This window comes from Burkholderia sp. ABCPW 11 (assembly GCF_001523445.1).
Lineage (GTDB): Bacteria > Pseudomonadota > Gammaproteobacteria > Burkholderiales > Burkholderiaceae > Burkholderia.
Genome location: NZ_LOVM01000093.1, coordinates 228,535 through 286,205, shown reverse-complemented (window position 1 = coordinate 286,205; position 57,671 = coordinate 228,535). Strand labels below are relative to the sequence as shown.

The 57,671-nt window shown below is 67.3% G+C and carries 49 protein-coding genes and 3 tRNA genes (2 of these 52 only partly in view); 31 read left to right on the top strand and 21 right to left on the bottom strand.

Translation table 11 applies throughout. The features are described from left to right. The 4 genes from msrB to WS61_RS30285 form a co-directional block, all read left to right on the top strand. Positions 1 to 302: the 3' portion of a peptide-methionine (R)-S-oxide reductase MsrB gene (gene msrB / locus WS61_RS30300; RefSeq protein WP_059506038.1), read on the top strand. 130 nt of this gene lie to the left of the window's left edge; only the last 302 of its 432 coding nucleotides appear in the window; the start codon falls outside the window, past its left edge; the stop codon is at positions 300 to 302. A gap of 129 nt (positions 303 to 431) precedes the next feature. Beyond that, positions 432 to 962 carry a septation protein A gene (locus WS61_RS30295; RefSeq protein WP_059506036.1) on the top strand — a complete coding sequence of 177 codons (531 nt, stop codon included), beginning with the start codon at positions 432 to 434 and terminating at the stop codon, positions 960 to 962. A gap of 1 nt (position 963) precedes the next feature. Next, entirely contained in the window at positions 964 to 1,272 is a 309-nt protein-coding gene (locus WS61_RS30290) for a BolA family transcriptional regulator (protein ID WP_034207535.1), read from the top strand. Between the two features lie 18 nt (positions 1,273 to 1,290). Then, entirely contained in the window at positions 1,291 to 2,073 is a 783-nt protein-coding gene (locus WS61_RS30285; RefSeq protein ID WP_059506034.1) for a peptidylprolyl isomerase, read from the top strand. 172 nt (positions 2,074 to 2,245) lie between these two features. Here WS61_RS30285 and WS61_RS30280 read toward each other — a convergent pair whose 3' ends face one another. Both WS61_RS30280 and purL read right to left on the bottom strand, forming a co-directional pair. Further along, positions 2,246 to 2,791, bottom strand: coding sequence for a GNAT family N-acetyltransferase (locus WS61_RS30280; protein WP_059506033.1), 546 nt, complete (start codon positions 2,789 to 2,791; stop codon positions 2,246 to 2,248). A gap of 5 nt (positions 2,792 to 2,796) precedes the next feature. Beyond that, the gene (purL, locus tag WS61_RS30275; RefSeq protein WP_059506031.1) at positions 2,797 to 6,861 is read right to left on the bottom strand and encodes a phosphoribosylformylglycinamidine synthase; all 4,065 of its coding nucleotides are present in this window, start codon (positions 6,859 to 6,861) and stop codon (positions 2,797 to 2,799) included. Between the two features lie 327 nt (positions 6,862 to 7,188). On the opposite strand from purL, the gene WS61_RS30270 reads away from it, so the two are divergent. From WS61_RS30270 to pgi, 3 genes are all read left to right on the top strand, one after another. Continuing rightward, the gene (locus tag WS61_RS30270) at positions 7,189 to 8,490 is read left to right on the top strand and encodes an FAD-dependent oxidoreductase (RefSeq protein WP_059506029.1); all 1,302 of its coding nucleotides are present in this window, start codon (positions 7,189 to 7,191) and stop codon (positions 8,488 to 8,490) included. A 55-nt stretch (positions 8,491 to 8,545) separates the two neighbouring features. Beyond that, positions 8,546 to 10,081: an NAD(P)H-hydrate dehydratase gene (locus WS61_RS30265; RefSeq protein ID WP_059506026.1), complete on the top strand. Its 1,536-nt coding sequence runs from the start codon at positions 8,546 to 8,548 to the stop codon at positions 10,079 to 10,081. 111 nt (positions 10,082 to 10,192) lie between these two features. Next, positions 10,193 to 11,815 (top strand): glucose-6-phosphate isomerase, encoded by a 1,623-nt coding sequence (gene pgi, locus WS61_RS30260; RefSeq protein WP_059506024.1) that lies wholly within the window; start codon positions 10,193 to 10,195, stop codon positions 11,813 to 11,815. Between the two features lie 60 nt (positions 11,816 to 11,875). On the opposite strand, the gene WS61_RS30255 is transcribed toward pgi, so the two are convergent. Continuing rightward, entirely contained in the window at positions 11,876 to 12,589 is a 714-nt protein-coding gene (locus WS61_RS30255; protein ID WP_059506022.1) for an ABC transporter ATP-binding protein, read from the bottom strand. Between WS61_RS30255 and WS61_RS30250 the strand changes: the two genes are divergently transcribed. After that, on the top strand, positions 12,588 to 13,250 hold the full coding sequence (locus WS61_RS30250; protein WP_059506020.1) for an arylesterase: 663 nt from the start codon (positions 12,588 to 12,590) through the stop codon (positions 13,248 to 13,250). The genes WS61_RS30255 and WS61_RS30250 overlap by 2 nt on opposite strands. A gap of 74 nt (positions 13,251 to 13,324) precedes the next feature. On the opposite strand, the gene WS61_RS30245 is transcribed toward WS61_RS30250, so the two are convergent. Next, entirely contained in the window at positions 13,325 to 15,262 is a 1,938-nt protein-coding gene (locus tag WS61_RS30245; RefSeq protein ID WP_059506018.1) for a SurA N-terminal domain-containing protein, read from the bottom strand. A gap of 494 nt (positions 15,263 to 15,756) precedes the next feature. Here WS61_RS30245 and WS61_RS30240 point away from each other — a divergent pair, with 494 nt between their 5' ends. After that, complete coding sequence (locus WS61_RS30240; protein ID WP_059506016.1) at positions 15,757 to 17,148, top strand: DUF1254 domain-containing protein; 1,392 nt, start codon at positions 15,757 to 15,759, stop codon at positions 17,146 to 17,148. A 226-nt stretch (positions 17,149 to 17,374) separates the two neighbouring features. Here WS61_RS30240 and WS61_RS30235 read toward each other — a convergent pair. The 6 genes from WS61_RS30235 to tig all read right to left on the bottom strand — a co-directional run bounded on the left by WS61_RS30235 (position 17,375) and on the right by tig (position 23,955). Continuing rightward, positions 17,375 to 17,451: transfer RNA gene (locus WS61_RS30235), tRNA-Asp, on the bottom strand. A gap of 23 nt (positions 17,452 to 17,474) precedes the next feature. Beyond that, positions 17,475 to 17,550 (bottom strand) — tRNA-Val (locus tag WS61_RS30230). A gap of 207 nt (positions 17,551 to 17,757) precedes the next feature. Then, positions 17,758 to 20,181 (bottom strand): endopeptidase La, encoded by a 2,424-nt coding sequence (gene lon / locus WS61_RS30225; RefSeq protein ID WP_059506015.1) that lies wholly within the window; start codon positions 20,179 to 20,181, stop codon positions 17,758 to 17,760. A gap of 197 nt (positions 20,182 to 20,378) precedes the next feature. After that, positions 20,379 to 21,650 carry an ATP-dependent Clp protease ATP-binding subunit ClpX gene (clpX, locus tag WS61_RS30220; RefSeq protein ID WP_006489345.1) on the bottom strand — a complete coding sequence of 424 codons (1,272 nt, stop codon included), beginning with the start codon at positions 21,648 to 21,650 and terminating at the stop codon, positions 20,379 to 20,381. A 164-nt stretch (positions 21,651 to 21,814) separates the two neighbouring features. Then, the gene (gene clpP / locus WS61_RS30215; RefSeq protein WP_006496351.1) at positions 21,815 to 22,468 is read right to left on the bottom strand and encodes an ATP-dependent Clp endopeptidase proteolytic subunit ClpP; all 654 of its coding nucleotides are present in this window, start codon (positions 22,466 to 22,468) and stop codon (positions 21,815 to 21,817) included. A gap of 140 nt (positions 22,469 to 22,608) precedes the next feature. Next, a complete protein-coding gene (gene tig, locus WS61_RS30210; RefSeq protein ID WP_059506012.1) occupies positions 22,609 to 23,955 on the bottom strand; it encodes a trigger factor in 1,347 nt (448 codons plus the stop codon). A 391-nt stretch (positions 23,956 to 24,346) separates the two neighbouring features. On the opposite strand from tig, the gene WS61_RS30205 reads away from it, so the two are divergent. Next, the gene (locus WS61_RS30205) at positions 24,347 to 25,492 is read left to right on the top strand and encodes a glycerate kinase (RefSeq protein WP_059506010.1); all 1,146 of its coding nucleotides are present in this window, start codon (positions 24,347 to 24,349) and stop codon (positions 25,490 to 25,492) included. A gap of 62 nt (positions 25,493 to 25,554) precedes the next feature. Beyond that, complete coding sequence (locus WS61_RS30200) at positions 25,555 to 26,004, top strand: MarR family winged helix-turn-helix transcriptional regulator (protein ID WP_059506008.1); 450 nt, start codon at positions 25,555 to 25,557, stop codon at positions 26,002 to 26,004. Between the two features lie 264 nt (positions 26,005 to 26,268). Here the strand turns inward: WS61_RS30200 and WS61_RS30195 are convergent, their stop codons facing one another. Both WS61_RS30195 and WS61_RS30190 read right to left on the bottom strand, forming a co-directional pair. Continuing rightward, a complete protein-coding gene (locus WS61_RS30195) occupies positions 26,269 to 27,267 on the bottom strand; it encodes a 2-dehydropantoate 2-reductase (RefSeq protein ID WP_059506007.1) in 999 nt (332 codons plus the stop codon). Positions 27,268 to 27,372: 105 nt separating this feature from the next. Further along, positions 27,373 to 28,524, bottom strand: coding sequence for a helix-turn-helix transcriptional regulator (locus WS61_RS30190; RefSeq protein WP_059506005.1), 1,152 nt, complete (start codon positions 28,522 to 28,524; stop codon positions 27,373 to 27,375). Positions 28,525 to 28,656: 132 nt separating this feature from the next. On the opposite strand from WS61_RS30190, the gene WS61_RS35345 reads away from it, so the two are divergent. From WS61_RS35345 to WS61_RS30170, 5 genes are all read left to right on the top strand, one after another. Continuing rightward, on the top strand, positions 28,657 to 28,830 hold the full coding sequence (locus tag WS61_RS35345) for a hypothetical protein (RefSeq protein WP_179949340.1): 174 nt from the start codon (positions 28,657 to 28,659) through the stop codon (positions 28,828 to 28,830). Continuing rightward, positions 28,827 to 29,873: a porin gene (locus tag WS61_RS30185; protein ID WP_059506003.1), complete on the top strand. Its 1,047-nt coding sequence runs from the start codon at positions 28,827 to 28,829 to the stop codon at positions 29,871 to 29,873. Before WS61_RS35345 ends, WS61_RS30185 begins: the two co-directional genes overlap by 4 nt. A 21-nt stretch (positions 29,874 to 29,894) precedes the next feature. Further along, positions 29,895 to 31,103 carry an MFS transporter gene (locus WS61_RS30180; RefSeq protein WP_059506001.1) on the top strand — a complete coding sequence of 403 codons (1,209 nt, stop codon included), beginning with the start codon at positions 29,895 to 29,897 and terminating at the stop codon, positions 31,101 to 31,103. 14 nt (positions 31,104 to 31,117) lie between these two features. Beyond that, positions 31,118 to 32,227, top strand: coding sequence for a class II histone deacetylase (locus WS61_RS30175; protein WP_059506000.1), 1,110 nt, complete (start codon positions 31,118 to 31,120; stop codon positions 32,225 to 32,227). 111 nt (positions 32,228 to 32,338) lie between these two features. Beyond that, entirely contained in the window at positions 32,339 to 32,569 is a 231-nt protein-coding gene (locus WS61_RS30170; protein ID WP_059505998.1) for a hypothetical protein, read from the top strand. A gap of 104 nt (positions 32,570 to 32,673) precedes the next feature. Here the strand turns inward: WS61_RS30170 and WS61_RS30165 are convergent, their stop codons facing one another. Next, positions 32,674 to 32,967, bottom strand: coding sequence for a hypothetical protein (locus tag WS61_RS30165; protein ID WP_059505996.1), 294 nt, complete (start codon positions 32,965 to 32,967; stop codon positions 32,674 to 32,676). Between the two features lie 183 nt (positions 32,968 to 33,150). Next, positions 33,151 to 33,237 (bottom strand) — tRNA-Leu (locus tag WS61_RS30160). 246 nt (positions 33,238 to 33,483) lie between these two features. Here WS61_RS30160 and hpnD point away from each other — a divergent pair. Continuing rightward, on the top strand, positions 33,484 to 34,317 hold the full coding sequence (hpnD, locus tag WS61_RS30155; protein WP_059506109.1) for a presqualene diphosphate synthase HpnD: 834 nt from the start codon (positions 33,484 to 33,486) through the stop codon (positions 34,315 to 34,317). A 10-nt stretch (positions 34,318 to 34,327) separates the two neighbouring features. Here the strand turns inward: hpnD and WS61_RS30150 are convergent, their stop codons facing one another. The 3 genes from WS61_RS30150 to WS61_RS30140 all read right to left on the bottom strand — a co-directional run bounded on the left by WS61_RS30150 (position 34,328) and on the right by WS61_RS30140 (position 37,531). Then, a complete protein-coding gene (locus WS61_RS30150; RefSeq protein WP_059505993.1) occupies positions 34,328 to 35,548 on the bottom strand; it encodes a DUF1501 domain-containing protein in 1,221 nt (406 codons plus the stop codon). Positions 35,549 to 35,615: 67 nt separating this feature from the next. Further along, a complete protein-coding gene (locus WS61_RS30145; protein WP_059506107.1) occupies positions 35,616 to 37,118 on the bottom strand; it encodes a DUF1800 family protein in 1,503 nt (500 codons plus the stop codon). 134 nt (positions 37,119 to 37,252) lie between these two features. Further along, a complete protein-coding gene (locus tag WS61_RS30140; protein WP_034207558.1) occupies positions 37,253 to 37,531 on the bottom strand; it encodes a hypothetical protein in 279 nt (92 codons plus the stop codon). 258 nt (positions 37,532 to 37,789) lie between these two features. Here WS61_RS30140 and ompR point away from each other — a divergent pair, with 258 nt between their 5' ends. The 4 genes from ompR (at position 37,790) to WS61_RS30120 (ending at position 41,269) form a co-directional block, all read left to right on the top strand. Continuing rightward, positions 37,790 to 38,524, top strand: a complete 735-nt coding sequence (ompR, locus tag WS61_RS30135; protein WP_006478565.1) for a two-component system response regulator OmpR — start codon at positions 37,790 to 37,792, stop codon at positions 38,522 to 38,524. 41 nt (positions 38,525 to 38,565) lie between these two features. Further along, a complete protein-coding gene (locus tag WS61_RS30130) occupies positions 38,566 to 39,927 on the top strand; it encodes an ATP-binding protein (protein ID WP_059505991.1) in 1,362 nt (453 codons plus the stop codon). A 189-nt stretch (positions 39,928 to 40,116) separates the two neighbouring features. Next, positions 40,117 to 40,665 carry a peroxiredoxin gene (locus tag WS61_RS30125; protein ID WP_006478563.1) on the top strand — a complete coding sequence of 183 codons (549 nt, stop codon included), beginning with the start codon at positions 40,117 to 40,119 and terminating at the stop codon, positions 40,663 to 40,665. A 76-nt stretch (positions 40,666 to 40,741) separates the two neighbouring features. After that, a complete protein-coding gene (locus WS61_RS30120) occupies positions 40,742 to 41,269 on the top strand; it encodes a carboxymuconolactone decarboxylase family protein (RefSeq protein ID WP_006478562.1) in 528 nt (175 codons plus the stop codon). 121 nt (positions 41,270 to 41,390) lie between these two features. Here the strand turns inward: WS61_RS30120 and ispF are convergent, their stop codons facing one another. Together ispF and ispD are read right to left on the bottom strand one after the other, a co-directional pair. Then, positions 41,391 to 41,876: a 2-C-methyl-D-erythritol 2,4-cyclodiphosphate synthase gene (ispF, locus tag WS61_RS30115; protein ID WP_059505989.1), complete on the bottom strand. Its 486-nt coding sequence runs from the start codon at positions 41,874 to 41,876 to the stop codon at positions 41,391 to 41,393. 29 nt (positions 41,877 to 41,905) lie between these two features. Continuing rightward, on the bottom strand, positions 41,906 to 42,616 hold the full coding sequence (gene ispD, locus WS61_RS30110) for a 2-C-methyl-D-erythritol 4-phosphate cytidylyltransferase (RefSeq protein WP_059505987.1): 711 nt from the start codon (positions 42,614 to 42,616) through the stop codon (positions 41,906 to 41,908). Between the two features lie 107 nt (positions 42,617 to 42,723). Between ispD and mfd the strand changes: the two genes are divergently transcribed. The 4 genes from mfd to WS61_RS30090 all read left to right on the top strand — a co-directional run bounded on the left by mfd (position 42,724) and on the right by WS61_RS30090 (position 49,168). Next, positions 42,724 to 46,194, top strand: coding sequence for a transcription-repair coupling factor (gene mfd, locus WS61_RS30105; protein ID WP_059505985.1), 3,471 nt, complete (start codon positions 42,724 to 42,726; stop codon positions 46,192 to 46,194). A gap of 104 nt (positions 46,195 to 46,298) precedes the next feature. After that, positions 46,299 to 47,519, top strand: a complete 1,221-nt coding sequence (gene argE, locus WS61_RS30100; RefSeq protein WP_059505983.1) for an acetylornithine deacetylase — start codon at positions 46,299 to 46,301, stop codon at positions 47,517 to 47,519. 60 nt (positions 47,520 to 47,579) lie between these two features. Further along, on the top strand, positions 47,580 to 48,599 hold the full coding sequence (locus tag WS61_RS30095; protein ID WP_059505980.1) for a threonine/serine dehydratase: 1,020 nt from the start codon (positions 47,580 to 47,582) through the stop codon (positions 48,597 to 48,599). Positions 48,600 to 48,733: 134 nt separating this feature from the next. Beyond that, on the top strand, positions 48,734 to 49,168 hold the full coding sequence (locus WS61_RS30090) for a DUF3574 domain-containing protein (RefSeq protein WP_059505978.1): 435 nt from the start codon (positions 48,734 to 48,736) through the stop codon (positions 49,166 to 49,168). An 81-nt stretch (positions 49,169 to 49,249) separates the two neighbouring features. Here WS61_RS30090 and WS61_RS30085 read toward each other — a convergent pair whose 3' ends face one another. Continuing rightward, positions 49,250 to 51,772: a penicillin-binding protein 1A gene (locus WS61_RS30085; protein ID WP_059506105.1), complete on the bottom strand. Its 2,523-nt coding sequence runs from the start codon at positions 51,770 to 51,772 to the stop codon at positions 49,250 to 49,252. A gap of 443 nt (positions 51,773 to 52,215) precedes the next feature. On the opposite strand from WS61_RS30085, the gene WS61_RS30080 reads away from it, so the two are divergent. From WS61_RS30080 to WS61_RS30065, 4 genes are all read left to right on the top strand, one after another. Beyond that, a complete protein-coding gene (locus WS61_RS30080) occupies positions 52,216 to 52,896 on the top strand; it encodes a PspA/IM30 family protein (protein ID WP_059505976.1) in 681 nt (226 codons plus the stop codon). Between the two features lie 89 nt (positions 52,897 to 52,985). Further along, positions 52,986 to 54,164: a lipopolysaccharide assembly protein LapB gene (locus tag WS61_RS30075; protein ID WP_059505974.1), complete on the top strand. Its 1,179-nt coding sequence runs from the start codon at positions 52,986 to 52,988 to the stop codon at positions 54,162 to 54,164. A 236-nt stretch (positions 54,165 to 54,400) separates the two neighbouring features. Beyond that, entirely contained in the window at positions 54,401 to 54,832 is a 432-nt protein-coding gene (gene mscL / locus WS61_RS30070) for a large conductance mechanosensitive channel protein MscL (protein ID WP_059505972.1), read from the top strand. A gap of 333 nt (positions 54,833 to 55,165) precedes the next feature. Then, the gene (locus WS61_RS30065; protein ID WP_006488003.1) at positions 55,166 to 55,612 is read left to right on the top strand and encodes a hypothetical protein; all 447 of its coding nucleotides are present in this window, start codon (positions 55,166 to 55,168) and stop codon (positions 55,610 to 55,612) included. Between the two features lie 66 nt (positions 55,613 to 55,678). Here WS61_RS30065 and WS61_RS30060 read toward each other — a convergent pair whose 3' ends face one another. Next, positions 55,679 to 56,572 (bottom strand): NAD(P)-dependent oxidoreductase, encoded by an 894-nt coding sequence (locus WS61_RS30060; RefSeq protein ID WP_059505970.1) that lies wholly within the window; start codon positions 56,570 to 56,572, stop codon positions 55,679 to 55,681. Between the two features lie 157 nt (positions 56,573 to 56,729). On the opposite strand from WS61_RS30060, the gene WS61_RS30055 reads away from it, so the two are divergent. Together WS61_RS30055 and WS61_RS30050 are read left to right on the top strand one after the other, a co-directional pair. Further along, a complete protein-coding gene (locus tag WS61_RS30055; RefSeq protein ID WP_059505968.1) occupies positions 56,730 to 56,939 on the top strand; it encodes a dodecin in 210 nt (69 codons plus the stop codon). Positions 56,940 to 57,157: 218 nt separating this feature from the next. Next, positions 57,158 to 57,671 carry the 5' portion of a LysR substrate-binding domain-containing protein gene (locus WS61_RS30050; RefSeq protein ID WP_006762467.1) on the top strand. 416 nt of this gene lie beyond the right edge of the window, so the window shows 514 of its 930 coding nt (coding positions 1-514); its start codon is at positions 57,158 to 57,160; the stop codon falls past the right edge of the window.

Sequence of the window (57,671 nt, the reverse complement as noted above, 5' to 3'; positions counted from 1 at the left end):
ACACCGACACCGAGGATGCCGGCATCTACAAGTGCGTCGTCTGCAGCACGCCGCTGTTCGAATCCGGCGCCAAGTTCCACTCGGGCTGCGGCTGGCCCAGCTACTTCAAGCCGCTCAACAGCAAGGTGATCGACGAGAAGATCGACTACTCGCACGGGATGGTGCGCGTCGAGGTGCGCTGCAACCATTGCGGCGCGCATCTGGGCCACGTGTTCGAGGACGGCCCGCGCGACCAGACCGGTTTGCGGTACTGCATCAATTCGGCTGCGTTAAACTTCGAGTCCCGACCCGAAAACGAATGAGCGGCGCCGGGCGGATCTGCCGGGCGGCCAGCCGCGGGCCGACCGCCCCGATCCGCGACGGCGATGCCTGGCGGGTCCCTACAACGATGACAGGCCGCGCCGGCGGCCCGTCACGCAGCTGCGAGCGCCATGAAATTCCTGTTCGATCTGTTTCCGATCATCCTGTTTTTTGTCGCCTTCAAGGTCTGGGGCATCTTTACCGCCACCGCCGTCGCGATCGTCGCGACGCTGGCCCAGGTCGCATGGGTCGCCTTCCGGCACCGGAAGGTCGACACGATGCTGTGGGTCAGCCTCGGCGTGATCGTCGTGTTCGGTGGCGCCACGCTCGTCCTGCATGACGAGAAATTCATTCAATGGAAACCGACCGTGCTGTACTGGCTGTTTGCGATCGGGTTGCTCGCCGCGCGTTATGCGTTCAGCAAGAACCTGATCGAGAAGATGATGGGCAAGCAGCTCACGCTGCCGTCCCCCGTGTGGGACAAGCTGAATCTCGCGTGGGCGCTGTTCTTCGCGGTGCTCGGCATCGCGAACCTGTACGTGGTGCACAACTTCACCGAATCGCAATGGGTGAATTTCAAGCTGTTCGGTACGACGGGCGCGATGGTCGTATTCATCATCCTGCAGAGCCTGTGGCTCGCGAAGTACCTGAAGGACGAGTGACATGAGCGACGCCTTTCTCCACGCTTCCCCCGACGAACGCATCGCGCTGATCGAAGCGCGCCTCACCGCGTCGCTCGCGCCGCTGTCGCTCACCGTGCGCGACGACAGCGCGCAGCACGCAGGCCACGCGGGCGCGGCCGCCGGCGGTCATTTCACGGTCACGATCGTATCGTCCGCGTTCGCGGGCAAGCCGCGCGTCGCGCGGCACCGGCTGGTGTATGATGCGCTCGCTGATGCGATGCAGCGCGGCATTCACGCGCTCGCGATCGTGGCTTACACGCCCGAAGAATTCAACGAATCTTCAATCTAGTCTCATTAGGAATTCCCGATGATCCTGAAATCCCCCCGCCTGTGGGTCGCGGCGGCTGCTTTTGCAGCGGCACCGGCATTTGCCCAGAACATCGCCGTCGTGAACGGCACGCCGATTCCGAAGTCGCGCGCCGACGCGATGGTCGCGCAGCTCGTCCAGCAAGGCCAGACCGACGGCCCGCAACTGCAGCAGGCCGTGCGCCAGGAACTCGTGAACCGCGAAATCCTGATGCAGGAAGCGATTCGCGAAGGCATCCCGAATCGTCCGGACGTGAAGGCGCAAGTCGCCGTCGCGCAGCAGACCGTCGTGCTGCGCTCGATGATCGAGAGCTTCCTGAAGAAGAACCAGCCGACCGACGCCGAAGTGAAGGCGCGCTACGACGAACTCGTCAAGGGCGTGGGCGGCAACCGCGAATACCACCTGCACCACATCCTCGTCGACAACGAGCAGCAGGCGAAGGACCTGATCGCGAAGATCAAGGGCGGCGCGAAGTTCGAGGATCTCGCGAAGCAATACTCGAAGGATCCGGGTTCGGGCAAGAACGGCGGCGATCTCGACTGGTCCGATCCGAAGGCGTACGTGCCGGAATTCGCGGCGGCCGCGCAGAAGCTGCAGAAAGGCCAGATGACCGATACGCCGGTGAAGACGCAGTTCGGCTGGCACATCATCCGCGTCGACGATGTCCGCGACATCGCACCGCCGCCGTTCGACCAGGTGAAGGCGCAGATCGCGCAGCAGCTCGTGCAGCAGAAGCTGCAGGCGTTCGAGGAAGGTCTGCGCCAGCAGGCGAAGATCCAGTAACGCCGGCGCGCGTCATCCACGCATCGAAAAGCCGCTCCTCGGAGCGGCTTTTTCTTTTGGCACGCACGAACATGGGTGTCGAGACGCGGCGACGCCTGGCCGACGCGCAATAAAAAGCCGCTCCGAAGAGCGGCTTTCCCGTGCTGGGCATCGCCCCGCCCCGCCGCGTTCGCTACGCGGGATAAAACACGTCGCGATAACGCGCTTCGCCCGACGGCAGCGGAGCCGATGCGTCGAACGGCAACGCGAGGAAATACTCGGGCGGCACGCCCGGAAATACGATGTCGCCATGCGGTTCGAACCCGAAGCGCGCGTAATACGTCGGCTCGCCGAGCACCACGCAGCCGCGCGCGCCGAGCCGCCGCAACGCGTCGAGCCCCGTGCGCACGAGCCCCGCGCCGATGCTTTTGCGCTGGCAATCGGGCCGCACCGCGAGCGGCGCAAGTCCGTACCACTGCTGGCTGCCGGCCGGCTCGCCGCCGATCGCCACGGGCGAAAACGCGACGTGCCCGACGATACGCCCGTCGCGCTCCGCGACGAGCGAGACGCTCAGCGCACCGTCTGCACGCAGCGTCTCGACGATGCGCTGCTCGAACGCCCCGCCCTGCGGCTCGCCCGCGAAGGCCGCACGGATCACGCCGCCGATCGCATCGGCCTCGCCCGCACGTTCGTCGCGCAGCGTGACGACCTCGACCGGCGCGTTCGGGTCGAACATCATCCGGATCAGCCGATCCAGCGGCGCGCGTTGCGGAACACACGCATCCACGGGCTCGCTTCACCCCAGCCTTCCGGGTGCCAGCTCATCGTGACCGTGCGATGCACGCGCTCCATGTGCGGCATCAGCACCGAGAAGCGACCGTCGGCCGTCGTGACCGACGTGATGCCGGCGGGCGACCCGTTCGGGTTGAACGGATAGCGCTCGGTCGCTTCGCCGCGGTGGTCGACGTAACGCATCGCGACCGCGACGCGATCGATGTCGCCCTGCTGCGAGAAGTCCGCATAGCCTTCGCCGTGCGCGACCGCCACCGGAATGCGCGAGCCTTCCATCCCTGCAAAGAAGATCGACGGCGACTTCTCCACTTCGACGAACGAGAAGCGCGCCTCGAACTGCTCGGACTTGTTGCGCGTGAACTTCGGCCACGCTTGCGCGCCGGGGATCATCGACGCAAGGCTCGACAGCATCTGACAGCCGTTGCAGATACCGAGTGCGAACGTGTCGGGACGCGCGAAGAAGGCCGAGAACATGTCGGCGAGGTTCGCGTTGAAACGGATCGTCTTCGCCCAACCTTCGCCCGCGCCCAGCACGTCGCCGTACGAGAAGCCGCCGCACGCGACCGCGCCCGCGAAATCGGCCAGCGTCGCGCGGCCCGCGAGCAGGTCGCTCATGTGCACGTCGTGCGCGTCGAAGCCTGCGCGGTCGAACGCATATGCGGTTTCCAGATGCGAGTTCACGCCCTGTTCGCGCAGGATCGCGACGCGCGGCCGTGCGCCGGTCGCGATGAACGGCGCGGCGACGTCGTCAGCCGGATCGAACGTCAGCACCGGCGAGAGGCCCGGATCGGCCGCGTCGAGCAGCGCGTCGTATTCGGCATCCGCACAGGCGGGGTTGTCGCGCAGGCGCGCGATGCGCCAGCTCACTTCGCTCCATGCGCGATGGAGTTCGGTACGCGGCGCGTCGAAGATCTTCTTCGCATCGCGGTACACCTCGATCACGTCGCGATCGTTGACCGAGCCGATCACGTGCGAACACGTCGACAGGCCGAACTCGCGCAGCGCACCCAGCACCGCGTCGCGATCGGACGCACGCACCTGCACGACGGCACCGAGCTCTTCGGAGAACAGCGCGCGCAGCGTGCGGTCGTCGCGAAGGCCGCTCGTCTGCTTCGCCCAGTCCTTCGCATCGCCGTAGTCGGATTCGTGGTCCGGGTCGAGCGTCAGCATGTCGACGTTCAGCGACACGCCCGCATGGCCCGCGAACGCCATTTCGCACACGGTCGCCCACAGGCCGCCGTCCGAGCGGTCGTGGTACGCGAGCAGCTTGCCTTGTGCGTTGAGCGACTGGATCGCGTTGAAGAAGCGCTTCAGGTCTTCCGCGTCGTCGACGTCCGGCGTCGCATTGCCGACCTGCTGCGTGACCTGCGCGAAGATGCTGCCGCCCATCCGGTTCTTGCCGCGGCCGAGGTCGATCGCGATCAGCACGCTGTCGCCCGCGTCCGCCACGCGGCGCAGTTGCGGCGTGAGATGGCGGCGCACGTCCTCGACCGGCGCGAACGCCGAGATGATCAACGACACCGGCGACACGACTTCCTTCGCGACGCCCTGCTCGTCCCACTTCGTCTTCATCGACAGCGAATCCTTGCCGACCGGGATGCCGATCCCGAGCGCCGGGCACAGCTCCATGCCGATCGCCTTGACCGTGTCGAACAGCGCGGCGTCCTCGCCGGCCGTGCCGCACGCGGCCATCCAGTTCGCCGACAGCTTCAGCTTGTCGAGCGACGCGATCGGTGCGCTCGCGATGTTCGTGATCGCTTCGCCGACGGCCATGCGGCCCGATGCCGGCGCGTCGATCACCGCGAGCGGCGTACGCTCGGCCATCGTCATCGCCTCGCCCTTGAAGCCCGCATAGTCGAGCGCGGTGATCGCGCAGTCGGCCACCGGCACTTGCCACGGGCCGACCATCTGGTCGCGCACCGACGTACCGCCGACCGAACGGTCGCCGATCGTGATCAGGAACGACTTGCTGCCGACCGTCGGATGCTTCAGCACGTCGAGCGCGACTGCCGACAGCGCGACGCCCGTCACGTCGACCGGCGCACGCTCGGTGCGCACGCGCGCGACGTCGCGGTGCATGCGCGGCGGCTTGCCGAGCAGCACTTCCATCGGCATGTCGACCGGGTATTGGTCGGCGCCCGTCGCTTCGTCGTCGACGAGCTTCAGTTGGCGTTCGTCGGTCGCGACGCCGACCACCGCGAACGGGCAGCGCTCGCGCGCGCAGATCGCCTCGAAGCGCGGCAGGTCGGCCGGCGCGATCGCCAGCACGTAACGCTCCTGCGCCTCGTTCGACCAGATTTCGCGCGGCGACAGGCCCGACTCCTCGAGCGCGACCTTGCGCAATTCGAAACGCGCGCCCTTGCCCGCGCCGTCGACGATCTCGGGGAACGCGTTCGACAGGCCGCCCGCGCCGACGTCGTGGATGCTCAGGATCGGGTTTTCCGCGCCGAGCTGCCAGCAGCCGTTGATCACCTCCTGCGCGCGCCGCTCGATTTCCGGGTTACCGCGCTGCACCGAGTCGAAGTCGAGCTCGGCCGTGTTCGCGCCGGTCGCCATCGAGCTGGCCGCGCCGCCGCCCATGCCGATGCGCATGCCGGGGCCGCCGATCTGGATCAGCAGCGAGCCCGCCGGCACGTCGTGCTTGTGCGTGTGCTGATCCGCGATGTTGCCGAGGCCGCCCGCGATCATGATCGGCTTGTGATAGCCGTGCACCGTGCCGCCGACGTTCTGCTCGTACACGCGGAAGTAGCCGCCGAGGTTCGGGCGGCCGAATTCGTTGTTGAACGCGGCGCCGCCGAGCGGGCCGTCGATCATGATCTGCAGCGGCGACGCGATGCGGTCCGGGCGACCGTACGGGCCGTGCTGCTCGTTCGGGTTGCGCTCGGCCACCGGCTGCGCCGCGTCGCGTGCGTTTTCCCACGACTGGCGGGCGCCGGGCAGGTCGAGGTTCGACACGGTGAAGCCCGTGAGGCCGGCCTTCGGACGCGCGCCGCGGCCCGTCGCGCCTTCGTCGCGAATCTCGCCGCCCGCGCCGGTCGCCGCACCCGGGAACGGCGAGATCGCCGTCGGGTGGTTGTGCGTCTCGACCTTCATCAGCGTGTGCGTAAGCTCGGTGTGGCGGCCGTAACGCTCGCCCGGCTCGCCGGCCGCGCCCGCCTTGCGCGGGAACCAGCGCTCGGCTTCGGCGCCGACCATGATCGACGAGTTGTCCGAATACGCGACGACCGTGCCCTGCGGGCTCAGCTTCTCGGTGTTGCGGATCATCGCGAACAGCGACATGTCCTGCGCTTCACCGTCGATCGTCCACTGCGCGTTGAAGATCTTGTGGCGGCAGTGTTCGCTGTTCGCCTGCGCGAACATCATCAGCTCGACGTCGGTCGGGTTGCGTTCGAGCTTGCGGAACGCGTCGACCAGGTAGTCGATCTCGTCGTCGGCAAGCGCGAGGCCCAGCTCGACGTTCGCGCGCTCCAGCGCGCCGCGGCCGGCGCCCAACACGTCGACGCTCGCGAGCGGCTTGGCCGGCAGTTCGTCGAACAGGTGCTTCGCGTCGTCGCGCGCCGCGACCACGCTTTCGGTCATCCGGTCATGCAGCGCAGCCGCGACGGCCGCGCGTGCGTCGTCCGACAGCGCCTTCTTGCCGCCGAGGAGGCCCGACTTCAGCGTGACCGTGAATTCGACGCCGCGCTCGATGCGGCGCACGTGCGTGAGGCCGCAGTGTTGCGCGATGTCGGTCGCCTTGCTCGCCCACGGCGAGACCGTGCCGAAGCGCGGCAGCACGACGAAGGTCTCGGTCGCGCCCTTCTCGCCCGCCGGCTGGAACGGCTCGCCGTAGTGCATCAGCGCATCGATGCGCGCGCTGTCGTCGGCCGACAGCGGCTCGGCCGCATTGACGAAGTGCAGGAACTGGCCGCGCACCGCGACGATGTTGGCGTCGATTTGCCTGAGCGTGTCGAGCAGACGGGTTTGACGGAAATCGGAGAGGGCCGAAGCGCCGGGAAAACACGAGAAGTGAGCCATGGGCTGGACTGACGTCGATGAGTCGCGCGAGGTGGCGACGTGGGGCGAAAGGAAGGCCGTAATTATACCCGGAAGTCGGCCGCCCAAGCCCCCCGATCGGTGGTCCGCCTGCACCGCACCGGTGCCCGGGCGCGTGGCGCGCACGACGGCGCGCCGGACCGGCCTGCGCGTGCCTGCACGCCGGCCGCCGTGGCGCGACCGCGCGGCCCATGGTCGGCCGGCGCCGGCTCGCGCGCTTTTGGCGCTATCATTCCGGGTTCACCGGGCCCGGCCCTCAGCGAATTCTCACCGGGCGGCGTGCGCGCCGCCCGTCATCGAAGCAATCCAATGGATGTCATCGTCATCGGCGGCGGAATCAGCGGCGTCGCCACCGCCTACCAGTTGCGCGCGGCCGGCCATCGCGTGTGCGTGGTCGAACGCCATGCGACCGTCGCGCAAGGTGCGACCTACGGCGACGGCGGCGCGCTGCTGCCGAGCCCGCTCGACGTCTGGTTCGGCCCGACTTTCATGCGCCAGCGCCAGTCGCGCGACAGCGGCGTCGTCTACAAGCCGGGCTTCAACGGCGGCGTGCGCCAATTCGTCAAGCAGCTCGGCACGCTGCGCGAGCCCGACGCGTTCGCCGCGCAGTACGCGCGGCTGCGTCCGCTGATCGACGTGTCGCGCGACGCGCTCGCCGATATCGAGGCGCGCCTCGAGCTCGAATTCGAGCAGAAGCCCGGCATCCTGCACGTCGTGCGCGATCCGCGCGACTGGGACGCGCTGCAACCGGCGCTCGACCTGCTGCGCACGCTCGACCAGCCGTACCGCACGCTCACCGCCGACGAATGCGCGGCGCTCGAACCGTCGGTGCCGGCCGAGCCCGGCTTTGCCGGCGGCGTGCTGCTCGAAACCGAGCGCACCGGCAACTGCCCGCTGTTCGCGAAACTGGTCAAGCAGACGCTCGACGAGCACGGCGTGCAGTTCCGCTTCGGCGCGGACGTCGCCGCAATCCGCGTCGACAACGGCCGCGCGGCGGTCGAGCTCGTGCCGCCGGGCCACCGGAGCGCGGCGACGGCGCGCGAGGTCGACGTGATGTCCGCCGACGCGATCGTGGTCGCCGCCGGCGCAGGCAGCCTCGCGCTGCTCGAACGGCTCGGCTGGCGCCTGCCGCTGCACCCGGTGCGCGTCCATACGCTCACCGCGCCGGTTGCGTACGAAGAACACGCACCGCATCTGAGCGTCGTCGATTCGATCAAGCGGATCTCGATCACGCGCACCCACCAGCGGCTGCGCGTCGGCGGAGCCGCCGTGCTGCAGAGCCTGACCGACACCGCGAAACCGCTCGCCGAGCCGCTGTCCGAAGCCGCGCTCGCGCTGCTCGGCCAGGCCGTCCACGACTGGGTGCCGGGCGCCGCGAAGATCTCGGCCGCGCTGTCGTGGCAAGGCATGCAACTGCTGTCGCCAGACGGCCTGCCCGTCGTGGGTCCGACCCCGCATCCGCGCGTGTTCGTCAATTTCGGCCATGGCCCGGCCGGCTGGGGGCTCGCGTGCGGGTCTGCTAAAGTGGTGGCCGACTATCTGGGCGGCAACGTCCAGCACTGGCCCGCCGACACGCTCGCCGCGCTGAGCGCCGGCCGCTTCACGACCTGACCGCCGCCGCGGGCCGACCCGTGGCGGCATCCTTGCCAGCCGCCACGATCCCGCGATGACCGTTACCCGCCCCCTTCCCGATTCCGATCCGATCGCGCTGCTGCGCGTCGCCGACCTGCGCGCGGCCGAAGCCGATGCAACCGCCGCGCTGCCGCCGCACACGTTGATGGGCCGCGCGGGCGCCGCCGCCGCGCGCTGGCTGTCCGAGCGCGTCGCCGGCGACGATCGCCCCGTCTGGTTCGCGGTCGGCCCCGGCAACAACGGCGGCGACGCGCTGGTGGCCGCCGCGCAGCTCCAGCAGCTCGGCGTCGCGACGCATGCGTGGATGCCGGTGCCGGTCAAGCCGGACGACGCGCAATGGGCACTCGGTCTCGCACGCACGGCGGGTGTGCCGTTGTCTACCACCCCGCCCGCGTCGCTGGAAGGCTACGCGTGGGTCGTCGACGGGCTGTTCGGCATCGGTCTCGGCCGCGCGCTCGACGGCGCGTTCGCCGAGCAGGCCGCACGCATCGCCGCTCATGCGCGCGGCGGCGGCCGCGTGCTCGCGCTCGACGTGCCGAGCGGGCTCGACGGCGACACGGGCCGGATCGTCGGCGCGGGCGTCGCCGTCGCGGCCACCCATACGCTCACCTTCATCGGCGCGAAGCCCGGCCTCTACATGGGCGATGGCCGCGATCTCGCCGGCGAGATCCACGTCGCGTCGCTCGACGTCGCGCCGCCCGCCGCGCCGGCCATCGTGCTGAACGCGCCCGCGCGGTTCGCCGCGGCGCTGCCCGCGCGCGCCTTCTCGTCCCACAAGGGCACGTACGGCAGCCTCGCAGTGCTCGGCGGCGACACGGGCATGTGCGGCGCCCCGATCCTGGCCGCTCGCGCCGCGCTGTTCGCGGGCACCGGCAAGGTGCACGTCGGCTTTCTGGGCGCGGGCGCGCCGCCGTACGATCCGCCGTTTCCAGAACTGATGCTGCATCCGGCCGACACCCTGGACCTCGGCGCGATGACCGCCATCGCGGCCGGTTGCGGGCTCGGCACGCGCGAGGCCGCGGCAACGCTCGTGCGCGACGTGCTCGCACGAGACATCCCGATGCTGCTCGATGCCGACGCGCTGAACCTCGTCGCGACGCACGTGGACCTCGCGGCCGCCGTCGCCGCGCGCGGCACGCCATGCGTGCTGACGCCGCATCCGCTCGAAGCCGCGCGACTGCTCGGCGGCGACACGGCAGCCGTGCAGCGCGATCGCGTCGCGGCCGCGCAGGCGCTCGCCGCCCGTTACGCGGGCATCGTCGTGCTGAAAGGCGCGGGCACGGTGATTGCCGCGCCCGACGGGCGGGTGACGATCAACCCGACCGGCAACGCGGCGCTCGCCACCGGCGGCACCGGCGACGTACTCGGCGGCCTGATCGGCGCGCTGCTCGCGCAGCGGGTCGCGCCGTACGAAGCCGCGCTGGCCGGCGTCTATCTGCACGGCCTCGCGGCCGATACGCTGACCGCGCACGGCACCGGCCCGGCCGGGCTGACCGCGGGCGAGCTCGCGCCGATGGTGCGCACGCTGATCAATCGCCTTTTTTATCCGTCGCCGCGCGCCGACACGTAACGCCGCTATACTGACTGCCCCGCCGCACGGCGGGCCTTCTCGTCCGCCGGCTTTCCGATCACGATGAGCCGGCGCGGCATTCCTCCCGATTCACGCTTCACTCGAACCGCCATGACGCTGAAATCGCTCCCCGCCTGGACTGCCCTTCAATCCCACTTCGAACGGATCCGCCACGCGCGGCTGCGCGACTGGTTCGCGCCGGAAAACGACCGCGCGCCGACCCGCGCCGAACGCTTCACGATTCCGGGCGGCGGTCTCGCGGCCGATTTCTCGAAGAACCGCATCGACGACGAAACGCTGCGCCTGCTCGTGCAGCTCGCGCGTGACGCGGGCGTCGAAGCGCGCCGCGACGCGATGTTCGCGGGCGAGATCGTCAACCCGACCGAAGGCCGCGCCGCGCTGCACACCGCACTGCGCGCGACCGACCCGCAGGCGCCGTTCCACGCGCAGGTGAGCGCCGAGCGCGCGAAGATGGCGACGTTCGCGCGCGCCGTGCGCGGCGGCACGTGGACGGGCTATACGGGCAAGCGCATCCGCCACGTGATCAACATCGGCATCGGCGGCTCTGATCTCGGGCCGAAGATGGTCGTGCATGCACTGCATCACGTCGCGACGCCCGACATCTCGACCCACTTCGTGTCGAACGTCGACGGCGCCGATCTCGCACGCGTGCTCGAACAGGTCGATCCAGAGGAAACGCTCGCGATCGTCGTGTCGAAGACCTTCACGACGCTCGAGACGATGACGAATGCGCGCTCGCTGCGCGACTGGTTCGTCGCGCGCGGCTGCCCCGAGGCGGCGCTCGCGAAGCACTTCGTCGGTGTGTCGGCGAACCCGGCCGAAGTCGTGAAGTTCGGTATCGCCGCCGACAACGTGTTCGAAATGTGGGATTGGGTCGGCGGCCGCTATTCGCTGTGGTCGGCGGTCGGCCTGTCGATCATGATCGCGGTGGGCCCCGAACAGTTCGACGAGCTGCTGGCCGGCGCGAACGACATGGATCGCCACTTCCGCGAAGCGCCGCTCGAGCGCAACCTGCCGGTGCTGCTCGGCCTGATCGGCATCTGGTACCGGAATTTCTTCGGCTCGCAGAGCTACCTCGTCGCGCCGTATTCGGAAGCGCTGCACTACCTGCCGTCGTACCTGCAGCAGCTCGAAATGGAGAGCAACGGCAAATCCGCGCGCCTGGACGGCACCTTCGTCGACTACCCGACGTCGGCCGTCACGTGGGGCGAGCCGGGCACCAACGGCCAGCATGCGTTCTTCCAGATGCTGCACCAGGGGCCGACGATCGTGCCGATCGACTTCATCGCGGTGCTGACGCCCGAGCATCCGCTTGCAAGCCACCATCCGAAGCTGCTCGCGAACTGCTTCGCGCAGAGCGAGGCGTTGATGCTCGGCCGCACGCTCGAAGAAGCGCGCAAGGTCGCCGGGCCCGGCAAGGAAGCGCTCGCGCCGCACCTGACGTTCCCCGGCAACCGCCCGACCACGACGCTGCTCGTCGATGCGCTGACGCCGCGCTCGCTCGGCGCGCTGATCGCGCTTTACGAGCACAAGGTGCTGGTGCAGGCGACGGTGTGGGACATCAATCCGTTCGACCAGTGGGGCGTCGAGCTCGGCAAGATTCTCGGCAAGGTCGTCGAAGCCGACCTGTCGGCCGAATCGGTCGATCCGGCGAAGCACGACTCGTCGACCACGGCGCTGATCGCGCGCGCCCGCGCGGCGCTCAAGCGCTGACGCGACGGCGTCATGCCCGTGTCGGCCGCGCGATCCACGCTGCGCGGCCGGCACAAACATTCACGCGTTGCGCGAAGCCGCGTGCGGCACGACGATGCGCCCCGCGTCGATCGTGACTGTCGTTGCACAGCGGCGCGCGAGTTCGGCATCGTGCGTGACGAGCACGAGCGTCGCGCCATGCGTGCGGTTCAGTTCGAACATCAGGTCGATGACCGCGTGGCCCGTTGCGGCGTCGAGGCTGCCGGTCGGCTCGTCGGCGAACAGGATCGCCGGGCGCGTGACGAACGCGCGGGCGAGTGCGACGCGCTGCTGTTCGCCGCCCGACAGCAGCTTCGGATAATGCGCAGTACGCTCGCCGAGACCGACCTGCACGAGCAGCGCCCGGGCGCGGTCGGCCGCGTCGCGCGCGCTGATGCCGCCCTGCAGTTCGAGCGGCAGCATCACGTTCTCGAGCGCCGTCAGGTGCGGCATCAACTGGAACGACTGGAATACGAATCCGACCGCGCCGTTGCGCAGCGCCGCGCGTTCGTCCTCGTCGAGTTGATCGAGCGCGCGACCGAGCAGGCGAACCGTGCCGCTCGTCGCGCTGTCCAATCCCGCAAGCAGGCCGAGCAGCGTCGATTTGCCCGAACCCGACGCGCCGACGATCGCGAGACTGCTGCCCGGCTGCACGGCGAGCGTGATGCCGTCGAGGATCGTCAGCTCGCCCGTTGCATCGGCAACCCGCTTGCACACGTCATGGACTTCGATGATCGGATCGGTAATCTTGAACATGGACACGACATTTCGCTGGAAAAGACGCGCGGCGGCCGCCGCGCTGCTGGGCATCCTGCTGGCCGTCACCGCGCCCGCACACGCCGCGACGGCATCGAGCCCGCCCGTGATCGTCGTGCTCGGCGACAGCCTGTCGGCCGAATACGGATTGCCGCGCGACACCGGCTGGGTGTCGCTGCTGCGACAACGGCTTTCGACCGAGCGAATCGATTATAGCGTCGCGAACGCCAGCGTCAGCGGCGACACCACGAGCGGCGGCCGTGCCCGGCTGCCCGCGGTACTGCAGCGGCTCAAGCCGTCGATCGTCGTCGTCGAGCTCGGTTCGAACGATGCGCTGCGCGGCGTGCCGCTCGCGACGACCGAGCAGAACCTGCGCGACATCATCGCGAGCGCGCGGCGCGCCCAGGCGAAAGTCGTGCTGGTCGGCATGTACGTGCCGCCCAATTACGGCCCCGACTACACGCAGAAGTTCCACGCGGTCTATACGCGGCTGTCGAAAGATCTCGGCGTGCCGCTCGTGCCGTTCCTGCTGGCCGGCATCGAGGACAAGCCCGACATGTTCCAGGCCGACCAGATGCATCCCGCGCAGCAGGCCCAGCGCATTCTGCTCGACAACGTGTGGCCGACGCTGAAGCCGTTGCTCGGCAAGCCGCACGGCTGACCGCAGTCGCGCGCCGGAAAACAAAAAGCCCCGCTTCGAGCGGGGCTTCTTGTTGGTTGCGGGCGAAACGATGCTCAGTTGTCGCCGTCCTGCTGCTGGCTGGCCGTCGTGCTGCCATACAGTTTCACCTTCGAGCGATCGCGCAGCGCCGCGAGATACGCTTCGCCTTCGCTCTGCGCATTGACCTGCGCCATCTGCTGCTGCGCGGCCGCCAGTTGCTGCGGATCGACCGCCGAACCGGGGATCACCGCGTTCACACGGTAGATCGCGTAGCCGTCCACGCCGAGGTCGACACCGACGTAAGCCGGCAGCGTCTTCGCATCGACCTTGTAGATGGCGCTCAGCGCAGCCGGCGTCAGGCCCTGCGATTGCGTGCGCGACACCTTCTGCGCGGCCGCGAACCCGTCGGTCGACTTCGACTTCTGCAGTTCGGCCAGCTTCGCCGCCCCGTCCTTCTTCGCGAGTTCCGCGGCCTGCTCGGCGATGACCTTCTGGCGCACGGCGTCCTTGATCGCGTCGAGCGCGGGCACGGCCGCCGGCTTGTAGTCGGTCACGCGCGCCGAGATCAGCGTGTTGTTGCCGACGTCGATCGCCTGCGTGTTGTTCTGGTTCTTCACGGCGTCGTTCGCGAACACGGCGGCCAGGAACTTCGGATTGTTCAACGGGCTCGTCGGCGGCAGTTGCGGATTCGGCGTCGGCGTGACGGTGGCCGTCTGGATCGTCAGCTTGTACTTGTCCGCGGCCGGCTGCAGCGTCTTCGCCTTTTCGTAGACGGTCGACGTGAAGCCTTCCGCGTTGTCCGAGAACGCTTTCGATGCGTACTGCTGCTTCAGGTCGGCCGCGATCTGGTCCTTCACTTCCGCGAACGGCTTGACGACGGCCGGCTTCACTTCGGTCGCCTTCAGGATATGGAAACCGAGATCCGACTGCACGATCCCGCTCACGTCGCCCTGCTTGAGCGAGAACGCGGCATCGTCGAACGCCTTGCCGCCCGCGGTCGAGCCGCGCGTGATGAAGCCGAGGTCGCCGCCCTTCGCTGCCGACGGCGCGTCCTGCGAGTTCTTCTGCGCGATCTGCGCGAATTGATCCGGATGTGCCTTCACGTCGGCGAGCAGTTGCTCGGCCTTCGCTTTTGCCGCCGCCTTGTCGGCCGCGCTGGCGCTGCCCGGCGCGGCGATGAAGATGTGGCTCACGCGCACCTGCGCTTCGGTCCGGAAGTGCGTCGGGTTGTCGTCGTAGAACTTCTTGATGTCCGCATCGGTCGGCTGCGCGCTTGCGGCCGCTGCGGCCGGCGAATAGACGAGGTACTGGATCGTCGCGGTTTCCGGCGTCGCGAAGCTCTGCTTGTGCGCGTCGTAGTACGCGGTGAGCTGTGCGTCGGTCGGCTGGACCTTCGCCGCGAAGTCGCTCGTCTTCAGCACGAGCGCCTGCACTTCACGCTGCTGCGCGGCGAGTTCGGACAGGTGTTGCGCGAGGCTCTTCGGCGTGAACGCGCTCGACACGATGCTCGCCGGAATCTGCTGCAGCGAGAGGCTGTAACGCACGCGCTCCTGGTACTGCTCGGGCGTCATCCCCTGGAACGACAGCAGTTGCGCATAGCGTTCGACGTCGATCGAACCGTCGGGCTTCTTCAGCGCCGCGATCATCGGGTCGCTCATCAGCGCGTCGCGCACGGCGTTGTCGGATGCGGTCAGGTGCAGGCGTTGCGTCTCGTCGGCCAGCACGCGTTGCTGGATCAGGCCGTCGAGCACCTGCTTGCGATGCTCGGGCGTGTCGAACATCTTGATGTCGAACTGCCCGCCGAGCGCCTGGCGCGCCTGATCGATCTGCTGGCGGAACGCGCCGTCGAATTCGACCCGCGTGATCTTGTGCCCGTTGACTGCTGCGACGTTCGCACTGTCGTCGAAGAAGCCGCGGAAGCCTTGGATTCCGACGAAACCCAGCCCCGGCAAGACGATCAGGAGCAGGAGCGCCATCATCAGGCGCTGGTGATTACGGAAGAAATCGAGCATGCGTGACGGGAAAATTGGACAAAACGTCCGATATTACAACATACGGGGTGGGACGGGCGAAAAGCGGCCCTCGCCCGCGTGGTCGGCACTCCGACCACGGCCGCGCGCACTCCCCGCTCACGGCGATTCGTTCGCGAAGCCGGCTTGCCGCACCGACGGCCGTCGAAGCACGATGCCCCGCGAGCGCATCCGTGGCCAGCGGCCGAGTGGAACGTGACGGGCAGAAAAAAGACCGGGACCGGCCGCGCTCCCGCGACCGGATCACCATCGGGATCGTGACAGCCAAGCCCGAGCCCGCCGACGGCATACCGCACGACGCCGATCGATCGACGCCTCGCCGACGCGTCATCGGACTTTGCATATCGAAAATCGTTCGTTCGTCGCGCATACCAAGCCGTATACGCTAATCGCGCCATGCAACCCGTGCCACGCTCGTCGGCCGAGCGACGAAGGGGCACGGCCTAATCGACCATTCAACCAAACCGACCCATTCGATGAGTTTTCTTCACCAGGCGCGCATCGTCGCATTGGCCGTCTCGCTCGGCCTTCTGGCGGGCTGCAACGGCGATAGCGTCGACCGCTCGAACGTTTCACCCGTCGCTACGGAGAACGCGGCAAACGGCGCGACGATATTCACGATTCCGCTGTACCAGTTCTACGCCACGCGACAGAGCTACATCGCTCAGGGCCTTGCGCCGAATACGTTTCTTCACAGTCGCCGGCTCTCCGATGCGTCATCCACCGCGGTGACGAAGCCCAATCACGACACGCTGTATTCCATCGCCATGCTGCAACTGGACGCGGGCCCCGTTCAAATCGATACGCCCTCGAGCGGTAGCCGTTACTTCTCCCTCGCGTTGATGGACGCCTATACGAACAACTTCGCGATTCGAGGCACGAGCGCCGACAACGGCGTTGCGAAGGTCTTTTGGGTCGTGGGGCCGCACTGGCAGGGAGAAGCGCCCGCAGGGGTCATCGTGCTCCGCTCGTCGACCAACGCGGTCTGGGCCCTGGCACGGACTTACGTGAGCGACGCGAGCGATTATCCGGCCGCGTGGGCGGTTCAGAACCAATTGGTGGCGTCGCAACCCGCTGGAACCGGCGGCACGACGTGGGACAGCGTGGACAAGCAAAAGCCGCCTGGTTATACCAACTGGCCATCGTATTTCCAGTACGTGAACCAGCTGTTGAAAAAGAGCCCGCCCACACCGCAGGACACGGCCGTGCTGGCGGCGCTCGACGCGATCGGCATCGGCCCGGCGCAGACCTTCGACCCGTCGTCTGCCGACATCGCGTCGATCAGCGCCGGCGCAACGCAGGCGTTGGCGAGCCTGACGACCGGCAGCAGAGCGCAGCAAGCGTCGACCCAGACGAGTACCGGCGTAAATGGCTGGACTGGCGGTCCGGCGGATGTCGGAAACTATGGAACCCACTACACGTTGCGGGCGAACGTTGCGCTGAACGGCCTCGGCGCGCTCCCCGGCAGCGAAGCGATCTATTACACCAGCACGGAAGCGGCGAACACGCCGGGTGCGAACTACGACGGCAACGGCGTCTATCAGATGACGTTTCCCGCCGGGCAGCTTCCGCCGGCACGCGCGTTCTGGTCATTGACGCTGTACGGCGGCACGAACCAGGCGCAGGCATTCTTCTATTCGAATCCCGATCAAGTCTACGCGCTGTCCTATCCGGCCTCGAACTTTCAGTTCGCCAGCGACGGCTCGCTCGTGCTCACCATCAGCCACGCGCGACCCGCCGGCGTACCGGCCAGCAATTGGTTGCCCGCTCCTGCCGGCGCGTTCAACCTGACGCTGCGCACGTACTTGCCCGATACGCCGCTCCTGAGCGGAACCTACAAACTGCCACCGGTGATACGCGTTCAATGAGGTGCCGTTTGCGCACGCCGGAAACAACCAGTGCTCCCGCGGCGTGAAATTCCGGCGGAACGGACGGGACGCGTGTCCGCAGGCCGCACGTGCGTGCGCATCGCTTCGCGTCCCGCCGGAAAACCGCGCAGGCGGTTTCCTTCCCTGCGCGATCGTTGCATCTACGCGGGCGGCACCGGAAGGCGCAAATGAAAAAGCCCGCACGAGGCGGGCTGTTTCATTTGTTTGGCGGAGCGGACGGGACTCGAACCCGCGACCCCCGGCGTGACAGGCCGGTATTCTAACCGACTGAACTACCGCTCCTTGGTCTGGCTGAATCGTGAAACTGGTGGGTGCTGAGGGGTTCGAACCCCCGACCTACGCCTTGTAAGGGCGCCGCTCTACCAGCTGAGCTAAGCACCCGTTTCCGATTCGTTCCGACTGCGATCTGCGTTTGCGCATCAACAATCAGCGAGCCCGCAAGTTTAATTCATCCCCGATCATTTTGCCAAGCCTGCGCGTGAATTTTTTTAACGCACGCGTTCGCACGATTCCGATCCATATAAAAAAACCCGCGGACACCGCCGCGGGTTTCGTGAACAACCGTCAGCAACGACGGTGCTCGGAGCCTCAGTGCTTGACGACTTCCGTCGAGCCGGCGTCCTTCGCCGACTCGCCGACCGGCGCCGCTGCCTTCGCTTCTTCTTCCGGCGGCAACGGAGTCGGCGAACGCTCGAGCGCGAGTTCCAGTACCTTGTCGATCCAGCGGACCGGCACGATCTCGATCGCGTTCTTCACGTTGTCCGGAATGTCCGCGAGATCCTTCACGTTCTCTTCCGGAATCAGCACGAGCTTGATACCGCCGCGGTGAGCCGCCAGCAGTTTCTCCTTCAGCCCGCCGATCGGCAGCACTTCGCCACGCAACGTGATTTCGCCCGTCATCGCGACGTCGGCCCGCACGGGAATACCCGTCAGCACCGATACCAGCGCGGTCGTCATCGCACCGCCGGCGGACGGACCGTCCTTCGGCGTCGCGCCCTCCGGCACGTGGATATGGATGTCCTGCTTCTCGAACGCTTCGTCCTTGATACCGAGACGACGCGAACGCGAGCGCACGACCGAACGTGCGGCCTCGACCGACTCCTTCATCACGTCGCCGAGCGAACCCGTACGGATCACGTTGCCCTTGCCCGGCATCACCGCGGCTTCGATCGTCAGCAAGTCGCCGCCGACTTCCGTCCACGCGAGGCCCGTCACCTGACCGACCTGGTTTTCCTTCGCCGCGAGGCCGAAGTCGTACTTGCGCACGCCGAGGAACGTATCGAGGTTCTCGCCGTCGACCTTGATCGCGCCCGATGCCTTCTTCAGCAGCAGCATCTTCACGACCTTGCGGCAGATCTTCGACACTTCCCGCTCGAGCGAACGCACACCGGCTTCGCGCGTGTAGTAGCGGATGATGTCGCGGATCGCCTGCTCGGTGACCTCGATCTCGCCTTCCTTCAGCCCGTTGTTCTTCTTCTGCTTCGGCAGCAGGTAACGCTGGGCAATGCTGACCTTCTCGTCTTCCGTGTAGCCCGACAGACGGATCACTTCCATCCGGTCGAGCAGCGGCGGCGGGATGTTCAGCGAGTTCGACGTCGCGACGAACATCACGTCCGACAGGTCGAAGTCGACCTCGATGTAGTGGTCGGCGAACGTGTGGTTCTGTTCCGGATCGAGCACTTCGAGCAGCGCCGACGACGGATCGCCGCGGAAATCCATGCCCATCTTGTCGACTTCGTCGAGCAGGAAGAGCGGATTGCGCACGCCGACCTTCGCGAGGCTTTGCAGGATCTTGCCCGGCATCGAACCGATGTACGTGCGGCGGTGGCCGCGGATCTCGGCTTCGTCACGCACGCCGCCGAGCGCCATCCGGACGAACTTGCGGTTCGTCGCACGGGCGATCGACTGGCCGAGCGAGGTCTTGCCGACGCCCGGAGGCCCGACGAGGCACAGGATCGGCGCCTTGACCTTGTCCACGCGCTGTTGCACCGCGAGATACTCGAGGATCCGTTCCTTGACCTTCTCGAGGCCGAAGTGATCCTCGTCGAGCACCTGCTCGGCGTTCGACAGGTCGTTGTTGACCTTGCTCTTCTTGCGCCACGGCAGGCCGATCAGCGTGTCGATGTAGTTGCGCACGACGGTGGCTTCCGCCGACATCGGCGACATCAGCTTCAGCTTCTTCAGCTCGGCATCGGCCTTCTTCTTGGCTTCCTTCGGCATGCGCGCGGCGTTGATGCGCTTCTCGAGTTCCTCGAGATCCGCGCCCTCCTCGCCTTCGCCCAGTTCCTTCTGGATCGCCTTGACCTGTTCGTTCAGGTAGTACTCGCGCTGGCTCTTTTCCATCTGGCGCTTCACGCGCCCGCGGATGCGCTTTTCGACCTGCAGGATGTCGATCTCGGCTTCGAGTTGCGCGAGCAGGTGCTCGAGACGCTCGATGACCGGGAACATTTCGAGAATGTGCTGCTTCTGGTCGAGCTTCAGCGGCAGGCGCTCGGCGATCATGTCGGCGAGGCGGCCCGCTTCGTCGATGCCCGACAGCGACGTGAGAATCTCCGGCGGGATCTTCTTGTTCAGCTTCACGTACTGGTCGAACTGCGACACGATCGCGCGACGCAGCGCTTCCGTCTCGGCGCTGTCGGCGTGGTCGGGCTCGAGCGGCATCACTTCGCAGGAGAACTGCGTCTCCTGTTCTTCGATGGACAACGCCTTCGCACGCTGCAGGCCCTCGACGAGCACCTTCACGGTGCCGTCCGGCAGCTTCAGCATCTGCAGGATGTTGGCGATACAACCGACCTCGTACATGTCCTTTTCGGTCGGTTCGTCCTTGGCCGCGGTTTTCTGGGCGACGAGCATGATGTGCTTGCCGCCTTCCATCGCTGCTTCGAGGGCCTTGATCGATTTCGGCCGGCCCACGAAGAGCGGAATGACCATGTGCGGGAAAACGACGACGTCCCGCAGCGGCAGCAGCGGGAGCGTGATGCGTTCCGGCGGGAGAAGTTGGGTGCCTGACATTTCATTTCCCCATGAGTGGAATCAATTGTTCGGTAATTGAGGCCGCCACAACGAATTGCAAGCCTTCAAGTGCGGGAAATATTCGGTAAGAAAGTAACCACCGCGTGTCGAGTCAGAGTTACCCACAAGATAAACGAAAAAAAGCCGCCCACGGACTCATGAACGGCCTTTTTCGCTGAACATCGTCGGCAAGCCGGTCAGTTCGAACCCGCCACCTTCGGCGTGTCCTCGTAGATCAGCAAGGGCTTGCCGTCCCCATCGATGACGTTCTCGTCGATGATGACCTTGCTGACCCCTTTCATCGTCGGCAGCTCGTACATCACGTCGAGCAACGCCTGTTCGATGATCGAACGCAAACCGCGCGCGCCGGTCTTGCGGCGGATCGCCTTGCGAGCGACCGCCTGCAACGCGCCCGGCCGGATTTCCAGCTCGACGCGCTCCATTGCGAACAGCTTGTGATACTGCTTGACGAGCGCATTCTTCGGCTCGACCAGGATCTTCATCAGCGCGGCTTCGTCGAGCTTGCCGAGCGTCGCGACCACCGGCAGGCGGCCGATCAATTCGGGGATCAGACCGAATTTGATCAGGTCTTCCGGCTCCGTTTCGCGCAGCACTTCGCCCGCGTCGCGCTCCTGCTTGCTCTTGACCGTCGCGCCGAAGCCGATGCCGGTTTTTTCGGTACGATCGGTGATCACCTTTTCGAGACCGTCGAACGCGCCGCCGCAGATGAACAGGATGTTGGTCGTGTCGACCTGGATGAAGTCCTGGTTCGGGTGCTTGCGGCCGCCCTGCGGCGGCACCGATGCCATCGTGCCCTCGACGAGCTTCAAGAGCGCCTGCTGGACGCCCTCGCCCGACACGTCGCGCGTGATCGACGGGTTGTCCGACTTGCGGCTGATCTTGTCGATTTCGTCGATGTAGACGATCCCGCGCTGGGCCTTGTCGACCTCGTAGTTGCAGTTCTGCAACAGCTTCTGGATGATGTTCTCGACGTCCTCGCCGACGTAGCCGGCTTCGGTCAGCGTCGTCGCGTCGGCGATCACGAACGGCACGTTGAGCAACCGCGCGAGCGTCTGTGCGAGCAGCGTCTTGCCGGAGCCCGTCGGGCCGATCAGCAGGATGTTGCTCTTCGACAGCTCGACGTCGTCCTTCTTGTCGAGATGCTTCAGGCGCTTGTAGTGGTTGTACACGGCCACCGCGAGGATCTTCTTCGCGCGCTCCTGGCCGATCACGTACTGATCGAGGATGTCGCGAATTTCCTGCGGGCTCGGCAAATCCGACCGGGACAGGCTGGCCTCGACGCCGGCGGCAGCCGCCTCGTCGCGAATGATTTCGTTGCAGAGATCGATACATTCATCGCAGATGAACACCGACGGGCCCGCGATGAGTTTTTTCACCTCATGCTGGCTTTTCCCGCAAAACGAGCAATACAACAGCTTCTCGCTGTTCGAACCTTTTTTGTCCGCCATGAATGTAGAGCCTCCGGACAGGTAAATGACATGATACGCCGATTGCTCCGGACGCCGCGCCTAGGGCGCGACCGGAGCCGGCTGGATGCGCTTGCCGCAGATGCTCAGGGCACTCGGGACATTGCGGGGGCGCCGCACGAATCGGGGCGGCACCCCGTTTAAGCTCACGGGCGCTTCAACAGCACCTGATCGATCAGCCCGTACGCCTTCGCGTCCTCGCTCGACATGAAGTTATCACGGTCGGTGTCGCGCGCGATGCGCTCGACGTCCTGGCCCGTGTGCTGCGCGAGCAGATTGTTCAACCGCTCCTTCAGGTAGAGGATTTCGCGCGCCTGGATCTCGATGTCGGACGCCTGGCCGCGCGCGCCGCCCAGCGGCTGGTGAATCATCACGCGCGAATTCGGCAGCGCGAAGCGCTTGCCCTTCGCACCCGACGCGAGCAGGAACGCACCCATGCTGGCCGCGAGACCCATGCACAGGGTCGACACGTCCGGCTTGATGAACTGCATCGTGTCGTAGATCGCCATCCCGGCCGACACCGAGCCGCCCGGGCTGTTGATGTAGAGGCTGATGTCCTTGTCGGGATTCTCGCTCTCGAGGAACAGCAATTGCGCAACCACGAGGTTGGCGGTCTGGTCGTTCACTTCGCCGACCATGAACACCAGGCGCTCCTTCAGGAGACGCGAATAGATATCGTACGAACGCTCGCCGCGGCCGCTCGTTTCGACGACGATCGGCACCAGCCCCAGCGCTTGCGCCTCGAAACCCTGCGGCGCGTTCGAAGCAAGCATGTCCAGCAATTCAGCGCGAGTGATCATTCAATGAACCTTGTTCGAATGGAAAATTGAACGGAAGGAAGCCGCCCGCTCAATCGCCATATTAATGGCAACCGTGCGCTTGACGTAAAAACGGCGTGCGGGCCGTCGCTCCGACAGCCGGCACGCCGCTAGAGCGACACTTACGCTTGCGCCGATGCGCTCGCGAGTGCCTCGAAGCTCACTTCCTTGTCCGTCACCTTTGCCTTGCCCAGCACGAAGTCGACGACGTTGCTTTCAACGACGAACGCTTCCATCTCGGCGAGGCGCTGCTGGTTGGAATAATACCAGCGGACCACTTCCTTCGGGTCTTCGTAGCTCTTCGCGAACTCGTCGACTTCCGCGCGGATCTGTTCCGGCTTCGCTTCGAGGCCGTTCGCCTTCACGAGTTCTGCCAGCACGAGGCCCAGCTTCACGCGACGCTCGGCCTGCTCGGCGAACATCTCGGCCGGAATCGGCGCGTCCTTCGCGTTCGGCACGCCGCGCTGCGCCAGATCCTGGCGAGCCATTTCGACGAGACGTTGCTGATCCTGCTCGATCAGCGCCTTCGGCACGTCCAGCTCCGAAATCTTCAGCAGCGCGTCCATCACCTGGTTCTTGACGATCGACTGCGTGCGGCGCTTCGCTTCGCGCTCGAGGTTTTCCTTGATCTCGGCGCGCATCTTCGTGAGGTCGCCGTCTTCGATGCCGAGCGACTTCGCGAATTCGGCGTCGATTTCCGGAAGGTGCGGCCACTCGATCTTCTTCATCGTGACCGTGAACTGCGCCGTTTTGCCGGCGACGTCCTTGCCGTGGTAGTCGTCCGGGAACTTGAGGTCGAACGTACGCTGTTCGCCGACCTTCAGGCCCAGCGCTGCCGTTTCGAATTCCGGCAGCATGCGGTCCTCGCCGAGCACGAACGGGAAATCTTCGGCCGTGCCGCCCTGGAACGCGACGTCGTCGATCTTGCCGACGAAGTCGACCGTCACGCGGTCGCCGTTCTTCGCCGCGGTGTCCGCGCCGCCGTCGCCATGCTCGCCGGCTTCGCCGCGTGCGTGGTAGTGCACGCGTTGCTTGCGCAGGATGTCCAGCGTGCGGTCGATTTCGGCGTCGCCGATCGACGTCGTCGAGCGCTCGACTTCAGCCGTCGCCAGATCGCCGATCTTCACTTCCGGGTAGACCTCGAACGTCGCGTCGAACGCGTACGCGTCTTCAGCCTGCTCCTGCTTCGGCTCGAAGCTCGGCTGGCCGGCCACACGCAGGTTTTCCGCGCGGCTGATCGTGAAGAATTCCTGGCCGATCTTGTCGCTCAGCACTTCCGCCTCGACCTGGCCCGAGTATTGTTGCGCGACCATCTTCACCGGCACCTTGCCCGGGCGGAAACCCGGCATGCGCACGGTCTTCGCGAGTTTCTGGATACGGGCGTCGATTTCCTTCTGCACGGTGTCTTTCGGCAGGGAAATCGTCACGCGGCGTTCAAGCTTGCCGAGGTTCTCAACAACGTTAGCCATGGCTTCAATCGTCCTAAAATTATTCGAGCGAATCGGGTTTTCCTTGCCGTGCCTGCCTGCGGCGTGGGGTGCATCGCATGCACCCGCCGCGCCGGAGCGCCACGCCATCCCTGCACGCGCCGAATGGCTAGCGCAAGCGGCTCGGAGCACGGCTTTGGCCGGAAGAATCGACTATTCTAGCAAACAATTTTCCTCATACCGCCAGATCGGCGCGACACGTGTGCGTCCCGCCCCATCGACGGCCCGCTGCACGACCATGCACGCGGATCGTCGCTATGCCGAACGGCGTATCCACCCTGGGCCCACCATCCTGTAAGCTCCGATAGCGTGTGAGCCACCTTCACGGCCCACCCGTTCATTCCTCATACCAAACACGCCTTCCGGAGACACCATGCCGCAACACCCGTCCGCGCCTGTCGTCGTCATCGCGCCCGATTCGTTCAAAGGCTCGCTTTCCGCCGAGCAGGTCGCGAACGCGATCGCCACCGGCATTCGCCGCGCCCGGCCCGACGCGGTCGTGCGCTGCTGCCCGATGGCCGACGGCGGCGAAGGCACGCTCGACGCGATGCTGGCCGGCGGCGGCACGCGGCGCACGCTGCAGGTGGCCGGCGCGTCGCTGGCGGCGCGCGACGCGGCGGTGGGCGTGATCGATGCGCGCACCGCGATCGTCGAGACGGCCGAGATCGTCGGGATTACCGACCCGGTCGGCATGAGCGTGCCGGTCGACGCGCGCAGCACGCGCGGGATGGGCGAGGCGATCCGCGCGCTGCTCGACGACGGCGTGCGCCGCTTCTTCGTCGCGCTCGGCGGCAGCAGCACCAACGACGCGGGCGCCGGGCTGCTCGCGGGCCTCGGCCTGCAGTGCTTCGACGCGGGCGGCCAGCCGGTCGAGCCCGTGCCGTTGCGGTTGGCCGACATCGCGCGCATCGACGCGTCGGGGCTCGATCCGCGCCTGAAGGAAACGGAATTCGTCGGCATGTCCGACGTCGACAACCCGCTGACGGGCGCGCATGGCGCCACCGCCGTGTTCGGTCCGCAAAAGGGCGTGACGGCGGCGCAGGTCGCGACCCTCGATACGGCCCTCGCCCACTTCGCCGACCTGCTCGAAGCCGCACTCGACCGCCGCGGCCGCGACCTGCCGGGCGCGGGCGCCGCGGGCGGCCTCGGTTTCGCGCTGCACATGCTCGGTGCACGCTTCGAGGCCGGCGCCGAAGTGGTGGCCCGCCAGGTCGGGCTCGACGCCGCCCTGGCCGGGGCCGACTGGCTGATCACCGGCGAAGGCCGCTCCGACGTGCAGACGCTGCACGGCAAGGCGCCGTTCATCGCGTGCCGGCACGCGCAGGCAGCCGGCGTGAGCGCATCGCTGCTGTCGGGCGCGGTCGACCCGGCCGCGCTGCCGCGCCTGTCCGAGCACTTTGCCGGCTGCTTTTCGCCGGCTCCCGGGCCGATCACGCTCGACGTCGCGATCCGCGACGCGGCCGACCTGCTCGCGAACGAAGCGGAACAGTTGACACGCCTGAAGTACGGTGCACACTGACCGTTGACCCGAGCGCGCGATACAGGAACAATCGGGCCCGCCCTTTTTCTTCAGGATTCGACATGAAAGGCCGCCAAGCCGGGCTCGATCAGTTTCTGACCTATCGCCTCCATGCGCTCACGAAGCGCTCCGACCGCGGGATCGGCGAGGTGTACCGGCACAAGCTCGACATCTCGCTGCCCGAGGCGCGCGTGATCGCCGCCGTCGGCGCGTTCGGCCCGTTCTCCATCATGGATCTCGCGCGCCACACCAATCTCGACAAGAGCCAGGCAAGCCGCGCGGCCGAAGCGCTGCTGCGGCAGGGGCTGCTCGAGCGCAGCGCGAGCGAGGAAGACGGCCGGATCGTGCTGATCGCGCTGACCACCGACGGCCGAGCGCTGCATCGCAAGATCATGCCGATCGTGCGCAAGTGGAACGACGGCCTGCTCGCGTGCCTGTCCGACAGCGAACGTCAGACGTTCGAGCGGCTGCTCGACAAGATCGTTGCGCACGCAGTCGAGCGCGACGACTGAGTAACCGGCTTCGAAGTCAAGCGCGATGAAGTGAATCGTCCCAAGGCGTGTCGGCCTCGCCGTCGCCGGTTCGCAAAGCGCAGCAGGCGGCATTGATCCGACGAATCGGATGGGCCGCCCGGGGCGCGTCATGTGCGATCCCGGCAGCTTGTCTGGGCGACACGTCCGAACGGCCCGTTTTGCACTGCGACGGCATCGCGCGAAGCGCGCGTGGTCGCGTTGCCGGCGTTGCCGACAGCCGCGAATCCGGTGGCTTCGTGCGCACTACAACCCGCTGTTCGTCGCGCGCTGACGCAACAATCCGAGCACCGCGTCGCAGTACGGCGTCGGCACGCCAAGCTTGCGGCCGAGTTCCGGAAACACGCCGAGGATCGGCCCGATCTCGAGCGAGCGCCCCGCCTCGAAATCCTGCAGCATCGACGTCTTGAACGCGCCGAGCTTGCGCGTGACCGCGATCCGCTCGGGGCCGCTCATCCCGGCGGACAAGCCGAGCCTCGCGCCGATCGCAGCCGCTTCCTCCATCATCCGCAGCGCGAGATCCTGCGTGAACGGATCGTCGAGCAACTGCTCGGCCGTCGACCCGGTCAACGCGCTCAGCGGGTTCATGTTCATGTTGCCCCACAGCTTCGTCCAGATCTCGGTCCGGATCGCGGGCGTCGTCTCGACGTCGAAACCGCCGGCCGCGAGCGCCGCGGCGAACCGCGCCGTAGCCCTGTCGAGCCGCGGATCGGGCGTGCCGACGATCAGCCGGTTGCCGCGCCCGCGCCGCACGACGCCCGGCGCGTCGGTACTCGACGACAGATGCACGACGCAGCCGATCGCCTGCGCGGGCGGCAACGCAGCCGACACCGCGCCGGCCGGATCGACCGCATCGAGCGGCACGCCGTCGATCACCCCTTCGAGCCCGTGCGTGAACCACCACGGCAGCCCGTTCATCGCCGCGACGATCACCGTATCCGGTCCGACCAGCGGCGCAATGCGCGCGGCCAGCGCCGGCAGCGCCTGTGCCTTCAGCGCGATCACCACGTAGTCCTGCACACCGAGCGCGGCCGCATCGTCGCTTGCGCGCACCGGCACCGACGCGATTGCGCCCGCCTCGTCGATCACGCGCACGCCGTGGGCATTCAGCGCATCGAGCGTCGCGCCGCGTGCGTACGCGCTCACGGTCATGCCGGCTCTCGACAACGCGGCCGCAAGCAATCCGCCGATCGCGCCGACCCCGACCACCGCCGCGCGCACCGACCCTGAATTCGTGTCGTTCATGATGGAATTCCGTCTCCCGGGAGCTGACGAGCATAACGCGCAATGGTTGCGGGCACAACCATTTGCGCGGCATACCGTGCATCGGGCGGCACGCGTTCGTGCACCTCAGCGCGGTATGCCGCCCGCCTCCACCGCTTCGTCGTCGATCGCGCTGCTGGTCGCGCCGAGCACGCCGGCGATCTGGCTCTTGTCGTGCATGCCGAGCTTGCGGTACGCGCAGCGCAGGTAGTGGCGCACGGTCGTCGGCGAGATCGCCATCTGCTGCGCGACTTCCTTGTGCGAACGCCCGGCGCCGTAATAACGGATCGCCGCGAGCTCGCGCGGGCTCAGCCGGTCGAGCAACGAGCGCGGCCGCGCCTCGATCTGGAACAGCCCCGCGACGGGTACGCACTGGATGCGCAGCGCGTCGCCGACGAACGGCCGGCCCGGCTGGCGCCGCAGATGCGCGACAAGCGGCTCCGGTACGCGCGCACCGGCCCAGGCCGGCCATTCGGTGCGCAGCACGTCGTCGAAATCGTGATCGGCATGGTGCAGCACACCGAAGTTGTCGCACAGCGCACGCGCCGCCGGCACGACCGTATCGGCGCGCTCGCGTTCGCGCGTGAGCTGCGCGGCACGGTTGATCGTCAATGCGGCCGCGAGATGCGGAATGACCTCCTCGAAACGATGTGCTTCGTCGTCGCTGAACGGCCGGTTCAGGCCCTGCCGGTAGATCGACACGAACGTCGTCAGGCCGAAGCGGCGATCGAGCGTACATACGAACATCAGTTGCGCGAGCCCGTACTTCACGCACCAGTCGCGAAACCGCGCATCGAGCCCCGGCTCGACGACCGACAGCCGCACCGCGCGGCCGTGCGCGCCGTGCAGCGTGCGGCGCGCGAGCGGGTCGCAATCGCGCACGCGCTTCCAGTCGATGAAGAACGCGTGCGGCAACCGGTACAAAAAGCTGTTGTGCATCACCGGGCCGGTCGGCACATGGGTCGCGACGCCCGTCCACGCGGCATCGAACGGAACGAGCGCCTGCAGCAGCGAAAAGAACCGGTATTCGAATTCGCCGATGGCGGACTGCGCGGCCACCGCGTACAGGTCGAGCAGCATCAGGCCGAGTTCGCGCTGCGCTGCGTCGCCACGCGTGACGCCATCGAAATCGGCGCGCCGGGACGGCAGCGGCGGCCACGCGAATTCGTCGAGCGCGATGGCGGCCGGCACGTCGCGCAGCGCGTCGAGGTCCTGCCCGATATCCGTCGTGATCCTCACCTTCCGCTCTCCTGTCCGGTCGGGCCGCCGATGTGCGCAACGATACCGGCCGATTATAGCGAGCGACTTTTTTGGCGGGCCACGGCGCCGAAACGCTCGCCAATCCCATCCATTTGAACGGTACACCGCACTTTGCTGCTGCGCAGCACGGCGCGCGACGGCATCGCGCGGCGTTCGCGCCGCGCACCGCGGGTTTTCCGCACCGTTCATCTGGACGACTGTTCGACGGTTTTCCCGCTGCGGACACTGCGTCGCGACCACACCAACGACGAACCGATGCAGGAAGGCATGGAGAACCCCACGTGACGACACCCCGCTTCATCCGCACGGCCACGGCCGCCGCGGCGCTTGCCGCATGCAGCGGCGCCGCGCACGCGCAGTCCGCCCTCACGCTGTACGGCGCGCTCGACGTCGGCGTGCAATATCTGACGCACGCCGACGGGCACCGTTCGGCCGTGCAGTTGCAGAACTACGGCATCCTGCCTTCGCAGTTCGGGATCAAGGGCCACGAGGATCTCGGCGGCGGCTGGCGGGCGCTGTTCAAACTCGAACAGGGCTTCAACGTCAACGACGGCACCCCGACCGCGCCCGGCTACGCGTTCTTCCGCGGGGCATACGCGGGCATCGCCGGACCGGTCGGCACCGTCACGCTCGGCCGCCAGTTCAGCGTGCTGTTCGACAAGACACTGTTCTACGACCCGCTCTGGTACGGGTCGTACAGCGGCCAGGGCGTGCTCGTGCCGATGAACGCGAACTTCATCGACCACTCGGTCAAATACCAGTCGCCGACGTTCGCCGGTTTCGACGTCGAAGCCCTCGCCGCGACCTCCGGCGTCGCGGGCAATACGCGCGCCGGACGCGTGCTCGAGCTCGGCGGCCAGTATGCGAGCAACGGCCTGTCGGTAAGCGCGGTGCTGCATCAGGCGCACGGCGACGTATCGGCGGCGGCCGACGCGTCCGCGCGGCGTCGCGAACTCGGCACGCTCACCGCACGTTATGCGTTCGCCACGCTGCCGCTCACCGTGTATGCGGGCGTCGAACGCCTGACCGGCGACCTCGACGCGGCCCGCACGATCGTCTGGGGCGGTGCGCGCTACCTGACGTCGAACGGGATCGGCCTGAACGCGGGCGTCTACCACACCGATGCGCGCACGCCGGCGATCGGCCACCCGACGTTGTTCATCGCGAGCACCACGTATGCGCTGTCCAAACGCACCGTCGCATACGTGAACCTCGGCTATGCGCGCAACAGCGGCCAGAGCTCGCAGACCGTCTACGAATACGACCCGACGCCGCTCGCCGGCGCGTCGCAGTTCGGCGCGATGGTCGGTATGTACCACCTGTTCTGATTCCCCCAACGAGATCCTGTCATGAAGACCCTGCCCCCGGATGTCGCCCCCTCGCACGACGGCCATGTGTCGACGTTCGCGCGCTCGACGCTCGTCGCGCTCGTCGTGTTCGCGGCCATCACGCCGCTGTTGCTGCTCGTGGCGCCCGCCGTCGCCGGTCAGCTCGCCACGCAGCTCGGCTTGTCCGCGTCGCAGATCGGCACCTACTTCTTCGTCGAACTCGGCGCGTTCAGCCTCGCGACCGTGCCGTCGTACCTGTGGCTCGGACGTGTCGACGCGCGTCGCGTCGCGGCGTTCGCCATCGCACTGTTCGGCGCGGGCAACCTGCTGACTGCGCTGTGGATGCCGGGGTTTGCCGCGCTGCTCGCGCTGCGCGCCGTCACCGCCCTCGGCGGCGGCTCGCTGATGGTGCTCTGCATGACGAGCGCGGCGACGAGCACGAACAGCGACCGCGTGTACGGCCTGTGGGTCGTCGGCCAGTTGATCGCGGGCGCGATCGGCCTGTTCGTGCTGCCGCACGTATTCGCCGCGTTCGGGCTACGTGCGCTGTACGTCGCGCTCGCCGTGCTCGCGCTGCTCGCGGCGCCGCTGTCGCGCGGCTTTCCGACGTCGCTCGGCACGCGAGCGGCGTCCGCGTACGCGGCGCGCGGCGACGCGCCGCCGACGCCGCGACGCTTCGTCGTACTCGCCATCGGCGCGGTGCTGACGTTCTATCTCGCGATCGGCAGCGTGTGGACGTTCGCGAGCCGTGCGGCGGCCGAGGCCGGGCTCGATCCGCAGTCGACCGGCAACGTGCTCGCGATCGCGAGCGTGATGGGGATCGCCGGCGCGGCGCTCGCGTCGTGCGCGGGCGGCCGGCTCGCGCGGCGCGCGATGCTGGCGACCGGCTATGCGCTGCTCGCGGCGTCGCTCGTCGCGCTCGCTGCGATGCGTGACACCGGCGGCTACGGCGCGGCGATCTTCGCGTTCAAGTTCGCGTGGACCTTCGTGCTGCCGTTCATTCTCGCGACGGTCGCGCAGATCGACACGTCGGGCCGCCTCGTCGCGACACTCAATTTCGTGATCGGCGCGGGGCTCGCCGCCGGCCCGCTGCTGGCCGGCCTGATGCTCGACGCCGGCGGCACGATGCGCGCGCTGTTCGCGGCCGCGACGGCCGTCGCGATCGTGTCGTTCACCGCGCTGCGCCACATCGATCGCCGCGCGCGCCCCTCCGCTTCCTCCCAACCGTGACAGGTCACGCATCCATGAATCGCACTGCCTTCTTCACCGACGAACGCACTTTCTGGCATACGGGCGGCACGCACGCGCTGTTCTTTCCGGTCGGCGGCTGGGTCCAGCCACCGTCGAGCGCGGGCTACGCGGAATCGCCCGATTCGAAGCGCCGCTTCCTGTCGCTCGTGCAGGCGTCGGGCCTGGCCGCGCAGCTCGACCTGCGCGGCGCCGAGCCCGCGACCACCGTCGACCTGCTGCGCATTCATCCGGCACACTATCTCGACGCATTCCGCGCGCTGAGCGACGCGAACGGCGGCGACCTCGGCGATCTCGCGCCATTCGGCAAGGGCAGCTACGAGATCGCCGCGCTGTCGGCCGGTCTCGCGATCGCGGCGGTCGATGCGGTCGTCGGCGAGCACGCGGCGAATGCGTTCTCGCTGTCGCGGCCGCCCGGCCATCACTGCCTGCGCGACCGCCCGATGGGCTTCTGCATGCTCGCGAACATCCCGATCGCGATCGAGGCTGCCCGTGCGAAGCACGGCATCGAGCGCGTCGCGGTGATCGACTGGGACGTGCATCACGGCAACGGCACACAGTCGATCTACTACGACGATCCGGATACGCTGACGATCTCGCTGCACCAGGACCGCTGCTTCCCGCCCGGCTATAGTGGCGCGGGCGATCGCGGCGAAGGCGCGGGCGTCGGCGCGAACCTGAACGTGCCGCTGCTCGCGGGCAGCGGCGACGATGCCTACCGGTATGCATTCGAGCGAATCGTGCTGCCGGCGCTGGCGCGTTTCCGCCCCGAGCTGATCGTCATCGCGAGCGGCCTCGATGCGAGCGCGGTCGATCCGCTCGCGCGCATGCAGCTGCATACCGACAGTTACCGGTTCATGACCCGCGCGGTGAAAGACGCCGCGCAACGCTATTGCGGCGGGCGGCTCGTGATCGTTCACGAAGGCGGCTATTCGGAGGCGTACGTCCCGTTCTGCGGGCTGGCGATCGTCGAGGAACTGGCCGGCGTGCGCACCGAGGTCGCCGATCCGATGCTCGACCTGGCGATCGCGCAGCAGCCGGGCGAGCGGTTCGTCGCGTTCCAGCGCGAACTGCTCGACGAACTGGCCGTGTCGTTCGGGTTGTAACGCGCGCTGACGAACGATACCGGGCCGGCATGCGCCGGCCCTTGCGCGATCGGTACGGATGGGGTTTCCTGTGTCTTTACTCCCGTTCCGGCCCGAGGCCGCACTCTTCCGATGAAATCGTCCCCGCGCGATAACAACGACACCACCAAAACGCGCCGCCAGCCGTCAAAACTGGCCCTGAACATCGCCGCCGTGACGGTCGGCCTCATCACGTTCGCGATCGGCGCGGCGTGGGTGATCTATAGCTGGATCGTCGATCGCGAAGCGCAGTATTTCGCGATTCCACTGGTGTTCTCGGTGCCGGTGATCGTGGCCGTCGCGATCCGCAGCTTCTGGGAATAGGCGCGCCGGAAACGACGAAGCGCCGCGGTCACGCGACGCGCGGCGCTTCGTATCGTGCGCGTTTCAACTGCAGCGGTGCGCTCCGCGATCCGCTTGCCAGCGAGTCACAGGCCGGGACGCGGGCACGGATTGGGGGCTGCGCCCTGATATCCGCCGGCGACGGCGCCCAGCGCGGCGGCGGCCAGGGACGTGCCGAGCGCTTTCAACACCCCCTCCGTCGACAACGGCTCGCCGCTCGACATCACACGCCCCGAATACGCGGAGCATGCGGACGACGATGCAACTGTCTTCACGGGCCTGGCACTCCACGCGATATTGTCGGCAGGCGTGTTGGCGAAGGCCGGCGCGGCCAGCATCAATGCCAGAACGGAAATCGGGATACGGACGGTGTGTTTCATCGGCGGGCCCCTCGGTGCGTTGTACTTCTTGTGCGAAAAGTGCGCACGATATTACACGCGACCGGTTTTTCGAGCGAGGTCCGATGCCGGGCGGCGAAATCGGCGTCAATAAAAAAGCGCTGCGGTCAGCCGACCGGCAGCGCTTTTTCGCGAACGGCCCCTGCCGGGGGCACGTTCGACTTCTGGTGCGTGAGGCCGGACTCGAACCGGCACACCCTTGCGGGCGTCAGGACCTAAACCTGGTGCGTCTACCAATTTCGCCACTCACGCGCATTTCCGTCGCCTGACCGCGCGGGACGCAAGATGCGTGCTCCACGCCCCCGGGACCGCTCGGGACACTTCAGCCGGCCCGAAAACCGGCACGCCCGATCAGGCGAGCGCGAGATTCTACCCGATCCGTGCGGCGTTGTCTCGCCCCGCCGGCACCTGTCGTGCCGCGGTGCTAGAATGCCGCGCTCGACGTTTCGGCAGCGCGCCGCCGCGCGTCCCCCGAACCCGCCCCATCCGATTGAGCCCGTGAACTTCGACGACTACTGTCAGCAAAAGGCCGCCCCCGCAGGCTCCAGCGTCTACTACGCGCTGCGTCAGGCGCCGCTCGCCACGCAGCCGCGCCTGACCGCGCTGTTCGCGCTGCGCCGCGAACTCGAGGAAACCGTCAAGGAAACCAGCGATCCGACCGTCGGACACACGAAGCTCGCGTGGTGGCACAAGGAACTCGCGGCGCTGGCCGACGGGCAACCGTCGCACCCCGTCACGAAGGCGCTCGCGCAGCATCACCCGGCGATCGCCGCCGAGGCCGATGCGCTGCGCACGCTCGTCAACGGTTACGGGATGGATCTCGAACAGGCGCGCTACCTCGATTTCGCGAACCTGCAGCGCTATATCGCGCAGGTCGGCGGCACCTTCGCGTCGCTGGTGGCGCGCGCCAGCTCGGCGCACCCGGCCGACCCGCAGCCGTGGGCCGCGGACGTCGGCCGCGCGCTGATGCTTGCGCAATTCGTGCAGGAGCTCGGCAACGACGCACGCCACGGCCGCATCTATCTGCCGATCGACGAACTGCAGCGCTACAACGTGACCGCGGCCGACCTGCTGAACCGCCGCTACAGCCCCGCGTTCACCGAATTGCTGCAATTCCAGACGACCCGCGCGCGCGAAGCGCTCGCGGCTGCCGATGCGGCGATTCCCGCCGCCGAACGCCGCGCGCAGCGCACGCTGCGCGCGCAGATCGCGCTGGCCGGCGCGCTGCTCGACGAAATCGCGCGCGACGGCTACCAGGTGCTGCATCAGCGCATCGCGCTGACGCCGATCCGCAAGCTGTGGATCGCGTGGCGCGCCGCGCGCCGCCGTTGAGCGGCGCGCATCACACCTTCAGCAGCGGCAGCGTGTCGAAACGCTGCTGCAGCACGCGCGTCGCGTCGAGCCCCCACCAGGACCCGAGCACGGTCGCGTAAAGCTGGCGGAAATCGACCGCGACCGGCAGGTTGCCGTTGCCGTCGAGCCGCCCGAGCGCGGGCGGTGCACCGTACAGCCCACCCGCCACGCGACCGCCCATCACGAAATGCGGTGCGGCCGTGCCGTGATCGGTGCCGTTGCTCTGGTTCTCGCGCACGCGCCGGCCGAATTCCGCATACGTCATCACGAGCGTCTCGTTCCAGCGCCCGAGTTCGATCAGCGCCGCGCGCATCGCGCTCACCCCGTCCGCGAACTGCTTGAGCAGCGCGGCGTGCTGCCCCGGCTGGTTCTGGTGCGTGTCGAAGCCGTTGAGCGTCAGGCGCAGCACCCCGACACCGTCCTGCGCGCCGGACCCCGACGCTTCGCACGCGGCCAGCACCTGCATCGCGGTCTTCACCGACGTGCCGAACGCACCGGCCGGAAAGGCCGTCCTGAATTCGCGCATCCCGCCGCGCGGGCGCAGCCGGTCGGCCGCCTTCACGATGTCGTTCTCGACGTCGATGATGTGCGCGAGCGCCGGGTTCTGCTCGCGCAGCGACGACGGCTCGGCGAGCCGGGCCGCACGGATGAACTGCGCGGGATTGACGAGCGCGATCGCGCGCGCGCCGTTCGACAACGGCCCCATCTCGGCGCTGCCGAGCACGACGCCGTCCGCCGCGAAACCGGGCGGCACGGGCGCCTGCGCGAACGTGCGCGTGAGCCAGCCTTCGTGCAGGTACTGATCCGAGCGCGACGCGGTGTCCCAGATCTCGATCGAGCGGAAATGCGACAAGTTCGGCTGCGGATAGCCGACACCCTGCACGACCGCGACCTGCCCGTCGCGCCACAGCGGCATCAGCGGCGCGAGCGACGGATGCAGCCCCGTCTGCGCGTCGAGCTGCAGCACCTGCTCGCGCTTGATGCCGATGCCGCGCCGGAACGAGTAGTACAGCGGGTCCGCGTACGGCACCACCGTGTTGAGGCCGTCGTTGCCGCCCTTGAGCTCGACGAGGATCAGCACGTTCGCATACCCGGCCGCAGGCTTTCGGCCGGCCTGCGGCGCGGCAGCCGCCACCGCGTTCGCCTGCCACATCGACACGCCGGCCGCCGCCGCGGCGCCCGTCAGCGTCAGAAAATCACGTCGGTTCATCGCACATCCTTTGGTTCGCCGCCCGCCGCCTTGGCCGCGGCCGCCACCCGCTTCGTCGTCGTTCGCATCATTTCAGTTGATAGGCCGGATCCATCAGCAGCGCCTCGAGATACGCGCTGCCGGTCGAATCCGTGTCGATCGCCGCGACCGGCGAGAGTTGCAGCACCGCGTGCTGCAATTGCAACTCGGTGGACAATCCCGCGATCGCCTGAGGCCGCGCACGATACTGCGCGAGCCAGCGCTCGAGGTCGAAACGCAAGCCGCCGCGCGCGGGCTTGGCGGGCATGCCGCGCGGGCCGGCGGCGGACGCCGCGTCGGCCACCGGCATCGCATGCACACGCGCGCTCGGCGACGGCGCGATCGCACGGGCCGGCGGCCGCATGCCGGCCGTCTCGGTCGCGCGGAACAACTGCTCGACGAACTGCTTGCGCGACAGCAGCGTCGTGCTGTTGATCCACAGCGCGCCGCCTGGCCAGCCCTTCACGTTCGGCGGATAGAACAGGTTCTGTCCGAGCGTGCGCACGGTGTTCGCGAGCATCTGCGGATCGCCGTACGCCACGTCGAACAGCCGCACCGAGCCAACCACGAATTCCGCCGGCGACTTGACCAGCACGCCGCGGTTGCGCGGATCCCAGAACGCGTCGGTCGACCACAGCGCGGCGAGCGCCGCGCGAATGTCGTAGCCGCTCGCGCGAAACCGCTCGGCCACCGCGTCGAGCGCGCGCGGCTCCGGCGTATCGGACACGAACTCGCGCCACAGCTTGCCGGCGATGAAGCGCGCGGTGTCCGGCCGCTTCAGCAGGATGTCGAGAAAGCCGTCGCCGTCGAACGGCCCGGTTTCGCCGAGGATCGTCTTGTCGCCGGCATCGTGCCATTCGGGCCGCACCGCGAAGCGCAGCGTGTCGGGATCGACCGTCCAGCCCGTCATCGCGCGCGCGGCCTCGGTCACGTCGTGTTGCGTGTAATGCCCTTCGCCGAGCGTGAACAGTTCCATCACCTCGCGCGCGAAATTCTCGTTCGGGCGCCCCTTGCGATTGCTCGCGCCGTCGAGATACTGCAGCATCGCCGGATCCTTCGCGACCGCGTGCAGCAGCGAGCCGAAGTTGCCGAGCGCCTCGCGGCGAAACAGCGCGTTCTGTGCGGCCATCGTCTGCGGGTAAGGCACCTTGTCCTGCCCGGACGTGAAATGCCCGTGCCAGAACAGCGTCATGCGCTCGGTGAGCGGCGACGGCGTCGCGACCATCTCGTTGACCCAGGCCGCGCGCAACGCATCGTAGCGGCGATTGCGCTCGCGCTGCTCGTCGCGCCGCATGTCGGGCGTCAGCGCCTGGCGCTGCGCGCGTGTCGGCGGCGGCTCGGCGAGCCAGTCGGGCCACGTCGTGACGGGTTCGCGTCGTGCATTGCCGAGCGTATCGGCCACGACCTGCGCGCGCGTCATGCCGACGATGCGCGCGACTTCGGCGGGAGCGGGAGAAAAACCGGTGCGGCCGAGAAAAAACACCGCGTCGTCGGCATCGAGCGGCGACTGCATGGCAGGCGACGGCGCCGATGCGGCAGCGCTCGCTTTCATCGTCATGGACTCCCGGAACGCACCGGCGGTGCGGATGCCCGTACAACGGCATTCGGCAGCCGAAAGTTGACGGAAAAAATGCTACGAATTCTTTCCGCGCGGGGATTTCCGCGCAAGGCGAACGACGGCACGCATCAGCGCTTGTACAACTCGCGCACGGCGTCTTCGATGTGCTGGCGCAACAGGTGCCGCTCTTCGGGCGTCATGTGCCCGTCGCGACGGCGCTGTTCGAGATCGGGAGGCACGGCGGAACGGGCCGTCATATCGGCGGCGCGATCGGGCTGCGGCGCTTTGCCGCGCGGCAGCTTGCGCGACGATGCGCCCTGCTCGGGGCGCTGCGCATACGCGAGGTTCGACGCATACGGACCGGCAAGCGCGATCGTCAGCATCAGTGCAATCCGGGCAGATCGCATGACCGTCCTCGCTTCTTTGGTCGATTTGTTCCCTTCGTCACGCGGCAACCGGCTACCTCTGGTACTTGAAAAACCCTGCGGAATTCGGGTGTACAAAGATGAAAGATGGAGTGCAGGGGAGTATCTACCGAATTTCGGCTTCGAGTAAAGGAATCTCTATAGCGTGCCTTTACTCGGCACGACACTACGGGTAAATTTTGTAACCGACTGTAACGCACGAAAATACGCGGCCGTGCGCCAATTCCCATTCGCGATAAGATGCCGATCATGGAAACGAAAAACCCCTCCAAGATTCTCGTCGTCGACGACGACCCTCGCCTGCGCGATCTGCTGCGCCGCTATCTCGGCGAACAGGGTTTCAACGTCTACGTCGCGGAAAACGCAACCGCGATGAACAAGCTCTGGGTCCGCGAGCGTTTCGACCTGCTCGTGCTCGACCTGATGCTGCCCGGCGAAGACGGCCTGTCGATCTGCCGCCGGCTGCGCGGCAGCAACGACCGCACGCCGATCATCATGCTCACCGCGAAGGGCGAGGACGTCGATCGCATCGTCGGCCTCGAGATGGGCGCCGACGATTACCTGCCGAAGCCGTTCAATCCGCGCGAACTGGTCGCGCGCATTCATGCGGTGCTGCGCCGCCAGGCGCCGGCCGAACTGCCGGGCGCACCGTCGGAAACCACCGAGGTATTCGAGTTCGGCGAATTCTCGCTGAATCTCGCCACGCGCACGCTGACCAAGTCCGGCCAGGAAATTCCGCTGACCACCGGCGAATTCTCGGTGCTGAAAGTGTTCGCGCGTCATCCGCGCCAGCCGCTGTCGCGTGAAAAGCTGATGGAGCTCGCACGCGGCCGCGAATATGAAGTGTTCGACCGCAGCCTCGACGTGCAGATCTCGCGCCTGCGCAAGCTGATCGAACCGGATCCGGGCAGCCCGCGCTTCATCCAGACCGTCTGGGGCCTCGGCTACGTGTTCATCCCGGACGGCGCTGCCTGAGCTTTTTCCTTCCCGGTTTCGCCCCGCCCACGGCCCGTCCCATGCGTATCGACCGGCGCCTTCTGCAGCTCGCGTTCGGCGGGCTGTTCTGGCGCACCTTCCTGCTGATCGCGCTGCTGATCTCGGTCAGTCTCGCCGCGTGGTTCCAGAGCTTTCGCGTGATCGAGCGCGAGCCGCGTGCGCAACGCGTCGCGCTCCAGCTCGTCGCGGTCGTGAAGCTCACGCGCACCGCCCTGCTCTATTCCGATCCCGACTTGCGGCGCGCGCTGCTGCAGGATCTCGAGAGCAACGAGGGCGTGCGCGTGTACCCGCGCGAAAAAACCGACAAGTTCAAGCTGCAGCCCGACGAATCGCTGAACCGCCTGATCGAACACGACATCCGCAGCCGCCTCGGCGACGATACCGTGATCGCGCAGTCGGTCAACGACATTCCCGGCGTGTGGATCAGCTTCAAGATCGACGACGACGATTATTGGGTCGCACTCGATCGCGATCAGCTCGACAACGTCACAGGTCTGCAGTGGGCCGGCTGGGGGCTGTTCGCTCTCGCGCTGTCGCTGTTCGGCTCCGCATTCATCACCAGCCTCGTGAACCGGCCGTTCTCGCGGCTCGCGCTCGCCGCGCGCCAGGTCGGGTCAGGCCAGGCGCCCGAGCCGCTGCCCGAGCGCGGGATGGGCGTCGCGGCCGAGACCAACCGCAGCTTCAACCAGATGGTGCGCGACCTCGAACAGCTCGAGGCCGATCGCGCGCTGATGCTCGCGGGCATCTCGCACGACCTGCGCACGCCGCTTGCGCGGCTGCGGCTCGAAACCGAGATGAGCCCGTCCGACCAGGCGACCAAGGACGCGATGGTCGACGACATCGAACAGATGGACCGCATCATCGCGGCCTTCATCGACTACGCGCGCCCGTCGCAGCGCAAGCCCGAGCCCGTCGATCTATCGTCGGTCGCGCAGGACGTCGCCGCGCGCGTGTCGGGCGAGGACGGCGTCGAAATCCGCACGCGGCTCGCGCCGAGCGCGATCATCGAAGCCGACGAGACCGACATGCGGCGCGTGATCGGCAACCTCGTCGAGAACGCGCGCAAGTACGGCCAGAGCAAGCAGGACGGCATCTCGCGGATCACGCTCGAGACGCGCGTATCGCATGCGCGCGTCGAGCTGTCGGTGAGCGACGAAGGCCCCGGCATTCCCGAGGATCAGCTGCCGCTCGTGATGCGGCCGTTCTACCGCGTCGACACCGCGCGCACCAAGGCGGACGGCACAGGCCTCGGCATGGCGATCGTGCTGCGGCTCGTCGGCCGCTACCGCGGCGCGCTGCGCCTGCGCAACCGCCACCCGGACGCCGGCCTCGAAGTCACGCTCGAATTCCCCGGCGCCGGCAAGGCGCGTGCGACCGCATGACACGTTCGCGCACGCATCTTGCGCGTCACACTATCGATCCGGTTGACAAAAGCTATGAAGGGCGTTAGTCAAAATCTATTGAAGCGGCGCACCAATAGTGTTATAGTCCCTTTCATGCTGTCACATCATCGTTGCAGCACCGAGGTAGCTTGACTCAGTCTTCTTCCCAACTCACACAGGAGTATCCGCATGAAAACCGTGGGCGATAAACTCGAAGCTTTCACCGTCGTAGCCGCGAAGCCGGGCTTCAACAATCACGAGGAAAACGGCCAGTCGGCGTTCGAGACCGTCACCGAAGCGTCGTTCCCGGGCAAGTGGAAGATCATCTACTTCTATCCGAAGGATTTCACGTTCGTGTGCCCGACGGAAATCGTCGAGTTCGCGAAGCTCACGAAGCAGTTCGAAGAGCGCGACGCCGTCCTGCTCGGCGGCAGCTCGGACAACGAATTCGTCAAGCTCGCATGGCGCCGTGAGCACAAGGACCTCGACAAGCTGAACCACTACTCGTTCGGCGACGTCAAGGGCGAACTGATCGACCAGCTCGGCGTGCGCGACAAGGAAGCCGGCGTAGCCCTGCGTGCGACGTTCATCGTCGATCCGGACAACACGATCCAGCACGTTTCGGTGAACAACCTGAACGTCGGCCGCAGCCCGGAAGAAGTCCTGCGCATTCTGGACGGCCTGCAAACGGACGAACTGTGCCCGTGCAACCGTGCAGTCGGCGGCGCAACGCTGTAAGCGCATCGATGCACGAAGCCCGCGGCGCACGTCCTGCCTGCGGGCTTTTTTAACGGCCAACCCATAGGAGATATCAATGGAATTCATCGACTCGATTAAGGCACGTATTCCCGACTACGCGAAGGACATTCGCCTGAACCTCGACGGCACGATCTCGCGCTCGTCGCTCGAAGGCACCGACGCGGTCGGCGTGGCGCTGGCGGCGGCCATCGCGGCGAAGAGCACGGTGCTCGTCAAGACGATTCGCGAAGCCGGCGTGCTGTCGCCCGAGGAGACGAACGCCGTGCTGACGGCGGCCGCGCTGATGGGGATGAACAACACCTGGTATCCGTATGTCGAGATGGCCGACGACGCCGACCTGAAGACGCAGCGCGCCGAATTGCGGATGGGCGCGTATGCAACGCACGGTGGCGTCGACAAGCGCAAGTTCGAGATGTACGCGCTCGCCGCGTCGATCGTCGGCAAGTGCCACTTCTGCGTGAAGTCGCACTATGCGCTGCTGAAGAACGAGCAAGGGATGACCGTCACGCAGCTGCGCGACGTCGGCCGCATCGCGTCGGTGATCAACGCCGCCGCGCAGGTGATCGCCGCCGAAGGCGAATAAGCGATCCGGTCGCGCGGCCGCGAGAGCCGTGCCGGCTGCCAACGAAAATGCCACGCATTCGCGTGGCATTTTTCATTTCGGCGGCGTGGCGTGCGGCGCGAACCGCACGCCACGCCGGACGTCAGCCGCTCCGCTTCACCAGCAGCGCGGCGGCCTGCGCCTCGATACCCTCGCCGCGGCCGAGATAGCCGAGCTTCTCGTTGGTCTTCGCCTTCACGTTCACGCGGTCGAGCGGCAGCCCGAGATCGGCCGCGATGTTCGCGCGCATCCCGTCGATATGCGGCGCGAGCTTCGGCGCCTGCGCGATCACGGTGCTGTCGACGTTCTGGATCGCGAAGCCGGCCGCGTTCACGCGGGCGACGCACTCGCGCAGCAGCACGCGGCTGTCCGCGCCCTTGAACGCCGCATCCGTGTCGGAGAAATGGCGGCCGATGTCGCCGAGCGCGGCCGCGCCGAACAGCGCGTCGGTGATCGCGTGCAGCAGCACGTCCGCGTCCGAGTGGCCGAGCAGGCCGCGCGCGTACGGAATCGTCACGCCGCCGATGATGAGGGGGCGCCCTTCGACGAGCTGGTGCACGTCGTAGCCTTGTCCGATTCTGAAATCCATGCGTAATCCGGTTTGAGATGAGGGGAAAGTCAGGAAGCGTTCGCGGCCCGCGCGAGAATCGCTTCCGCGAGCGCGAAATCTTCCGGGTACGTGACCTTGAAGTTGCGCAGGCTGCCCTGCACGACGCGCGGCGTGTGGCCGGCCCATTCGATCGCGCTCGCTTCGTCGGTCAGGTCGTGCCCTTCGCGCTGAGCCTGCAGGATCGCGTCGCGCAGCATGCCGATGCGGAACATCTGCGGGGTCTGCGCCTGCCACAGCGCGTCGCGCGACTCCGTGCGCGCGATCGCGTCGCCGCCGGCCGGCACGCGCTTGAGCGTGTCCGCCACCGGCAGCGCGACGATGCCGCCGACCGGGTCGTCCTTCAGCGTCGCGACGAGCGTGCGGATCAGCGCCGGCGTGATGCCCGGGCGCGCGGCGTCGTGCACGAGCACCCAATCGTGGTCGGTCGCGCCGAATTCGGCCAGCTCCAGCAGCCCGTTGAGCACCGACGCCTGCCGCGAGCCGCCGCCGCAGCGGCGCACCGCGAAGCGCAGGCCCGCGAAGCGGCGTGCGTCGAAATGGGAATCGTCGGGCGCGAGCACGACGAGCGTCTGCGCGAACTCGCTGCACGCGTCGAACGCGGCGAGCGTGTAGTGCAGCAGCGCGCGGCCGGCCAGCGTGCGATATTGCTTCGGCACGGCCGAGCCGGACCGGCTGCCCGTGCCGGCACAGGGAATCAGGGCGAAAAGTCGGGGAGTCACGAAGGCAAACGCCGGAAAGATGAAATCGAGAAGCGGATTTTATAATAGGTCTTTCGTCTCGACCGGCGCACCGCGATGCGCCCGTGCACGCCACCCCTGTCGTCCCTATGCCAGATAACGCTTCCACCCCGTCCGCTTCACCCGTTGCCCGCGTCAAGCCCGGCCAGCGTTTCGCCTTCGACGGCGCGCACGGCTCCGCCGACGCGCTCGCCATCGCCCGTTATCTCGCCGACAACCGTCCGGACGTGCCGCTGCTCGCGGTGATCTGCGCGAACGCGGTCGACGCGCAGCGGCTGTCGCAGGAAATCCCCTACTTCTCGCCCGATGCGCGCGTGCGCCTGCTGCCCGACTGGGAAACGCTGCCGTACGACACCTTCTCGCCGCACCAGGACCTCGTGTCCGAGCGGCTCGCGACGCTGCACGACCTCGGCGAGGGCCGCTGCGACATCCTGCTCGTGCCCGCCACGACCGCGCTGTACCGGATGCCGCCGGCGTCGTTCATGGCCGCGTACACCTTCGCGTTCGCGCAGGGCGAGCGACTCGACGAGGCGAAGCTGAAGGCGCAGCTCACGCTGGCCGGCTACGAGCACGTGAGCCAGGTCGTGCGCCCCGGCGAATACTGCGTGCGCGGCTCGCTGATCGACCTGTTCCCGATGGGCTCGCCGCTGCCGTACCGGATCGACCTGTTCGACGACCAGGTCGATTCGATCCGCGCGTTCGATCCCGACACGCAGCGCAGCCTCTACCCGGTGCGCGACGTGCGCCTGCTGCCCGGCCGCGAGTTCCCGTTCGACGAAGCCGCGCGCACGGCCTTCCGCAGCCGCTGGCGCGAAACCTTCGAAGGCGACCCGAGCCGCGCGCCGATCTACAAGGACATCGGCAACGGCGTGCCGTCGGCCGGCATCGAGTATTACCTGCCGCTCTTCTTCGACGAGACGGCCACGCTGTTCCACTACCTGCCGCAGGACGCGCATCTCGTGTTCGCCGGCGATCTCGACGCATCGATCCGCCGCTTCACGGCCGATACGAAGCAGCGTCACGCGTTCCTCGCGCACGATCGCGAGCGGCCGATCCTCGAGCCGCAGCGGCTGTTCCTGTCCGACGAGGATTTCTTCGCGTTCGCGAAGCCGTTCGCGCGCATCGTGCTGCCCGCGCAGCCGGCCGGCGGCTGGGCGACCGCGCTGCCCGAACTCACCGTCGACCGCCATGCCGACGATCCGCTCGCATCGCTGCGCACGTTCGTCGAATCGTCGGGCAAGCGCGTGCTGCTGACGGTCGAATCGGCCGGCCGGCGCGAGACGATCCTGCAACTGCTCGCGGAGCACCACCTGCGCCCCGCGTCGAACGACCACTTCGCGGGCTGGCTCGCGAGCGACGAACGCTTCGCGCTCGGCGTCGCGCCGCTCGCGACCGGCTTCGCGGTGCCCGCCGAAGGCTATGCGATCGTCACCGAGACCGAGCTGTACGGCGCGCTCGGCCGCCGCGCGGGCCGCCGCCGGCAGGAACAGGCGAGCAACGTCGACGCGATGGTGCGCGACCTGTCGGAACTGAAGGTCGGCGACCCGGTCGTCCATGCGCAGCACGGCATCGGCCGCTACATGGGCCTCGTGTCGATGGATCTCGGCGAAGGCGAGACCGAATTCCTGCATCTCGAATACTCGGGCGACAGCAAGCTCTACGTGCCCGTCGCGCAACTGCACGTGATCTCGCGCTACAGCGGCGCCGATCCCGACAGCGCGCCGCTGCACGCGCTCGGCTCCGGCCAGTGGGAGCGCGCGAAACGCAAGGCCGCGCAGCAGATCCGCGATACGGCCGCCGAGCTGCTGAACCTGTACGCGCGCCGCGCGGCCCGCGAAGGCCACGCGTTCTCGCTCGATCCGCGCGACTACGTGAAATTCGCGGAAAGCTTCGGCTTCGAGGAAACCCCCGACCAGGCCGCGGCGATCGCGGCCGTGATCGGCGACATGACGAGCGGCAAGCCGATGGATCGCCTCGTGTGCGGCGACGTCGGCTTCGGCAAGACCGAGGTCGCGCTGCGTGCGGCGTTCATCGCGGTGCTGGGCGGCAAGCAGGTCGCGCTGCTGTCGCCGACCACGCTGCTCGCCGAGCAGCACACGCAGACCTTCGCCGACCGCTTCGCGGACTGGCCGGTGCGGATCGTCGAGCTGTCGCGCTTCAAGACCGCGAAGGAAGTGAACGCGGCGATCGCGCAGATCAACGAAGGCAGCGTGGACATCGTGATCGGCACGCACAAGCTGCTGTCGTCGGACGTGCAGTTCAAGCGCCTCGGCCTCGTGATCATCGACGAGGAACACCGCTTCGGCGTGCGCCAGAAGGAAGCGCTGAAGGCGCTGCGCGCGGAAGTCGACGTGCTGACGCTCACCGCGACGCCGATTCCGCGCACGCTCGGGATGGCGCTCGAAGGGCTGCGCGATTTCTCGGTGATCGCGACCGCGCCGCAGAAGCGGCTCGCGATCAAGACCTTCGTGCGTCGCGAGGAAGAAAGCGTGATCCGCGAAGCGATGCTGCGCGAGCTGAAGCGCGGCGGCCAGGTGTACTTCCTGCACAACGAAGTCGAGACGATCGAGAACCGCAAGGCGATGCTCGAGGCGCTCGTGCCAGAGGCGCGCATCGTGATCGCGCACGGCCAGATGCACGAACGCGAACTCGAACGCGTGATGCGCGACTTCGTCGCGCAGCGCGCGAACGTGCTGCTGTGCACGACCATCATCGAGACCGGCATCGACGTACCGAGCGCGAATACGATCATCATGCACCGCGCGGACAAGTTCGGCCTCGCACAGCTTCACCAGCTGCGCGGCCGCGTCGGCCGTTCGCACCATCAGGCGTATGCGTACCTGCTGGTCCACGATCCGCAGGCGCTGACCAAGCAGGCGCAGCGCCGGCTGGAAGCGATCCAGCAGATGGAGGAACTGGGCTCGGGCTTCTATCTCGCGATGCACGACCTCGAGATCCGCGGCACCGGCGAAGTGCTCGGCGACAAGCAGTCGGGCGAAATCCACGAGATCGGCTTCCAGCTCTATACGGACATGCTGAACGACGCGGTGAAGGCGCTGAAGAACGGCAAGGAACCCGACCTCACCGCCCCGCTCGCCGCGACGACCGAAATCAACCTGCACGCGCCCGCGATCCTGCCGGCCGACTACTGCGCGGACGTACAGGAGCGGCTGTCGCTGTACAAGCGGCTCGCGAACTGCGAGCACGGCGACGCGATCGACGGCATCCAGGAGGAACTGATCGACCGCTTCGGCAAGCTGCCGCCGCAGGCGCACGCGCTCGTCGAGACGCACCGGCTGCGGATCGCCGCGAAGCCGCTCGGCATCGTGAAGATCGACGCGAGCGAGGCCGCGATCGGGCTGCAGTTCGAGCCGAATCCGCCGATCGATCCGATGCGCATCATCGAGATGGTGCAGAAGCATCGCCACATCAAGCTCGCGGGCCAGGACAAGCTGCGCATCGAGACGCGCTCGCCCGACCTCGCGATCCGCGTGTCGACGATCAAGGAAACGCTGCGCGCGCTCGGCCCGAAACAGGGGGCGGCCGTCGCGGCCCGTTGACGCGATCCCGACGGGCGCGACGTTGCTGCACCGCATCGCGCCCGACGAAGGCGGGCCGGCGCGTTTTTGAGTATGATTTCCCATTCATCAGACGGAGTTTTGCCATGTCCACTCTCGACGCGACGGCACCGTCCGCCGCAACCGAAGGCGACGCATCGCTCGTCAGCCTGCCCTGGGTCAAGCAGCTCGTGTCGATGGACACGACGAGCCGCGTGCCGAACCTCGGCCTGATCGAAACGGTACGCGACGCGCTCGCCGCGAAGGGCATCGCGTCGACGATCACGCACGATCCGCGCGAAGGCTGGGCGAACCTGTTTGCCACCGTGCCCGCGCACGACGGCTCGACCAACGGCGGCATCGTGCTGTCGGGCCACACCGACGTCGTGCCGGTCGACGGCCAGCAATGGGACAGCAACCCGTTCGCGCCGGAAATCCGCGATGGCCGCCTGTACGGCCGCGGCACCTGCGACATGAAGGGCTTCATCGGCGCGGCGCTCGCGCTGCTGCCCGAGATGCAGGCGACGAAGCTCGCGAAGCCGATCCATTTCGCGCTGTCCTACGACGAGGAAATCGGCTGTGCGGGCGCGCCGCTGATGATCGCCGATCTGGTGAAGCGTGGCGTGCAGCCGTCCGGCTGCATCGTCGGCGAGCCGACCAGCATGCGGCCGATCATCGCGCACAAGGGCATCAACGCATACCGCTGCTGCGTGCGCGGCCATGCGGCGCATTCGTCGCTGACGCCGAAGGGGCTCAACGCGATCGAGTATGCGGCGCGCCTCATCTGCCACATCCGCGACATCGCCGAGCGCTTTCGCGCCGAAGGCCCGTTCGACGAACTGTACGACGTGCCGTTCACCACCGCGCAGACGAGCACGATCCAGGGCGGCAACGCGATCAACACAGTGCCGGCCGAGTGCCGCTTCGACTTCGAATTCCGCAACCTGCCGACGCTCGATCCCGAGCAGATCTTCACGCGCATCGAAACGTATGCGCAGGAAACGCTGTTGCCGCAGATGCTTCGCGAACATCCGAACGCCGCGATCGAGTTCTCGAAGATCGCCGCGGCGCCCGGCCTCGACGCGACCGAACAGGCCGCGATCACGCAGCTCGTGCGCGCGCTGACGGCCGACCAGGACAAGCGCAAGGTCGCGTACGGCACCGAGGCCGGCCTGTTCGAACGCGCGGGCATCCCGAGCGTCGTGTGCGGGCCCGGCAACATCGAGCAGGCGCACAAGCCGAACGAATATGTCGAGCTCGCGCAGCTCGCCGGCTGCGAGCAGTTCCTGCGCAAGTTCATCCGCAGCATGTCGGTCGACGCGCACTGACTGCCTCCCGCCACGCCGGCCCGCGTGTGCGGGCCGGTCCACTCCGCCACCCGCCACGTCATGTCGACTGAACAGCAAGGCACCGCCCATACGACGATCGACGGCGAGCCGATTCCGACGCTCGACGAAATCGCCGCGCAGCATTTCGCGTTGTCGCCCTGGGTCGCGCGCACGCCCGTGTTCGAACGCGCCGACCTGCCTTCCCTCGAAGGCACGCACGTCAACTTCAAGTTCGAACTGCTGCAGGCGAGCGGCAGCTTCAAGGCGCGCGGCGCGTTCACGCACCTGCTCGCGCTCGACGAAGGCCGCAAGAACGCCGGCGTCACCTGCGTGTCGGCCGGCAATCATGCAGCGGCCGTCGCATATGCGGCGATGCGGCTCGGCAGCAGCGCGAAGGTCGTGATGTTCCATACCGCGAGCCCGACGCGCATCGCGCAATGCAAGCAGTACCGCGCGGAAGTCGTGCTGGCGGGCAGCGCGTCGCAGGCGTTCGATCTCGTGCGGCGCATCGAGGCCGAGGAAGGGCGCTTCTTCATTCATCCGTTCAACGGCTATCACACGATCCTCGGCACCGCGACGCTCGGCTACGAATGGGCGACGCAAACGCCGGACCTCGACGCGGTGATCGTGCCGATCGGCGGCGGCGGTCTCGCGGCCGGCACGGCGACCGCGCTGCGGCTCGCGAATCCGCGCGTGCACGTGTACGGCGTCGAGCCGGAAGGCGCCGATGCGATGAGCCGCAGCTTCGCGGCCAATCACACGATCAAGATGAGCGCGATGCAGACGATCGCCGATTCGCTGATGGCGCCGCATACCGAGGAATACAGCTACCAGTTGTGCCGGCGCCACCTCGAGCGCATCGTCACCGTATCCGACGACGCGCTGCGCGCCGCGATGCTGTTCCTGTTCTCGCACCTGAAGCTGTCGGTCGAGCCGGCCTGCGCGGCCGCCCTCGCCGCGCTGCTCGGCCCGCTGCGCGAAACGCTGCAGGGCAAGCGCGTCGGCGTGCTGCTGTCGGGCACGAATACCGATCCCGCCACGCTCGGCATGCATCTCGCGCACGCGCAACTGCAACACTGATCGCGCGCCGGCCAACTCAGGGTTATCCCCAGATTATGTTGACAGCCCTGTTGATAACCCGCCGGACACGCACGCAAGTGGTTGAGCATGCAGCGTTTTGCGCGCGCGAAGGTCGATCGTCACGAAATGGGCAGATGCGGCGGCTGGCTGCATGCGCGGCGGCGCTCGCGCTGCTCGCCGGTTGCGCGGCGCCGCCCTCGTCCACCTCCCGCGCGCAACCCGCGTCCTGCACGCAACCGGGCGAAAGCCGCATGCTGCAGGCCGACCTGCTGTTCGGACGCGACATTGCCGGGCGCGGCCCCGTCACCGATTCCGAACGTGCGGCATTCCTCGCCGACACGGTCACGCCGCGCTTCCCCGACGGCCTCACCTACTGGGACACGCACGGCCAGTGGCGCGACCGCTGGACCGGCGGGGTCACGCGCGAAGACAGCTTCGTGATCCGTATCATCGCCGACGATACGCCCGACACGCGTACGCGGCTCGCCGCGATCCGGCAAGCGTACGTCAGGCGATTTCACCAGCAATCGGTCGGCATGACCGTCGTGCCGGCCTGCGCGTCGTTCTGATACACCGTCTTCCGGTGCCGGCCGCGTAAAAAAACGGGCGCCCGAAGGCGCCCGTCGCATGGGTGAAGAACAGCGTACCGCTTACTTGTTCTCGAACATGTCCATGATCTGCTGCTTCTCCTGCGGCGTGACGGGCGGCGGCGCGAGCCCTGCCGCGCCGGCCGAACCCAGTGCGTCGTTCGCGCTGATCGCGTTCTCGGCCGGGTTGATGTCGACGTTCGCGACGAAGCCGTTACCGGGCGTGCGATCGGCGTAGTACAGCTCGCCGTCGATCGTGGTCAGGCCGTCCGGCATCGGCATCTGCTGCTCGGGCACGCCGTTCAGCGCGGTGCGCATGTAGTTCACCCAGATCGGCAACGCGAGCTGCGCGCCGAATTCGCGGCTACCGAGGCTCTTCGGCTGGTCGAAGCCCATCCACGCGACCGCGACGAGCGACTGCTGATAGCCGGCGAACCAGCCGTCCTTCGCGTCGTTCGTGGTACCCGTCTTGCCCTGCAGGTCGTTGCGGCCCAGCGCGTTGGTACCCGCGCCCGTGCCGGCCGTCGCGACCGAATGCAGCAGGCTGTTCATCACGTACGCGTTGCGGCCTTCGATCGTGCGCGGCGCCGTACCGCCCGCGACCACCGGCTGCGACTTCTGCAACGGCTGGCCGCGCGCGTCGTCGACTTCGGCGATCAGGTACGGATCGACCTTGTAACCGCCGTTCGCGAACACCGCGTAGCCGGTCGCGAGCTGCAGCGGCGTCACGAGGCCCGCGCCGAGCGCCATCGGCAGGTAAGGCGGCGTCTTCGCCGGATCGAAGCCGAAGCGCTGCGTCACGTACTGCTGCGCATACTGCGTGCCGATCGACGCGAGGATCCGGATCGACACCAGGTTCTTCGAACGCTGCAGGCCGGTGCGCATCGTCATCGGGCCGTCGGGCTGGTCGTCGTCCTTCGGCTCCCATGCGGTGCCGCCCGGCACGCTCGGCGGGAAGTACAGCGGCGCGTCGTTGATCATCGTCGCCGGCCCGAGCCCCTTGTCCAGCGACGCCGAATAGATGAACGGCTTGAACGACGAGCCCGGCTGCCGCCATGCCTGCGTCACGTGGTTGAACTTGCTCTTGTTGAAGTCGAAGCCGCCGACGAGCGAGCGGATCGCGCCGTCCTGCGGCGCGATCGCGACGAGCGCGCCTTCGACCTGCGGCAACTGCACGACCTGCCAGCCCGTCTTGCCGTCCTTCAGCACGCGCACGACCGAGCCCGGCTTGATGCGCAGCGTGTTGTTCGCGCGGGCCCCGAGCGCGGCCGCTACGAAGCGCAGCCCGGCCGGTCCGATCGTCGTGGTCGCTCCGCCGACGAACTGCACCTCGACCGCGTTCGGCGAGGCGGACAGCACGACCGCCGACTGCAGGTCGCCGTTGTCCGGGTGATCGGCGAGCGCGTCGTCGATCGCCTCGTCGCGCTCGTCGCCGGCCGGCGGCAGGTTGATCGACGCTTCGGGGCCGCGATAGCCGTGACGGCGCTCGTAGTCGAGAATGCCGCGGCGCACGGCCTGATACGCGGCCTCCTGGTCGGCCGAGTTGATCGTCGTCGTGACGGTCAGCCCGCGCGTGTAGGTTTCGTCCTTGTATTGCTCGTACATCATCTGCCGCACCATCTCGGCGACGTACTCGCCGTGCACCGCGTACTGGTTGCCCGGCGTGCGCACGTGGATCTCTTCCTTGATCGCTTCGTCGTACTGCGGTTGCGTGATGTAGCCGATGTCGAGCATACGCTTCAGGATGTATTCCTGACGCACCTTCGCGCGCTTCGGATTGACGACCGGGTTGTACGCGGACGGCGCCTTCGGCAGCCCCGCGAGCATCGCCGCTTCCGCGAGCGTGATGTCCTTCAGGTCCTTGCCGAAGTACACGCGGGCCGCAGCCGCGAAGCCGTACGAACGCTGACCGAGATAGATCTGGTTCATGTACAGCTCGAGAATCTGGTCCTTCGTCAGGGCCTTCTCGATCTTGTACGCGAGCAGCATTTCGTAGATCTTGCGCGTATAAGTCTTCTCGCTCGACAGGAAGAAGTTGCGCGCGACCTGCATCGTGATCGTGCTCGCGCCCTGGCGCGCGCCGCCGTGCATCAGGTCGGCCACGCCCGCGCGCAGGATGCCGAGGAAATCGACGCCGCCGTGCTCGTAGAAGCGGTAGTCCTCGATCGCGAGCACGGCCTTCTTCATCACGTCGGGAATGTCCTGGAAGCGCACGAGGCTGCGGCGCTCCTCGCCGAACTCGCCGATCAGCACGTGATCGGCGGTGAACACGCGCAGCGGCACCTTCGGCTGGTAGTTGGTCAGCGCATCGAGCGACGGCAGTTGCGGCGCCATCACGACCAGCGCGTAGCCGACGATCAGCGCGCCGACGACCGCCAGTGTCGCGAACAGGCCGACGAACCACAGCGCGACGCGCGAGCCGAACGTGCGGCGGCGCCCTGCGCCACCTCCGCTGCGCTGCTGCGCGCGGCGGCCGTCGTCGCGATCGTCGTCATCGGGGTAATAGGCTCCGGACGGCGAACGGCGCAGCGTGTAGTGGGGTTCGTTCCTGTCGGAAGAAGAAGGCGGTCGTTTGATAATTGGCATGTCGGAATGGCGGGCGTACATCGCGCCCTCGGACGCATGCGGAAATGCAAGCGGATGAATCAGAGTGGGTGCATCGAGATGCGGCTGTCACGTCGACAGACCCCGCCGCGCGGCGATCCGTTCCCGCGACGTGACAGCGCATTTTAATGAAATCGACCGGGGGCCTTCGCGATTTTTTGTAAAAATTCCCGCAATGCCGTGATTTCCGGAACGTATTGTCGGCATCCTCGGCCTATGATGGACACGCAATGCGGCATGCGCGGGCGATTTTCTTTCAGTTGCGAAAGGTTTGGCGTCCCGATGCGCGAGCCGCTTGAACTCGCGCGTTTAAGCCGTATTTAAGTGAACCGGTGGTGTAATATCCGCCGGCTCACGCGGGCCCAAACCGGCTCGCGGCGGGCACTGCCGCGGTCGCGCGGCGCCTTTCAACCACGGAGGATTTCATGTCGCTTTTCGACTCTATTTCGCGCACGATCAAAGGTCTGCTGAACGATGCGGCCGATTCGGTACAGGATCCGTCGCGCGACGCACGGCAGATCGTGCGGGAGCTCGACGACAGCATCGGCCGTGCCGAGAATTCGCTGATCGAGATCGAGGCACAGGTCGCGACCCAACGCAGCAAGCGCGATGCGGCCGACGACAAGGTGAAGAAGTACGAGGACGGCGCGAAGCGTGCATTGCAGAGCGGCGACGAAGCGCTCGCCCGCGAGGCGCTCGCCGCCCAGTCGAATGCGGAAGCCGAGCGCGATGCGCTCGCGGCGGAGCTGACGACGCTCGAGCCGTCGGTCGAGAAGCTGAAGGGGCAGATCGCCGACATGCGTCAGCGCCGCAACGACCTGAATGCGCGCTCGAACATCCTGCAGGCCAAGCAGGAAATCGCGCAGGCGAAGGACGTGGCCGCCAGCGCGCTGGGCGGTATCGGCGGCAAGAACCTGTCCGAGGACTTCCAGAAGCTCGAGGACAAGGTCGCACTGCAGAACGCACGCTCGGATGCACGCCTCAATTCGGCCGACACGTCGAGCGGCAAGGCGCTCGACGACAAGCTCGCCGCGTTGAACAAGGGCCCGTCGGTCGAGGATCGCCTCGCCGCGCTGAAGAAGCAGCTCGATACGCCCGCGCAGTAACCGCCGCGCGGGCAACCGCGCCGCGCCCCGGCACGGGTGCGCGGCGCGCACCGATCGTCAGGAGACGGGCGCCTGCGCCCGGTTCGACCATGAAGAAATCCCTCGCCGCACTCGGCCTGTCGCTGATGTTGCTGTCGTCTGCCGCGTTTGCGGTCCCGTCGTTGCAGCAGGTCGAGCAATCGATCGCGCAGCGCGACTGGCAACGCGCCGACACGCAGCTGTCGCAAGTCATCGACGCCCATCCGAACAACGCGCACGCGCGCTACCTGTATGCGCAGGTGCTGGACCGCGAAGGCCGCGCATCCGACGCGCTCGCGCAACTGCAGCGCGCGAAATCGCTCGATCCGCAGTTGCGCTTCACCGACGCGTCGCGTTTCGCGCAGACGGAGTCGCGCATTCGCGCCGACGCCGCGCGCGTGAGCGGCAACACGCCGTCGGCCACGCAGGCCGGCACGCTGCAGCCGGGGCTCGCCCCCGCCGTCGCACCGGCCGACAAGCACGGCCCGTCGACCGGCATGTGGATCGGCCTCGGGCTGATCGTCGCCGTGATCGCGCTGGTGCTGCGCTGGACGCTGCGGCGCGCACGCACGGCCGACAACGGCCGCGCCGACGACGAACGCCGCACGCAGCTCAAGCGCGCGACCGACGTGCTGAACGACATCCGGCCGCTGAAGCTCGATGCGAAACTGTCGACGGCGCCCGGCGCCGCGGCGCTGACCGGCGAACTCGAAGCGATCGAGAACGACGCGCGCACGCTCGTCGAAACGCTGTCGAACGGCAAGAATCCGGTGCCGCCGTATCGCGTCGACGAACTCGAACAGCGTCACGCCAGCGTGAAGGCGCGCGTCGAAGGCCGCCCCGACCCGGCCGCGCAACCCGCAGCGCCGACGAACGGCAGCGGTTCCGTGTACGCGCAGGAAGCCGACCGCATGACGGGCGCCCAGGGCCAGCCGTATCAGCAACAGCCCTACCCGCCGCAGCAACCGTATCCGCAACAGCAGCCACCCGTCGTGATCCAGCAAGGCGGCGGTTTCGGCGGTGGAATGGGCGGGCTGCTGACCGGCGTGCTGCTCGGCGAAGCGATGTCCGGCGGCCGCGATCGCGTGGTCGAACGCGACGTGATCGTCGACGGCGAGCACCGCCGGCACGAATCCGACCCGGGCTTCGATCTCGGCCGCGGCGACGATTCGAACTGGAGCGACGGCAGCGGCGGCGGCGGGATGGACCTCGGCAGCAACGACGACGGCTGGACCGACGACAACACCTGAGCACCCGCGCACCGGGCGTCGACTCGCGTGTCGACACCCGGCACGCACGCTAGGCCCCGCTGCATGACCGGCCGCGCCGACCCGCGGATTTGTCAATCATTTCAAGATGGACTACCGGCAATGGGGCACGTTCGCTATCATGCGGCCATCGGCGTGCCACCGACCCTCATTCGACGCAAAGCAATCCAGCGCGTCGCGGCACGCCTCCCTCGCCCCCAACCAGGAGAAAGCCGCTCATGAGCATCATCAAGGAATTCAAGGAGTTCGCCGTCAAGGGCAACGTGATGGATCTCGCCGTCGGCGTGATCATCGGCGGCGCGTTCTCGAAGATCGTCGACTCGGTCGTGAAGGACCTCATCATGCCGGTCATCGGCGTGCTGACCGGCGGCCTGGATTTCTCGAACAAGTTCGTTCTGCTCGGCACCATCCCCCCGTCGTTCAAGGGTAATCCCGATTCGTTCAAGGATCTGCAGGCCGCGGGCGTCGCCGCATTCGGCTACGGCTCGTTCATTACCGTGGCGATCAATTTCGTGATCCTTGCGTTCATCATTTTCCTGATGGTGAAATTCATCAACAAGCTGCGCAAGCCGGAAGAAGCCGCGCCGGCCGAGACGCCGGAAGACACCGTGCTGCTGCGCGAGATCCGCGATTCGCTCAAGCAGCGCTGATCGTCACGCGCTCCGCCCGCCAGGCCCGCCTCGTGCGGGCCTTTTTATTGCGCACGCGATGCACCGCCGCATGCGGCCTATCTCATTTTTTTGTGACGAGCGAATGCACGCGCGGGAAAAGCAGGTCTATGATGGAGACTAAACGACAGTACGGGCGCCAAGACGCTGGCTGTGTCGATCATGGCGAGCAGGTCGACGGGAGACATTGATCGTCGTACTGCACGAATGCAGCATTTTCGTGTGCTATAAAGGATCGACATGCGGCGTACATAGCCGGGAGTGGGTCGCATGAAAGTGCCGCATTTCTTGCAATTGTTTTTGAGGCGAGTGTTTATGTCCTTCCCGAAAAAACGTCGGCGTGCGCCGCAGGATGGCCAGGAGTCGTTCCTCGCGGTCTTGCGCCACTCGAAACCGTTTGCCCAGCTCGACACCAAGATTGCCCGCGCCCGCGCGCAGGACGAGCCCGTCCTCTATGCGCACGTGCTGCCCGGCCTCGACGTGCTCCTGTGCAGCGTACGCGGCGCGCAGCCGCCCTATCCGGCCATCGCCGAACTGCGCAAGCGCTGCATCGAATCGATCGCCAACGCGCTCGAGCAGCCGCTCGACGGCCTCGAGAACGGCGGATACTGGTACGAAGCGAACGGCTTCGGCTTCCTCGTCTTTGCAAGCCGTGCGCGTGCGCGCATCCTGCCCGAGTTTGGTGCAGGCACGAAAGCCAGCCTGCGTGGCGGCCTCGGCCGCCAGAACGCGGGCGACACGACACCCCGCTCGCTCGGCTGAGCCGCCAGTCATTCGATGGGCCGCCTCCGGGCGGCCCATTTGCCATTCACGCGCCCCGCTTGCCGCTCACGACGCCTGCCGGCGACCGTTGTTCGGACGCACGATGTCGATGAACGCGGCGAAATCGGCCCCGGCGAGCCCCTGCGCAGCGCCGAGCCTCAGCACCTGCTGCACGGTGGCCGACACGGGCATCACCGCGCCCGTGTCGCGCGCGGCGTCCGCGATGGCATCGACATCCTTCTGAAACGTACTCAGTGCACCGATCGGTGGATGGCCGCCCGACGTCATGCGCGGCACGAACGTCTGCAGCAGCACCGAATCGGCCCACCCGCCGGCCAGCGCCTCGGCCAGACGCGCGGCGTCGATGCCGCTCGCCTGCGCCAGGCCGACCGCCTCGGCGATCGCGGTGACCGTCGCGGTGACGATCGCCTGGTTGCACAGCTTCGCCGTCTGGCCCGCGCCGGCGTCGCCCATGTGCGTGATGCGCGACGCATACGTATCGATCAGCGGGCGCACCGCATCGAGATCGGCCGTGCGGCCGCCGGCCATCACCGCGAGCGTGCCGGCCTGCGCGCCCGGCACGCCGCCGGACACCGGCGCATCGACCCAGCCGACTCCGAGTGCGGCCGCACGCGCCGCGTAGTCGCGCGTGGCGGCCGGCGGAATGCTCGAATGATCGACGATGCGCTGCAGGCGGCGCGTGCTCGCGTCCCCGGAAAGCAGCCCGTGCTCGCCGAACACGACGTCGCCGACCGCCCGGCCGTCGAGCACGCACACGAATACCGTCTCGACGCGTTCGGCCAGCTCGCGCGGCGTGCCGACCACCTGCGCGCCGTCCTTAACCAGCGCGTCGGCCTTGTCGCGCGAGCGATTCCACACGCCGACGCCATGCCCGGCCGCCAGCAGATGCCGAATCATCGGCGCGCCCATCAATCCCGGTCCGCAAAATCCGACTTCCACGATGTTCCTCGTCTCCGATATGGGTTGCACTTGCCGCCCATCATACCTATCACTCAAGAAGCCGGGCACGCATGGGACCGTTGCGGAACCGTAGCAGAACCGCTTCGGGACCGCGCCTTGCACCGGCCCATCATACGAACGTCCCAGGGAGCGCATCATGAGCGACCACGTATACAAGATGATCGAGCTGACCGGTTCGTCGCGGCAATCGAGCGACGACGCGATCCGCAACGCGATCTCGAAAGCCGGCAAGACGTTGCACAACCTGCACTGGTTCCAGGTGACCGAAACGCGCGGCCACATCGAAGGCGACCAGGTCGTGCACTGGCAGGTCACGCTGAAGGTCGGCATGCGCCTCGACGACTGACGCACCCGCCACCTCCCGCGCGCCGCGCTTCGGATTCGCGCAATCCGGATTCGCGCGGCGCCGCGCGCCCCGCGTTCCACCCCGTTCAGGTCCGTCGTCGCGGCCTGGCCGGCGGGCATCCGCGGGTATCCATCTCTTGACGCTGATTTTCGTTCATATTAAAAACGATATACCCGACCACCCCCTCGATCAGCCCAGCCATATAAACCGGAGATAACATGAGTCAGCAACGCGAGGCGATCGACACGTACCTCTTGCGCGTCTTGCACACCTTGTTGATGGAGCGCAGCGTCACGCGCGCGGCCGTCAAACTGAACCAGTCGCAACCGGCGATCAGCGCCGCGCTGCGGCGCCTGCGCGACATCACCGGCGATCCGCTGCTGGTGCGCGGCAAATCCGGCATGGTGCCGACCGAATACGGGCTGCGCCTGCTCGAGCCCGTGCAGAACGCGCTGCGTGAAATCGAGCGCATCAAGTTCCAGCAGCACAATTTCGATCCGGCCACGTCGATCCGCTGCTACCGGATCGGCTGTCCCGATTACCTGAACGTGCTGTTCGTGCCGACGGTCGTCGAACGCTTCCGTCAGGCCGCGCCGAACGCGACGCTCGAGTTCCACTCGCTCGGCCCCGCGTTCGACTACGAGCTCGCGCTGGAGGACGGCAAGCTCGACATCGTCGTCGGCAACTGGCCCGAGCCGCCCGAGCAACTGCACCTGTCGAACCTGTTCGTCG

Coding starts and splice junctions, on each gene's coding strand:
- WS61_RS30150 (WP_059505993.1), bottom strand. CDS start 35,548: ATGAACCGACGTGATTTTCTGACGCTGACGGGCGCCGCGGCGGCGGCC.
- WS61_RS30165 (WP_059505996.1), bottom strand. CDS start 32,967: ATGAAACACACCGTCCGTATCCCGATTTCCGTTCTGGCATTGATGCTG.
- WS61_RS30145 (WP_059506107.1), bottom strand. CDS start 37,118: ATGAAAGCGAGCGCTGCCGCATCGGCGCCGTCGCCTGCCATGCAGTCG.
- WS61_RS30200 (WP_059506008.1), top strand. CDS start 25,555: ATGAAAGGCCGCCAAGCCGGGCTCGATCAGTTTCTGACCTATCGCCTC.
- clpX (WP_006489345.1), bottom strand. CDS start 21,650: ATGGCGGACAAAAAAGGTTCGAACAGCGAGAAGCTGTTGTATTGCTCG.
- argE (WP_059505983.1), top strand. CDS start 46,299: ATGTCCACTCTCGACGCGACGGCACCGTCCGCCGCAACCGAAGGCGAC.
- tig (WP_059506012.1), bottom strand. CDS start 23,955: ATGGCTAACGTTGTTGAGAACCTCGGCAAGCTTGAACGCCGCGTGACG.
- mfd (WP_059505985.1), top strand. CDS start 42,724: ATGCCAGATAACGCTTCCACCCCGTCCGCTTCACCCGTTGCCCGCGTC.
- WS61_RS30250 (WP_059506020.1), top strand. CDS start 12,588: ATGGACACGACATTTCGCTGGAAAAGACGCGCGGCGGCCGCCGCGCTG.
- WS61_RS30125 (WP_006478563.1), top strand. CDS start 40,117: ATGAAAACCGTGGGCGATAAACTCGAAGCTTTCACCGTCGTAGCCGCG.
- WS61_RS30075 (WP_059505974.1), top strand. CDS start 52,986: ATGAAGAAATCCCTCGCCGCACTCGGCCTGTCGCTGATGTTGCTGTCG.
- WS61_RS30140 (WP_034207558.1), bottom strand. CDS start 37,531: ATGCGATCTGCCCGGATTGCACTGATGCTGACGATCGCGCTTGCCGGT.
- lon (WP_059506015.1), bottom strand. CDS start 20,181: ATGTCAGGCACCCAACTTCTCCCGCCGGAACGCATCACGCTCCCGCTG.
- WS61_RS30090 (WP_059505978.1), top strand. CDS start 48,734: ATGCGGCGGCTGGCTGCATGCGCGGCGGCGCTCGCGCTGCTCGCCGGT.
- WS61_RS30295 (WP_059506036.1), top strand. CDS start 432: ATGAAATTCCTGTTCGATCTGTTTCCGATCATCCTGTTTTTTGTCGCC.
- WS61_RS30265 (WP_059506026.1), top strand. CDS start 8,546: ATGACCGTTACCCGCCCCCTTCCCGATTCCGATCCGATCGCGCTGCTG.
- WS61_RS30285 (WP_059506034.1), top strand. CDS start 1,291: ATGATCCTGAAATCCCCCCGCCTGTGGGTCGCGGCGGCTGCTTTTGCA.
- WS61_RS30065 (WP_006488003.1), top strand. CDS start 55,166: ATGTCCTTCCCGAAAAAACGTCGGCGTGCGCCGCAGGATGGCCAGGAG.
- ompR (WP_006478565.1), top strand. CDS start 37,790: ATGCCGATCATGGAAACGAAAAACCCCTCCAAGATTCTCGTCGTCGAC.
- WS61_RS30055 (WP_059505968.1), top strand. CDS start 56,730: ATGAGCGACCACGTATACAAGATGATCGAGCTGACCGGTTCGTCGCGG.
- WS61_RS30170 (WP_059505998.1), top strand. CDS start 32,339: ATGAAATCGTCCCCGCGCGATAACAACGACACCACCAAAACGCGCCGC.
- WS61_RS30095 (WP_059505980.1), top strand. CDS start 47,580: ATGTCGACTGAACAGCAAGGCACCGCCCATACGACGATCGACGGCGAG.
- WS61_RS30180 (WP_059506001.1), top strand. CDS start 29,895: ATGAAGACCCTGCCCCCGGATGTCGCCCCCTCGCACGACGGCCATGTG.
- WS61_RS30120 (WP_006478562.1), top strand. CDS start 40,742: ATGGAATTCATCGACTCGATTAAGGCACGTATTCCCGACTACGCGAAG.
- purL (WP_059506031.1), bottom strand. CDS start 6,861: ATGGCTCACTTCTCGTGTTTTCCCGGCGCTTCGGCCCTCTCCGATTTC.
- WS61_RS30130 (WP_059505991.1), top strand. CDS start 38,566: ATGCGTATCGACCGGCGCCTTCTGCAGCTCGCGTTCGGCGGGCTGTTC.
- WS61_RS30085 (WP_059506105.1), bottom strand. CDS start 51,772: ATGCCAATTATCAAACGACCGCCTTCTTCTTCCGACAGGAACGAACCC.
- WS61_RS30290 (WP_034207535.1), top strand. CDS start 964: ATGAGCGACGCCTTTCTCCACGCTTCCCCCGACGAACGCATCGCGCTG.
- WS61_RS30255 (WP_059506022.1), bottom strand. CDS start 12,589: ATGTTCAAGATTACCGATCCGATCATCGAAGTCCATGACGTGTGCAAG.
- WS61_RS30280 (WP_059506033.1), bottom strand. CDS start 2,791: ATGATGTTCGACCCGAACGCGCCGGTCGAGGTCGTCACGCTGCGCGAC.
- mscL (WP_059505972.1), top strand. CDS start 54,401: ATGAGCATCATCAAGGAATTCAAGGAGTTCGCCGTCAAGGGCAACGTG.
- pgi (WP_059506024.1), top strand. CDS start 10,193: ATGACGCTGAAATCGCTCCCCGCCTGGACTGCCCTTCAATCCCACTTC.
- clpP (WP_006496351.1), bottom strand. CDS start 22,468: ATGATCACTCGCGCTGAATTGCTGGACATGCTTGCTTCGAACGCGCCG.
- WS61_RS30195 (WP_059506007.1), bottom strand. CDS start 27,267: ATGAACGACACGAATTCAGGGTCGGTGCGCGCGGCGGTGGTCGGGGTC.
- WS61_RS30175 (WP_059506000.1), top strand. CDS start 31,118: ATGAATCGCACTGCCTTCTTCACCGACGAACGCACTTTCTGGCATACG.
- ispF (WP_059505989.1), bottom strand. CDS start 41,876: ATGGATTTCAGAATCGGACAAGGCTACGACGTGCACCAGCTCGTCGAA.
- WS61_RS30080 (WP_059505976.1), top strand. CDS start 52,216: ATGTCGCTTTTCGACTCTATTTCGCGCACGATCAAAGGTCTGCTGAAC.
- WS61_RS30240 (WP_059506016.1), top strand. CDS start 15,757: ATGAGTTTTCTTCACCAGGCGCGCATCGTCGCATTGGCCGTCTCGCTC.
- WS61_RS30270 (WP_059506029.1), top strand. CDS start 7,189: ATGGATGTCATCGTCATCGGCGGCGGAATCAGCGGCGTCGCCACCGCC.
- WS61_RS30245 (WP_059506018.1), bottom strand. CDS start 15,262: ATGCTCGATTTCTTCCGTAATCACCAGCGCCTGATGATGGCGCTCCTG.
- WS61_RS30205 (WP_059506010.1), top strand. CDS start 24,347: ATGCCGCAACACCCGTCCGCGCCTGTCGTCGTCATCGCGCCCGATTCG.